Raw genomic sequence first — 57,671 nt, forward strand, 5'->3', positions numbered from 1 at the left:
GATATTGTTCAACTAATAAATTATAAGTTGGTATTGTGTCATTTTTAAAAATCAAATAATCCGAAACTTGTGGACTTGAAGCAAAAGAAATTGACGCATAAAAACTAAAAAAAAGGGTTGTCAATATTCTATTCATAATGTTGCTCTCAAATGTGTGGTAACGGTTGTGTATATGAAAAGTAGCGCTGAAAATAAGCGTTATCTATTCGGATGAATCACAAGCCGAATTTTTAAATTTTACTAATTATTTTATTTTTGGAAATTTGTCAAATTTAAAAATTTGGCGACTTTCCAAAAATGCCCGAACCATAGGGTTAGCAACGACTCGCGCTATTTTTTATATACGTTGTTGTGCGCAGGCTTTTCCGCTCACTTTTTATAATAATCGATTTCGTTTCTCATTAAATGTTCAATTTCTTGCCAAAGTTCGGTCATCCTTTTTCCTCTTTCTTCATGTCCGATACTTTGTAATTGCTTTGCATTATACTCCAAGTCATTTGATGAAGAAAAACTGTTCAAAACGGATTGAAATTCGTTTGTATAATCGTTAACTATGGTCTTATATTCTACAATTTTCGGTAACAACTTTTCACTCGCAACTAATTTTAGTTTATTCAATTCCGAGTTCACAATCATCATTGGTTGCAATGAATTCCTTGTCGTTTCTAAAAGGTTTTCATTAAATTTTAATAGTGCTCCATTTATACGCTCTTCATCTCCTGTTAGCATTTCAGCCATAAATTCTGTTGAAATTCCGTAAGTCGCATTTGGGTCTTTTCGCATATTCAAACTCATCTCGTCCATTTGGTTCATAAAGTTTGAATATACCTCAAATCGTTTTTCAATTGCTTTATCTTCTTTCTGATATTTTCTATTTAATCGAAATTGTACTATTGCCCAAATCCAGCCTAAAATTCCTAATCCGATTATGAAGTAGTCTTTGATTTCCATTTTTGTTAGTTCACGGATTTTTTTTCAGCTTGCGCACAACGTTTAGTATAAAAGAAGTAGGGCTGTAAATAAGCAATTAACTTTCGGATTATTCACAAGCCAAATCTTTTGCATTTTGTTTTATATTATTCATCTAAAAGCCAAATCAAAAGATTTGGCGACCTCGCAAATATGCCTGAACCATCGGGTTTAGCACTTGCTTGCCCTATTTTTTTTATACATTGTTGGCAAACGTTTTTTTTTCGAAGCTTATGTGTTATATATATTGAGTTGTCAATCATTTTGAATACTCAATAAAGCTAACGAGGAACCATCCTGGTAATAAATTCTCAGTATCACTGCAATCTTGTAATTCTAATTTTAAAATTCCCTTCGAAAGATCATTTTCCCACTCGATTAATTTATTCTTTGGTTTGTCTTGTAACACAGATTTTTTTCCATTGCTATACCTGTCATTAATTATTTCCTCCAATTCTGAAAATAAATTAGAATAAGTTTCGAGTTCACCGCACTCTTTTTCAATTAACGCTCTCAGTTTTTTTCTATCAAATAGTATATTGTCGTCAACTTTATTTAAAAAGTCCCATTTATAAGAGACATATTTAATTTCTCGAGAATTTTTATCATAGAAATACTCAACTTTGGCAGGGACGCTTTTAGGTAAAACTCTTGAAATTTGTATTGGATTATTTAGTTCGTATTTATCTACAAAAGGATAAAGTTTTGGAGATAATACTATTGTCGCATTATTTTTTTCAATTTTAGAATTGATTTCTGTTTCAAATTTGATGGCATCTTCAATTGATTTTCCAGTAAATATTAGATTTTGTTTTTGTGTCTCTTGTGAACAGGAATAGAATATTGAGATAAAAATAAATATTATAGTAGTAATTTTATTCATATGATTGTTTTTTCTTAAATGTTTGCCAACGGTCGTGTATAAGAATAGTAGGGCTGAAAAAGAGCGCAAACCATTCGGTTGAACACAAGCCGAATTTTTAAATTTTTCTATTTATTTTTCTTTTCTCAAATAGCCAAATTTAAAAATTTGGCGACTTTGCAAATGTGCGCTAACCTTTTGTTAAGCAACCAATTGCCCTATTATTTTTATACGTTGTTGTAGGTAGTGCTTATTCCGGCATTTCATCTTCGATTCCATCTGTTAAAAATTCCATTTCAATCCAATGTAAAGTCAGCTTTATTAGTTTTTTTAAATCTGACAAATCTTTATCTTCCCATCTTCTAACGTAATGCGTTTCGTCATTTCCGAGCCAAACTGCTCGTTTAGCAACCGATTTTATTCTATTATCATCAATAAAATCTGAAATACATTTTCCTAAAAATTTTCTTTCTATTTCTTCTACTTTATTTGGATACTTATATTTAGCATAGTCTTTTATAAGAAACTCCAAAGCTTTTCTATATCCAACACCACAAATCTCAAAAAGCTCTTCTTGTTCAGCAAAGTAAGCTTGGTTATAGATTAGCACAAACGATGGTGATAATTCATTTATCGAATCGGCAAAACCTTTTTTAATTATAGTTCCTTTGGTTACTTTGTTTTGGAATTCATAACAGTTTCTATTATTCCCTTCTTCATATTCTCCAATAAAAGTTTTTTGACAAGAATCTTTAGGACAAGCTAAAAACAAATCCATTTTGTAACCTTCAGTAATATATCCAAATTGCGGAATTGGTGAAATTGCATTATGACAAAACGGACATTCATTCGGTAAGTCCACGATGATTGCTGGTTCATTATTTGTATTTACTCCGTAAGACATATTATCTAATTTTTTCTAATGAGGATGCTTTAAAAACTTTGTTTGTCAATTCAGTTTTATCAAACCACTCGCAAAAAACATCTCCGTTTTCTTATCCAGCGCTCGTAATTATTTTATCGGCCATTGACGTCCGAGCATTCGATTTATCAAATCCTATAATTCGCAATACAGTCATTTCTGGACCTCCAGATTTTAATTTTACAACATCTCCTTTTTTTATTTCCATATTTTTTTGTGCATTACCTACAACACGTAAATATACGCAATTTAGTAACATACCTAAAAGAACACCAAATTTTTTACGCAACTACCAATACATAAGCATTTATACAGTTTTTTCTATGCGTTATTTTGTATATCTTTAGGTGTATATCACTAATTTTCAGAACGTTTGATATACAAAATGACAATATGCTATGGACCTGAAAAACTATAAATTCGAACCTGGAGCGCATCGAAATAAACCCGTAATTTGGGTTAGATTTCCATATCATTTCCACCTAAAAAATGCCTTAAAAAGAAGATTTCCTTCGGCTAAATGGAGCCAATCCAATAAATCTTGGTATTTGTTAGACACGCCTGCCGTAAGAGAAGTGCTATACCTACCCAAAAAAAATAATAAAGATAAATTGCTGTATAATATTCATCCTGTAAATCAGCAAGCTATGTTAAACTTTGTAAACCAATTAAATCTTAAAGCTTATAGCGAAAATACAATTCGGGTTTATTGCACTGAACTAAAGCATTTATTGTTGTTGCTAAATAATTATCCTGTAGAAAAGCTTACTCCAGAAAAACTTAAGTCCTATTTCCTCTATTGTTTAAAATATGAAAAAATGAAAGAGCGAAAATTAAACGGGAAAATAAATGCAATAAAATTTTATTTCGAACAAGTCTTACACCGAGAGAAAATGTTTTTTGACATTCCAAGACCTAAAAAGCCGGCAACGCTACCAAAAACATTAACCCAACGAGAAATTTCTTTACTTTTTAAACAAGTTACAAACATCAAACACCTTTTAGCATTACAACTGTGCTACGGTATGGGCTTGCGGGTAAGTGAGGTGGTTAACCTTAAACTAGAACACATTAATTCTAAAGATGGAATAGTGCTGATAGCTCAAGCAAAAGGCAAAAAAGATAGATACGTCCCATTACCAAATTCTATTTTGCCTTTATTGAGAAGATATTATTTTCAGTATAAACCCAAAAAATACTTACTAGAAGGTAGATTTGGAGGGCAATATTCTAAAGGAACTGTACAAACAATTTTTAGAAAAGCATTAAAAAATGCGGGAATTAAAAAAAATGTAGGCCTACACGGCTTGCGACATAGTTACGCTTCGCATTTATTACAAACCGGGACAGATATTAGGTTAATTCAAGATTTATTGGGACACTATAGTATTAAAACAACTATGATTTATACCAATGTAACTCAAAAACAACTCAATAAAATTAAAAGTCCGTTGGATAGTTTAAATTATTAACTTGCTCATAACTTTCAAGAGCGTCCTTTAAAAGAGGCTTAATAAATTATTGAACTTGTTATCGTTTTCTGTGTTTCCAACGTTTATGCGACCATAGATAATGCGCTGGGTTTTCACGAATTTGCGTTTCTAACATGTCAAAAAACATTCGTGTAATTTGAAAGTCTTCATACGTCTTTGGGTGATCTGCAATGGGAATAAATGTGGCGGTATAATACCCGCGCTTTACTTTTTCAACTTTTAAATAAAGCACTGCAAAGTCTAATTTTTTAGCCAATTCTTCTGTCCCAGTAAACATAGGAACATCAATACCCATAAAAGTATCGCGATATTTAAAGGCATTCAGTTTAGGGGATTGATCGGAAAGGATGTAGGTGAGCGTTTTTATTCCTTTTTTCCATTTTCGGAAAAGTACCGGAACAATCTTTCTATTACTCACAATTATCCCTCCAAAATGCTCCCGAGTTTTTTTAACCAAATCGTCAAATTGTTTATTGTCTAACGGCTTGTAAACAGCGTGAGCCTGATGTTTCATTAGCTTGTTTAGAATGCCACTCCATTCCCAATTTCCATAATGCCCGGCCATTAATAAAATACTTTTATCACTGTTGTAATAGCTGTCTAGAATTTCAACATTGGTTACCAGAAAACGCTTGCGGATTTCTTTTTCTGAAATGGTAAAGGCTTTTATGGTTTCAAAAATAAGATCGCATAAATGCTGGAAAAAGGCTTTGGTGATTTTATTGCGTTCTTCCTGGGTTTTTTCGGGAAAAGCTAAGGCCAAATTCTCTTTTACTACCTTCTTACGATACCCGACAATGTAGTAAACCAATATAAATAACGCAGTAGACTTTATATACAAAATACGCATTGGCAACTTTGAAAAAAGCCACAGAATAGGGTAAACCAATATATATAGAATTCTTTGCATAGGTAATGAAACCGCAAAACTACTCAATTTATTTCTTGAAAGTGTACATTGGAAATAGGAAATTGAAAGTGATTTTTTAATTATTCTTACTCCTCTTATCATTTCATATAGTAAGGTAAGGGCAACGCTAACTGAATTCTCGCTTCAAATGAATATTATCTTCGGGAATCTATAGTTTTATCGGTAATTGTTGAGGGTGATGAAGCTTTGTAAATAGCTACTAATAAATTCACAATTCGGCTTAAATACAACTAATTTCACCCTTGGTTTTCGTATTTTTGATTTTAAAATTTTCAACTATATATATGTTAAACATAGACATCGCTACAATTGTAATTATCGCTGCAAACGTAATTATATCAATGAAAGGTTTTAACGACATAGCCTTTTTCAATAAGTATAAATTCAATATTTCGGGAATACGCCACGGAGAGCAAATAAGAATGTTTAGCTCGGCATTTTTGCACGCAGATTTTTCGCATTTACTTTTCAATATGCTTACCTTATACTTTTTTGCTCCCGTTGTAATTAATAGTATTGGTGTAACCTTTTTTGTAGTTATTTATGTTGTAAGCTTACTAGCAGGGAATTTACTTTCATTTTACTTTCATAAGGATGAACCTCATTACAGTGCGATAGGTGCAAGTGGTGCAGTTATGGGAATCTTGTATTCTGCTATATTATTTCATCCAAATATGGGGCTGTATCTGTTTTTTATACCTATTGCTATTCCAGCTTGGTTATTTGGCGTGGCATATTTGTTGTATTCTATCTTCGGAATGAAAAAAAGACTAGGAAATGTAGGACACGATGCGCATATTGGTGGAGCTTTAGGAGGTTATGCACTAACACTAATGTTTGTACCTAGCTTATTTACTACAAGTTTGTGGATTGTTGTTTTACTTGCTGTTCCCTTAATTATTTTATTCATTATGCATAAACTTGGGAAAATTTAAAGTCTCAATAGTTATTAAACCAATTCAACAAAATATGAAAGCACTTCAAACCATTTTAATTTTAGCAGTAACAACAACCGCAGTTATGGCTCAAAACACTCTTCCTCCTCCAACTATAGATGTTACAGGCGAAGGTATTGTACGTGTTGTTCCCGATGAGGTAACAATAAATATTCGTGTAGAAAATACAGGTGAAAACGTTAAATCGTTAAAAAAGCAAAACGATGCTATAGTAAACGAGGTTATTAAATTTCTGAAGAAAATGAATATCGCAAATAAAGATATTCAAACCCAGTACATGAATTTAAATAAGAACTACGATTACAATACCAAAACCTATACGTTTGCTGCAAATCAAGCTATCTCGATTAAGTTATACGACTTATCTCAATACGAAACCATAATTAGTGGCCTTCTAGATACGGGCGTTAATCGTATAGATGGCGTTTTGTTTTCGTCTTCAAAAAAGGAAGCCTTGAAAAGTCAAGCGCGTAAAAATGCAATCGAAAATGCGTTGATGAAAGCAAAAGAATACGCAGGCGTTTTAAATCAAACTGTAGGAAAAGCAGTTTCAATTAATGAACAGACTAATGCTGGACCTGGGCCCATAAGGTACAAATCTGCAATGATGAGTGATGAAAGTAGTGGAGGTCAAGAAACAATTGCGCCTGGCGAAATGGAGATTAAAACTTCAGTAAATGTTAGTTTTCTTTTAAACTAGAAAGAATAGGGTAGAAGGAAAGTACTTCAATTAAAAAAGCCTCGAAAACAAGGTAGTTTCGAGGCTTTTTTAATTTTTAATTTTTAGAAATTATTCTCCACCTAACAAGGTTGAAATTTTAGCTTCTAAGGCCGCACCTCTAAGGTCTTTATCTATAATAACTCCATTTTCATCAAGTAAAAAAGTTGCTGGAATAGCACGTATATTATATTGCTGCGCAATAGGATCTTGCCACCACTTTAAGTTCGAAACGTGATACCAATCCATTTTATCATCTTTAATAGCTTGAAGCCATTTGTCTTTTTGGGTGTCTTTATCTAAAGAAACGCTTATGATGTTTAGTCCTTTTTCGTGATATTTATTATAAACCTTTACTACGTTAGGGTTTTCCACACGGCAAGGCTTACACCAAGAAGCCCAAAAATCAATAATTGTATATTTTCCTAATGCATCTTCCAACGACAACATTTCACCTGTAGGAGTAGGAGCACTAAAATTTGGAGCTTTACTACCAATACTCGCTTTCTTTAAAGACGAAACGTTGTTTTTAAGGTCAATAACCAATTCGTTTTCGGCAAGTTCTGGGTTCAGATTGTCAATAAAGGTGGAAGCCTCATTTGGGTTTAATTCCTTTTTGCTAACCATTTCAGAGATTAACATTACAGCGAAAATAGAATTGTTGTTTTTACGTAAGAAATCTTTTTTGAATTCAATTTCTTCATTCATCAAGTTTAAGTTTTCACTTTGCACCTGTGTAATGGCAGCGGTGTCATTTTCTTGCTGTGCCGCACGGTATCGCTTCATTTGTTCCTGCTTAACTTTGTTTAAAGAAACCATCTTGTCAACAAATTCACTATAAGCTTCGTTTTCTTTTCCACCGCTCACTCTTGAAGCTTGTAGGCTATCTTTGTAAACTACAGCTTTCATATCTACGTTTTCAGGAAAATATAAAACAGACCCGTTCACACCGTCAATACGTAAAAAGTTTAGGTTGTAACCTTCACTCGTATTATAAGTAGCCGAAAACTTTCCATCGGTTACCGTTAAAGTGTCCACAGCTTTAGGTTGTTTGTTTTCTAAGGTGAATACATAAATCTTATCTCCATTCTCAAACCCAATAGCATCACCTTCAAGCGTGTAGCCATTGCTCGCTGAATCGTTACAAGAAACCAGTGAAATTGCAAATAATAAAGCAAATATAAATCTCATAATATAAATCTATTTTAATTTTTGGCAAAAATACAGGTTTAAAACCTTAAAGAGATAAATACCTATTCATTTTGGTTTTAATTAACATACCTAAGTTGTCTGCTGTATTTATACAATAAAAACGAGTTGCTATATTTAATTATAGCAACTCGATATTATTTTTAAGAAATGAATTGGTTTTAAATCAAAACCCATGTTTTTCTGAATTATACTGCCACATCGTACTCGCGTAAAGCATCGTTAAGCGATGTTTTTAAGTTTGTACTTTCTTTGCGTTTCCCAATTATTAGCGCACAAGGAACTTGATATTCGCCTGCTGGGAATTTTTTGGTAAAACTACCAGGAATTACAACCGAACGCTCAGGAATATAGCCCTTCGTTTCAACAGGAGATTCTCCTGTAACATCAATAACCTTTGTTGAAGCAGTAAGCACTACGTTTGCCCCTAAAACAGCTTCTTTCCCTACGCGTACCCCTTCAACAACGATACAGCGAGAGCCTATAAAAGCATCGTCTTCAATAATTACAGGAGATGCTTGCAAAGGCTCCAAAACCCCTCCAATACCTACCCCACCACTAAGGTGAACGTTTTTACCAATTTGTGCACAGCTGCCTACAGTTGCCCAAGTATCTACCATGGTACCTTCGTCAACATAAGCTCCAATGTTTACATAGCTAGGCATTAGGATTACCCCTTTTGATATATAAGCTCCGTGACGCGCCACCGCATGTGGTACAACGCGAACTCCTTTGGCGTCATAACCAGATTTCAACGGAATTTTATCGTGATATTCAAAAATTCCAGCTTCCATAGTGCGCATTTTCTGGGTAGGGAAGTAGAGTACAATAGCTTTTTTTACCCATTCGTTAACCTGCCACCCATCGGCTACAGGCTCTGCACAACGTAATTTTCCTTGGTCGCATAAATTTACAACTTGACGGATAGCCACAAGTGTTTCAGATTCGGTTAGTAAGGATCGATCATCCCAAGCTTTTTCTATTATCGTCTTTAGTTCGGTCATTATATATAATCGTTAATTATTTTATTATACTTTTTCTCTTTTGTAGTACTATGGTAGTTAGCTTTAACTCATAACTCATAACTTACCACTCACTTACAACTTCTCACTTCTCATTTCCAACTTCTAGCTTCCAACTTCCAACTTCTCCCCACTCACCACTAGTTCCACAAATATACTCTTCATAATTCAAAAAAACGGCTCATAATAGTATAGTAATTCACAAAGGCTTATTTTTGCCGAAGTTATGGGAAGAATTTTAGCAATAGATTACGGTAGTAAACGAACAGGTATCGCCATTACAGACGAGTTGCAGCTAATTGCTTCAGGGTTAACCACGGTTGCTACTCCTGAATTAATCGATTTCTTGCAGAAATATATAGCTTCAGAAAAAGTTGAATTGGTCTTGGTAGGTGAACCTAAACAGAAAGATGGAACACCTTCAAATATAGAAGTGGAAATTCAGAAGTTTTTAAAGAAATTTTCAAATATCTTCCCCGATTTACAAGTTAAACGGGTTGACGAGCGTTATACTAGCAAAATGGCGTTTCAAACTATGATTGATAGCGGTCTTAAAAAGAAGCAACGTAGAAATAAGGCGCTAGTCGATGAAATTAGTGCAACAATAATTTTACAAGAGTATTTATATAATAAATAGCCTTGTAAGCTCGCAATTAAAAACACACCCATCATAATACTGAATAAAAATAATAATAGATAATAGAGAATGATTTTACCAATAGTAGCTTACGGCGATCCAGTTTTAAGAAAGGAAACCGAAGAAATAACAAAAGATTATCCAAACCTTAAGGAGGTAATTGAAAATATGTTCGAAACAATGTATGAGGCACGTGGGATTGGTCTTGCTGCACCACAGGTAAATTTACCGATTCGGCTTTTTATTGTAGACGCTACCCCTTTTGAAGATGACGAAGATCTTACTGAAGAGGAGCAGAAATATGTTTCAACATTTAAGAAGGTATTTATTAACGCGAGAATTTTAGAAGAATCTGGTGATGAATGGGCCTTTAACGAAGGTTGTTTAAGTATACCAGATGTTCGCGAAGATGTATTCCGCCAACCTGAAATTGTAATGGAATATTACGATGAAAATTTCAAAAAACACAAGGAGTCTTTTAAAGGAATGGTAGCGAGAATTATTCAACACGAATACGACCATATCGAAGGAATTTTATTTACCGATAAGCTATCTCCGTTAAAGAGAAGATTAATAAAAAGTAAGCTTACGAATATTTCAAAAGGGAAGATTAACATCGATTACCGTATGAAATTTCCAAATGCAAAAAAGAAACGCTAACTCACTTGCGTATCTAAACCAAACCAAAGATATTTGTAACCATTAAAAAATAAAGGAATTTTATGAGCTTAGAAAAAGTGCTATCAATCTCCGGTAAACCTGGATTATATAAACTAAAATCCCAAACTAGAGCAGGCTTTTTAGCAGAGTCGCTTTTAGATGGTAAAACAATTAACGTAAGTGGCCGTCACAATGTAAGCCTACTATCAGAAATTGCTATATACACACTATCAGCAGAGGTTCCATTACGCGAAGTCTTTAATAAAATTGCAACCAAAGAAGATGGAAAAGAAGCTATTAGCCATAAGTCTTCTAAAATAGAATTGGAAGAGTATTTCTTTGGTGTTTTACCAGACTACGACGAGGATAGGGTATATGCGAGCGATATTAAAAAAGTGCTACAGTGGTATAACTTATTGATTAAAAATGGTTATACAGATTTCTCTGACAAAAAGGCTGAAAGCAAAGAAGAAGAATAAACGGAGCACTGTTAATGTAACCTGATATTAGGTTGCCATTGCGGAAGCTTCTTCAACATAAAAGGAGAAAAACCTAAAGAGTACTACCCTTGATAAGAAATAATACTCTTGTAACGTATAAAGAAAGTCTTAAAATTCAATTGGGTTTTAAGACTTTTTCTTTTATTAAAAATTAAACTTATGGTATTTTGTAATAAACGATTACTTTATAACCTATGCGCGATTTAGCTTTTAAGCATCGTTATAAATTTGCTTCATTTATTAAATGCATTATACCACAATAACACTTCATTCACAATGAAAAATACGCGTCAAGACCAACTTAAAGCATTCGATAGATTGTTAACCATAATGGACGAACTGCGAGAGCAATGCCCTTGGGACAAAAAACAAACTATGGAGTCGCTTCGTCATTTAACCATAGAAGAAACTTACGAACTTGGAGATGCCATTCTAGATAGCGACCTAGATGAGGTAAAAAAAGAGTTGGGCGATGTTCTTTTGCACATAGTGTTTTACGCAAAGATTGGAAGTGAAACAAATGATTTTGATATTGCAGATGTATGTAATAGTATATGCGATAAACTTATAGCACGTCACCCACATATTTATGGCGATGTAAACGTTGCAGATGAAGCTGAAGTAAAGCGCAACTGGGAAAACCTAAAATTGAAAGAAGGAAAAACAAGCGTTTTGGAAGGTGTTCCAAAATCGCTGCCGGCAGTAGTTAAAGCGAGTCGAATTCAAGAAAAAGTAGCTGGCGTAGGTTTTGACTGGGAAGAACCACAACAGGTTTTTGAAAAACTACAAGAAGAATTAGGTGAATTACAACACGAAATAAACGAAAACAACCAAGATAAAATAGAAGCCGAATTTGGCGATGTGCTTTTCTCTATGGTTAACTATGCTCGATTCTTAAATGTGAACCCCGAAAATGCGTTGGAGCGCACAAATAAAAAGTTTATTAAACGTTTTCAATACCTAGAAGGAAAAGCTAAAGCGATGAACAAATCTTTAAAAGATATGACGCTTGCAGAAATGGATGTTTTTTGGAATGAAGCTAAACTACAATAACCACAACAGCATAGCTTAGAAATAAAAAAAAAGATTTAATCTTCCTCAATGGGAATGATTAAATCTTTTTTTATGCTTAAAAGTTTGATTTTAGTCTTCTCGAACTTCTTTAATTTTTGAAAGTTTTGCCTTCCAAACTTCTAGTTGTTCCTTATGGCGTTCGATGTTTTTGTGAACTTCTGCAACCATAGGATTGTCGTCGTCTACATGGCGAAAGAAACCTAAGTTGTTTTCTAACTGACGAATTTCGTCTTTGGTTTCTTCAATCTTTTTGGAAATGAAAAAGTGTTCGTTTTTGAGTTTGCGCTCGTCATCTCGGTTTACAAGTGTATTCAGCTTGTTGTCGAACTTGATAAGCTCTGCTTCTTTTTTACCTAAATCAAGCTTTTTGAAAAGTGCATCCAGTATTTTATTAAACTTTTGCTCTATATTACGCTTGTTGTAAGGTACGCGACCAATTTCTTTCCAAGCAGTAATCTTTTCTTTTATAGCTTTAATATCGGTTTTATGATCGCCACTCAATTCAAAAGTAGCAAGTTTCGAAAGCATGGCTTCTTTAGCTTCATAATGAGCAACCTCTTCTTTATTGGCTTCGTTTTTCTGAGCGTGAAGTCGGTCGAAGTAGTGATTACACGCCTTTTTAAACTGTTTCCAAATCTTGTCGCTGTATTTTCTAGGAACGTGACCAATAGTTTTCCAGTCATTCTGAATTTTCTTCATCAACTGCGTTGTAGCTTCAAAATCTTCACTATCCTTGTTGTCTTCAGCAATTTTTATAAGCTCGCGCTTTTTCTCAAGATTTGCGAATTGTTCTTTCTTTTGATTTTTGTAGAAAGAGTTTTTCTGATAGTTAAAGCTACTCGTGGCATCTTTAAAAGACTTCCAAACTTCCTTGTTGTTTGCTCTTGGGACACGTCCTGTATTAAAGAAGGTATCTCTTAATTCTTGAACCTTTTTAATTGAGTTTTGCCATCCTTGGTGACTTGGTTTTGTCTCTTCGGTAGTCTTTTTTATTTCCTCAATAAGTTGTTTTTTCTTTTCGAGGTTGCTTTCAAACTCTTTTTCAGCCTCGGCTAAATACGCTTGGCGTTTATCGTGAATAACCTTTGTAGCTTCGCTAAACTTATCCCAAACTTCATCGCGATATTCCTTAGCAACTGGGCCTATATCTTCTTTCCACATTTTGTGAAGCATCTGTAACTCACGGAATGCCTTGTTTACATTTGCTTCTTGCGCAAGTTCCTCAGCTCGAGTAATCAACTTCAACTTAGCATCTAAATTGTGTTTGAAATCCAAATCGCGGAATTCACGATTCAGGTGAAGGTAATCGTAGAAATTTTCTACGTGGTGATGATAAGTATTCCAAACCGTATTATACTTGTCTCTCGGTATTGGACCTGCAACGTGCCACTTTTCTTGTATTTCTTTAAAGTGCTTGTAAGTTGTATTGATGTTTTCTTCAGCACCTAAAAGGCTTTTTAATTCCTCAATCAACTCCCAGCGCTTATCTAAGTTTGCTTGAAGATCCTTTTTAAGGGATTTATAGTAGTTGTTGCGCTTCTCCTTATAATCGAAATAAAGGGAATTAAACTTTTTCTTTAATGGAGTAGTGTAGTGGAAGTCGATAATGTTTCCGCCCTCAGCAAGAAAATCTTCTTTCTTATGCTCTAGTTCCTCGTTAAACTGATTGTTAAACTCCGCGCGAATTTCTTCAACATCGTGTTTTAAATCTTGAATTTTCTTCGTGTTTAATAAAGTTTCAAACTCGGCAATCAACTCTTTTTTAGATAGCGTGCTATAATCTTTTTGTGCCTCTTCTTCTTTAGCTTCGTCTTCTTCCTCATCTTCTGAAGAAGCTACTTCCTCTTCATCTTCAATTTCAATTTCGTCCAGATCAGCAGTAGAAGGAGTAGTTTCTTCTGCAACTGTATCAGAAACTACTTTTTCATCTGTATCAACCTTTTCAGTTTCTACAGGAGCAACAGCTTCTTTTTCAGATGTAATTTCATTATCTGGAGTTACTTTTTCATTTTCTTGATTACTCAGCGGAGTAGATGTATCCTTTGGCATTTTTTCGTCAGACATTTCTTTCAATGTTTAGGTTCATTTATCTTAGAGGTTCAATATACTAACAACTCTGCAACTAGCAAAGCACACGAGTCTTTTTTGGAAATTTTTCCTCAAATTTTATGAATTCCAGATCGCCCAGGCTTTTTCAGCCTGAAACTCTAACATTTTTAATCCGTTAGAGATTCTCGCTCCTTGATGTTTTCCGCGTTTTAGAAATTCAGTTTCTGCGGGGTTGTATATCAAGTCGAAAAGCAAGTGTTTTTCTGAAAGAAACTCATAAGGAATGCTAGGACACTCAGTTATATTAGGAAAAGTGCCTAAAGGCGTACAGTTAATTATCAAATAGTAATTTTGAATGATGTGTTCATCAAGTTCATCATAACTCAAATTACTCGATGTTTTCTTTCTACTTACAAATTTAAAATCGAATTCCAGCTTTTTAAGAGCGTAGGCAATTGCTTTTGAAGCCCCGCCAGTTCCTAAGATTAGGGCAGTTTTCTTTTGAATAGGAAGAAATGCTTCTAAAGACTTCTGAAATCCATAATGGTCGGTATTAAATCCCTTAATCATTTTAGAATCTGACACTTTTATAGTGTTTACAGCTCCGATTATTTTAGCTTCTTCATCTAATTCATTTAAAAAAGGAATCACTTCCTCTTTGTAAGGAATTGTAACACTTAAACCACTTAAATTTGAAGTTTCAGAAATAACTTTAGAAAAGTCATTTATTGAAGGAATATCAAAGTTTTCATACGTGTGATTCAGGTTTTCTTTTTCAAACTTTTCGGTGAAATAAGTTCTTGAAAAAGAATAGCTAATATTTTTGCCAACCAATCCGAATTTAGACATTTTGTTGTTTTTTATAATTGTCGTACCAATCTAAGCTCAATACAATAAAAACGCCAACTACCATAAACATTATTGCGAGTATGGTTTCCGTCCCAAAAGATTCTGGAAAATAGCGAGTGTATCCTGTAATTATTTCTCTTCCATTGGCGTCAACAACAATATTCCCTAGATTATCATAAACGTATTTTTCTTCCTTCCAAGGCCAAACTACCCCTAAAGACCCAGCAATAAACCCAATAATTACTGCGTAAGTTGCTTTTTTAAATCGTTTTAAGACATAAGCCAATAAGTGCGAAAGTGAAACTAATCCTACTAGCGAGCCAATAGAAAAAACAGCTAATACTTTAAGTAATTCAATGCGGTGCGGATCGTAAAGCCAACTAAAGTCTCCTTGAAATACATTGGCAATTGAATCGAAAAGTGCATTTACAGAATCTACTAGAAGCAGTACATAATTCCCGAGGAGAATTAGTATAAACGACCCCGAAAGCCCTGGTAAGGTCATACCTGAAACGCTGATGATTCCACAGAAAAAAACAAATAGTAGATTGCTGTTTTCTTTGGCAGGTTCTAAAAAACTAATAGCCACTCCAGCAATCACTCCAGCTATAAGGTAGGCGATGTATTTTCTGTTCCACTCACCAAAATCTTTTGCAATAAAGTAAATAGAACCGATTATCATTCCAAAAAAAGCACTCCAAACGTAGAGCTCGTAGTGAACGATGAGGTAGTCTAATAATTTAGAAATACTAAAATAGCTGATTACCATTCCAGTAATTAGCAGTGTTAAAAACTGACCATTTGTATAGCGATATAAACTCTTAAACCGTCCACCGATTAAAAGTTTAAAAGCATTTTTATTTATTTTTTGAAGCGAGTAGATAAACTCTTCGTAAAAGCCAGCTACAAAGGCAACAACACCTCCCGAAACCCCTGGAACCTTATTGGCAGCACCCATTCCTAGCCCTTTGAGGACTAACCAAACTTTATCAGAAAGGGAGCGGTTTTCGTACATTATTGGGATATGTCTTTTTAAGATTTAACGCTCAGTAGGATTTTGCTTTTTTACGGCTACACGTTCAAGTAAGAATATCGTTAAGAAGCCTATGATAGCAAAAACTATAGCTAAAATTACTTGAGGGTTTCCATCGAAATTTTGAGGAAGAATACTCCGCTCTAAAAACGGAACTTCTTCTCCAGCGTGATTTAGCCTGTATTGAAGCACTTCTTTCCAAGGCCAAATTTTATTTAAAGCGCCAATCATAAATCCAGTTAGTACTGCTAATATTAGGTTTTTATGGTGGTTAAACAACCAGTTTAACACTTTAGAAAATATTTTTAACCCAACTATAGCACCAAGGCCGAAGATTAAGATTTTTCCTAAGGAATTTAAAATAAGACTAGTGTCTAGTGTAGAAATACCTTCTGTAAGTTGGGTGATAATCCCGATAACTGTTGTGTAAGCACCCATCAGTAAAAGGATAAAAGCTCCTGAAATTCCTGGGAGAATCATCGCGATAATAGCAATAAAACCAGCTAAGAAAAGAAACCAAATACTATCTGGTGATCCTATTGGCTCTGCAATAGTTACTAAATAGGAGAGGACTGTGGCAATTAGTAAAGCAAAAATTACTACAAGGCGCCATTTCGAAATTTGTTTTCCTACGTATAGTATACTTGCGATTACCAATCCGAAGAAAAAAGACCATACAGCAATTGGGTAAAACTCCAACAGCCACGTAATTAATTTTGCAAGCGATAAAATACTTATCAATACCCCAGAAAAAAGAGCTAGTAGAAACGAAAGATTATAGTGTTTCCAGGCTTTAGAAAAGCCTTCTTTTTTCCAAATTTTAAAAAATCCTAGGTCTAAATTGTGAATGGTGGTAATTAGCTCTTCATAAATACCTGAAATAAAGGCAATAGTACCTCCCGAAACACCGGGAACAACATCGGCAGCGCCCATCGCTAAACCTTTCGCAGTAATTAATAAGTATTGAATAAAATTTCTTTGAGGCATAATTTTAAATTGCTAAAGCCCCAAAAATACACAAATTAAAGAGAAGGATTTTTGTGTTGTTTGATTATTTCTTGAACCCTTTTAATTTCTAAAACTGAAGGAAATAATTCTTCAAGGATCATAAAAAATTCAGGTTCAGTTTTTAATGCATTTTTCAAGTGATATGCACCTTTATCACTTTCATTTAAAATGAAATACAATCCAGATAGTCGGTATTCTAACTCAGCGTTTTCTGAATAAAATTCAAGTGCCTGATTTAAATTGTTTACAGCTGCTTCAAATTCGCCTAATCTTGTTAAAATATCACTGCGTGTTAACCAAGATTCCAATTCATAATTCCCTAATTCTAAGGTTTTACGGAATCCAACTTCAGCTTCTTCAAAAAGACTTAACTTGTTGTTTATTTTAGCGTAACGTTTCCAATACAGCACATTTTCACTGTCAATATTAATGGCTTTTTCGATATAGTACAATGCTTTTTGATACTGTTTATTTTTGTAATAATAATCAGTAATGGCAATCCAACCTTTATCTAGTAAGGAATCTTCTTCTACACATTTGGTAAAAAACTGTAATGCCATTTCATCATTACCTAATTTCTCATAACATTTTCCAATGCGAAGTAGGGCGTATGATGTAGGGTCGTCTAATCCTAATGTAATAGAATAACTTTCTATTGCTTCTCTATATCTTTTGAGCTTTTCAAGTACTCTCCCTTTTTCAAGGTATGCGCCAATAAATCTATCGTCGCTAATAATAGCAAAGTCGAATGCCGCAAGTGCTTTTTTATAATCTTTTAAAGCGAAATATTGTTTCCCCACTTGATGCCAAGCTACTTCGCAATAAGGATTTTTGTTTAAAAAATCATTTAAATAATCAATTGCTTGCTCGTATTCTTCAAGATATTCGAAACAGTAAATAATGTTGTAAAGTGCAGAATAATCCTGTTCGTCTTTCTCCAAACACTTCATAAAATATCGCTTGGCATTTTGGTAATCTTCCATAAAGAGATATTCCATACCTAGCAATGAAAGCACATCACTTTCATCTGTGGTTATATCTAAAGCTTGCTCTAAGAGCGAAATTGCTTCCTTGTGTTGATCTCTACGAGAGAAGATATTTGCCTTTTGAATGTAAATTTCCTCGTTGCTTTGCTCTAATAAATAAAGTTCATTTAAAAGTTCTTCAGCAATATCTAATTGATTTTCGAAAATGTAAATTTCAATTTTAAAAAGCTTTAGGTTGGTAGAAGTAGGGTGTTGCTCTAAACCTAATTTAGTAGCTTTTTTAGCCAGTGCCATTTTTCCGTTTGCAAGGTAATGATGCACTATTTCTTCAAATTCCTCGGAATCGAAAAACAGTACGCTGTTGGTTTTCAGCATAGATTCGAATTTCTCAAGGGCAAAGTTGTTATGCTCGTTTGAACTTAATTGCATACGCTCGTTTTAACGGTTGTAACTATTTTAAAGATAGTAATGATAATTTAAGTTCAATTGTTATGCCGAGTTTCTTGTTAACGAACTTATTAACATGTAAATTAGAATGTAAATACTTGATAATCAATAAAATAATTTAGTTTGTTTTCTTTTGAATTGAATTTAAAACTTCTAAAATTATATTACAACCTTCTGTAATTTCGTCATTACTAATTGTTAGGGGAGGTGTTATACGTATGGCTCTTCCTTCGAAAAGTAGCCAGAAAAGAATTAATCCACGGTCTTTACAAGCAAGGATAACTTCGTTTGCAATTTCTGGGGTTTCCACCATTGCCGCAAGCATTAAACCTCGTCCGCGAACTTCGGTAATTAACGGGTGATTTAGTAGTTTTCTAAACAGCTTTTCCTTTTCAAGGGTTTGCTTTATAATATCGGTTTCAGTTAATTCTTGAAGTGTCGCCAAAGCAGCTGAAGCAATTACTGGATTACCACCAAAAGTAGTAATATGCCCTAACTTTGGATTGTCTTGAAGTAGCGTCATCACTTCGTGTGAAGTTGTAAATGCTCCAATTGGCATTCCTCCACCCATTCCTTTTCCCATAACTAGTATGTCTGGTACTATTCCAAAATGTTGAAATGCGAAAAGCTCACCTGTGCGGCCAAAGCCTGGTTGAATTTCATCTAGTAGTAACAAAGTGCCGGTTTCGTCACACTTTTCACGTACTTTTTTCAGGTAGTTATTTTCTGGCTGAATAAAACCAGCGCCACCCTGAATAGTTTCTAAAATAATAGCAGCAGTCTCTGAAGTTATTTTTTCAAGGTCTGCTTCGTTATTAAAAGTAACAGGAAAACAATTAGGTATTAAAGGTTTAAATGCGTTTTTGCGCTCTTCGAAGCCCATAACACTCATAGAACCCATGGTGTTTCCGTGATAGGCGTTGTTTGCGTAAAGAATTTGTGTTCTACCTGTTGCGCGGCGTGCTAGTTTTAAAGCACCTTCAATGGCTTCTGTACCGCTATTAACTAAATAAGTGGTGTTTAGATTTTTAGGTAAATTTTCAGCGAGTAATTTAGTAAGCGCCACAGCTGGATCTTGAATGTATTCTCCATAAACCATAACATGAAGGTACTTTTCTGTCTGATTTTTAATAGCCGAAACCACTCGTGGATGACAATGACCAAGTGTACAAGCTGAAACTCCAGCCACAAAATCTAAATGTTTTTCTCCTGATTTGTCGTAAATATAACTCCCTTCTGCACGAGCAATCTCCATCGCCAATGGGTGAGGAGTGGTTTGTGCCTGATATTTGAAGAAATCGTTTTTCATTGTTTTATAAATAAATATATGCGCAATTTATATCGATAGAATTGCTTTTGGTTTTGTAGAAATTGAAAGTAAAACCAAAAGAATTTGTGAACTTTAAAAAAAAAGAAATTTACTTTCCAACCTCCAACCTCCAACCTCCAACTTCCAACCTCCAACTTCGAACCTCCAACTTCGAACCTCTAATTATTCGTCTTCTCCTGTTTGCGCTTTAGGGTCGTCTGGGCGACTTTGTAGGTCCTTCGGACTTAATTTAGACTCTTTTGGGAGTTGAATTTTGTCTTCGGGTATATCTTCAAAAAACTCACCTTCGTCGTAAGGCAACGGAATTCCTTGAATTTTAGGTAGAACAGGGGCTGGTTTACCTTTAAATAAATCTTCTACTTTTAACAACCGTTCGTCGCCTCTCCATATAAAACCTGGTAAAAGTCGAGCGTTTTCAGGAAGCATGGAAGGTGGGTATACCTTACCCGTTGCTTTATTGATAAATCTAATTCCTGTAATTTGCTGTTGCTCCAAATACATTTGAATGGAACTGGAAACAGTATTGTTTATCCCAACCAATTGCTCTTTATCGTCTCGAGAATAATAAATTACTTGAGTGTTTTTGTTGATGTTTACGGTATCTAATTCGTTGTTTGTGAAAAGCCCAATAAGACTTTCTCCCTTTACTTGATTGTAACCCAAACTATCTTTTTGAACTAAGAACGCATTATTAAAAACTTTTAATGTGTCTAGTTTATTCGTTAAAGTGTCTGATAAAATATGAATAGTGTCACCAGTCATTTGGTTTTCCCCACTCCACATCACAGGGTTTCGCAATAACTTTGTGATGCCCCGTTTTTCATTTACGTAGATAGAATCGCATTTACCGCTAGTAGGTTCATCACCTTTTTTACCAGGTTTAAACATCCTTGCTTGATAAAAACCTTTTAAAATTCTATCTTCAGGCTTCCCTGTTACTTGTAATGTATCGGCATGAACGTAAATAGAGTCGTTGTCACGAACTGTAATTGCAACAGCTCTTTTAGTTATAAAAACAGAATCTTTAGCGCGAAAAACTTCGGCGTAATGCCCGCGGATAAAGCTTTTGTTAATAGTGTCTATTACTCTAATGTTATTGGTAGCAGAAGCAAAGCTTTTATTTCGGTCGAAATAAATACTATCGCCATAAAGCGTTCTGTTTTCGTAATCTACTCTAGAATTTTTTACAAAATAACCTGTGTCCCCGCGAGTGTCGTAATATCCTCGCTCGCAATATACAGTGCTAGTTTCACTTTCTATAGTTGAAGGACCGTAGAGGTAAGCATCACCAGATTCGGAATAAAAATCTAATTGATTGCTCTTTACCGTGTATTTTGGATTTACAATTTTTACGTCTGATAAAAACTGATACTTCTGACTTTCTGCAAAATACCTTCCAATTCTACTTGTCAATACACTCGCCGTGTCTTGTACAGTTCCTCCAGATCTGTAAAAAGCTTGTTGTTTAACCCTATCGAAGTAAAGGGTATCCGTTTTTAGTGTAGTTTTTGGCTCAGTAAGTACTACATCACCACTTGCAAAGGCAAATTGAGTGTTTCCGTTATACTCGGCGTATTTACTATTCATGGAAATAGTATCGCCCTGTGAAATTCGTACTTGACCATAGGCTTTTACGAAGTTGCTTTTTAAATAAACAAAGGCTTGGTCGCACCACATCTCTACACCTTCATGAACGATATAAACTTGTCCCGATTCGTCTTTAGTGTATATGGCCGCATTTGGAAATTCTGGTCGAATTTCTAGATAACCAGATTGTATATCAACTTTCTGTTTTTCCTGTGCGGAAAGATGTATTCCGAAGAAAAGAAAAAGTAAAATATATGCCGATATTGCTCTCAAATGCTGCTTCTCTTTTATTTATTCTCCGCTTTAAACTCAAATACCTACAAGGTTTTCAAAAACCTTGTAGGATTATGTATTTGAAAGTTATAATGTTTAAAAACTAATTCTTAGTCTCTAAGAATTGTTTGTTTTCTATCTGGACCTACAGATACTATCTTGATAGGAATTTCCAATTCTTTTTCAAGGAAATCTATGTAGTCTATTAGCGCTTGAGGTAACTGAGATGCTTCACTCATCTTAGTTAAATCGGCTTTCCAACCTTTCATTTCTGAATAGATAGGAGTAACGTTTTCGGCTTCTAGGTTGTACGGTAGATGCTCGATGGTTTCGCCTTTGTAATTGTATGCAGTACAGATTTTTAAGGTGTCAAATCCACTTAAAACGTCGGCTTTCATCATAATTAATTGTGTTACACCATTCACCTGAACAGCGTATTTTAACGCAACTAAATCTAACCATCCACAACGTCTTGCACGCCCTGTAACAGCTCCAAATTCGTTCCCAATCTTTGCCATTTTTGCGCCTACTTCATCAAAAAGTTCGGTAGGGAAAGGACCACTACCAACGCGAGTTGTGTATGCTTTAAATATTCCAAATACATCTTTTACTTTGTTAGGCGGTACACCCAAACCAGTACAAGCACCAGCAGCAGTAGTGTTTGAAGACGTTACAAAAGGATAAGTTCCAAAATCGATGTCTAATAACGAACCTTGAGCTCCTTCAGCTAAAATTGTCTTTCCAGATTTTTGTGCTTGGTGTAAGTATTCTTCACTATCAATAAATGTTAGTGTTTTTAGCGTTTCTACTGAAGCGAAAAATTCGGCTTCAAGATCTGCTAAATCGTACTGAACATCAACATTGTGAAAAGCAATTAACGCCTCATGCTTATCTGCTAATGCGCGATATTTATCTTTCCAGTTGTCTAATTCTAAATCACCAATACGAATTCCGTTTCTTCCGGTTTTATCCATATATGTTGGCCCGATACCTTTTAAAGTAGAACCAATTTTTGCTTTTCCTTTAGAAGCTTCAGAAGCTGCGTCAAGCAAACGGTGTGTTGGTAAAATGATATGTGCTTTTCTTGACAGAATCAAGTTTTTCTTGTAATCGATATTGTATTTGTCAAGTCCTTCCAGTTCTTTTACAAAAACAACTGGATCGATAACAACACCGTTACCAATTACATTCATTGCGTTTGTGTGGAAAATTCCAGAAGGAATTGTTCTCAAAACGTGTTTAATGCCGTCGAATTCTAAGGTGTGGCCTGCGTTTGGCCCGCCTTGAAAGCGTGCGATTATATCATAGTTTTTTGTAAGTACGTCGACAATTTTTCCTTTGCCTTCGTCGCCCCATTGTAGTCCAAGTAGTAAGTCTACTGCCATAATTTATCAAGAATTGTCCGCGTCAGAATTTGTTGCGGGTTTTTTATTTCCGTAGAAATATAGTGAATGGTTGGTTATTTCAATATTGAAAACTTCTTCAATAGTTTTTTTAATGCTTTGTATTCTAGGATCGCAAAACTCAATTACTTCGCCATCCGAAAGGATAACGTGGTCGTGATTGCGGTCGAAATATGACTTTTCGTAATGCGCTTGGTTTTGCCCAAACTGATGTTTGCGAACCAAACCACACTCTAAAAGTAATTCAATAGTGTTGTAAAGCGTTGCGCGACTTACGCGATAATTTTTATTCTTCATATTTATATACAACGATTCAATATCAAAATGGTCGTCGTGGTCATAAATTTCTTGAAGTATAGCAAAGCGCTCTGGCGTTTTACGGTGTCCTTTTTCCTCTAAAAAACCCGTGAAAACGTTCTTTACAATAGCCTGATTATTTAAGTCTGTTTTAATGCTCATAATAAGGATGCAAAGTTACTCAAAATTTAGATGTTCTATTATGGAAATTAAAGAAAAAGAAACTATAGGTATTTGGCACTATAAAATTCAGCTTTTTATGCCTAAAAACTTCACGTATACTGGGTTTTCAATTCTTGTAACACCTTAATGCTTCATCTATTTTATTTATTCTCTGGTAACTTTGTCAATTCCATTAATCTTTTTAATGCTATCCATTAAGTTGTTAAGGATGGTTCTGTTTTTAACAATAACAATAATTTTCCCTGTGAAAACTCCATCGTCACTATCAAAGTGAACACTCTTCATATCGATATTAAGGTTGTTTGAAATTACCTTGGTAACGTCGTTTACAAGTCCAATTGTATCTATTCCGCTAATATTGAGAATTGCTTTAAATTCACGCTGCGTAGAATCTACCCATTTAGCAGGCATAATTCTGTAACTGTAATTACTTTGTAATTGTAATGCATTGGGGCAGTTAGTTTTATGAACCTTTATCCCATCGGCTACAGTAACGAATCCAAAAACATCATCCCCAGGAATTGGGTTGCAACAATTAGCAATTTTGTAATCTAGCTTGTCTTCGCTTTTCCCAAACACCAGCTGATCAAATTTTTCAGTAATTTCTTCTTTGTGGATATCTTCTGGCTTGTCTGGCTTTCTGATTTTATTTTTAAAGAAACTGATAAAGGCATTACTTCTGGATGAAGCAAAATCTTTCAACTTTTGGTTGTCGATAATTCCTGCTCCTACACGGTAATACAAATCGAGGCTGGTTTTTACTTTAAAAAACACAACCATTTGATTGATGGTGTTTTCGTCAAGATTTATTTTTAATGATTTTAATTTCCGCGTTAAAATTTCTTTTCCTTCAGCGGCAATTTGTTTCTTTTCCTCTTTTAAAGAAGATTTAATTTTTGATCGCGCACGACCAGTAGTTGCATAGTTTAACCAGTTGGCTGTTGGTTTTGCGTTATCAGATGTAATTATTTCAACTTGATCTCCGCTTTTTAATTGATGACTTAAGGGAACTAGATTTCCATTCACTTTTGTTCCACGAGTATGCATCCCGATTTCAGTGTGTATATGAAAAGAAAAATCTAAAGCCGTTGCTCCTTTTGGAAGGGAGTATAAGTCTCCTTTTGGTGTGAAAACAAAAATCTCTTTTGCGTACAGGTTTAGTTTGAATTCTTCAACAAAATCTACAGCGCTTATTTCTGAATTTTCTAAAGTATCCTGTAATTTATTGAGCCAATTCTCTAAACCACCATCATCTTTCTCTTTATTTTTGTATTTGTAATGAGCGGCAAAACCTTTTTCGGCAATTTCATTCATTCGCTCACTTCTAATTTGCACTTCTACCCAACGCCCTTTAGGCCCCATCACGGTAATGTGAAGGGCTTCGTATCCTGTTGATTTAGGTGAGGAAATCCAATCGCGCAAACGTATTGGGTTAGGACGGAAATGATCAGTAACTATAGAATATATCTTCCAGGCTAAAAACTTTTCGTTTTCAGGTTTACTCTTGTAGATAATACGAACTGCAAACTTATCGTAAACCTCATCAAAAGATACGTTTTGAGCCAGCATTTTCCTGCGAATAGAGAAAATAGATTTTGGACGACCCTTAATGTCGTATTCTAATTCTTCAGCATCTAAGGAGTTTTTTATAACATTGTTAAAAGCATTGATATAAGCATCTTGCTCTTCTTTACTTTCTTTAATTCGGCTTAAAATATCGGCGTAAACATCGGGTTCAGTAAACTTCAGACCTAAATCTTCAAGTTCTGTTTTAATATTATAGAGTCCGATACGATGTGCAAGGGGCGCGTATATATATAGTGTTTCGGAAGCAATTTTACGCTGTTTATGCGGCGGCATGCTATCCATGGTTTGCATATTATGAAGCCTATCGGCAATTTTAATGATGATTACCCTAATGTCTTCATTTAGAGTAAGCAACATTTTACGGAAGTTTTCTGCTTGCATAGAAACATCTTCCGAAAGTGATATGTGGGCAATTTTTGTAAGTCCATCTACAATGCGAGCAACCACTTTGCCGAACATTTTTTCTATATCCTCTACAGTGTACTTTGTGTCTTCCACAACATCGTGCAAAAGTGCGGCTGCGATAGAGGTGGCATCTAAACCAATCTCCGAAGCAACAATTTTTGCAACTGCAATAGGATGAAAAATATAAGCCTCACCGCTTTTACGGCGTTGCTCTTTATGTGCATCTACAGCAAGGTCGAAAGCACTGCGAATCAATTTTTTATCTTCCTTGCTTAAGGTGCGATAACTGATTTTTAGCAACTCTTTATACTGCTTTGCAATTTCTTTTTTTTCTTCTTCTATGTCTGCTTCTGTCATACATCTAAAAGTATTGAAAAGTATTTAAACGGGCAAAAAAAATAAGAGGTTGAAATGATTATAATTTGAGGATTAGTTTCAATAAAATTCGTGAATATTAAATTGTAATTTTTTTCAAAATTACCCTTTAAACTAAACTTAACAATACTTAAAACAAGGAGCCACTCAATTTTGTGTGGCTCTGAATTTAAGATAATCTAACTTCTTAGTTCTCAAGAACCTTTATTGAAGTTGCCATATTTTATGATATGTAATTCCAAATATTTCGATACTTTACTAGTTGGGCATAGGTGTTTTTAATGGGTCTGTTTTCGTCTGAGGCGAGATTTGGATCTGATTTCAGAGTTTGTAAAGCGTAACTGCGTGCTATTTTTAAAATTTCGGAGTCTTTTACAATATCTGCGATTCGAAGATTTAAAACGCCACTTTGTTGTGTTCCCATCATATCTCCTGGACCGCGAAGCTTTAAATCTACTTCGGCTATTTCAAATCCATCGCTGGTGCGAACCATAGTTTCGAGTCTTGTCTTAGCGTCGGAAGAGAGTTTATGGCCTGTCATTAATATGCAGTAACTCTGTTCGGCTCCTCGGCCTACACGACCTCTTAATTGGTGTAACTGCGAAAGTCCAAAGCGTTCTGCACTTTCAATAATCATTACGCTGGCATTTGGAACGTTTACACCAACTTCAATAACAGTGGTGGCAACCATGATTTGAGTTTCACCTTTAACAAAACGATTCATTTCATAATCCTTATCTGCCGGTTTCATTTGTCCGTGTACAATAGAAATTTGATATTCGGGCATAGGAAACTCACGAGAAATACTTTCGTACCCGTCCATCAAATCTTTGTAATCCATGCTCTCACTTTCTTGTATTAAAGGGTACACAATATACACCTGTCTGCCCTTTGAAATTTCCTCTTTTATAAAGTGAAAAACCTTCAGTCTATTTGCGTCAAAACGATGGACAGTTTTTATGTTTTTTCTACCGGGTGGAAGCTCATCAATTATACTAATATCTAGGTCGCCATAAACGCTCATTGCAAGAGTGCGTGGAATAGGGGTGGCGGTCATTACAAGTATGTGTGGAGGGTACTCGTTTTTATGCCATAATTTACTTCGCTGTTCAACTCCAAAACGATGTTGTTCATCTACAATTGCAAGGCCTAAATTTTTAAACCTTACCTTATCTTCGAGAAGCGCATGGGTGCCAATTAAGATGTCTATTTCTCCATTTTCAAGTTTTTCGTGGATCTCCCTCCTCTTTGAAGCTTTAGTTGAACCTGTAAGCAATTCGATACTGGTATTCAGCTCTTTACATAATTCAACTAATCCTTGAAAATGTTGAACTGACAAAATTTCAGTTGGAGCCATTAGGCACGCTTGAAAACCATTGTCAAGTGCCATTAACATTGACATTAGCGCAACTATAGTCTTCCCAGAACCTACATCTCCTTGTAACAGACGGTTCATTTGTGCATTGCTGCCTAAATCGTTGCGAATTTCTTTAATAACTCGCTTCTGTGCATTAGTTAATTCGAAGGGTAAATGTTCGTTAAAAAAGGTGTTGAAATTCTCACCAATTTTATCAAAAGTATAGCCTTTAATTTTGGATTTATGTACAAGATTTTTTCGTACCAATTGAAGTTGAATATAAAATAATTCTTCAAACTTTAATCGATATTGGGCCCGTGCTAAATGTGCCTGACTTTTTGGAAAATGTACGTTTAAGAGTGCGTCCTTTTTTGACACTAATTTCAGTTGTTCTAAAAGGGGTTTTGAGAGGGTTTCAAAGAAGGCATTTTTACTCTCTAAAAACAGCTGTTGCATCAGTCCATTTATCACCTTATTTGTGATCCCGCTATTACTTAATTTCTCGGTAGAAGGATAAACAGGTTGCATGGCAGAACGAATACTTTTTTCGTGTATTTCGAGCAATTCCATTTCTGGATGCGGCATAGAAAAGTTTCCATTAAAAAAATTCGTTTTACCAAAGATTACGTAAGGAACATTGATTTTTATATTCTCTCTAATCCACTTTACTCCTCTAAACCAAACCAACTCCATTTGTCCAGTTTCATCTCTAAAAGTGGCAACTAGTCTTTTTCCTCGTTTTTGCTCTACTGTTTTTATATGTGTTATTTTCCCAACTATCTGTACTTCTGCATTGGTTTGCTGTAATTGGGAGATTTTATAGTATTGTGTTCTGTCTAAATATCTATTGGGGAAAAGATTTAGCAAATCCTGAAATGTATGCACCCCTAGCTCTTTTTTGAGTAAAGTAGCACGATTAGGTCCAACGCCTTTTAAGTAATCTATAGGGGTTTGCAAGAAATTTGCATTCATAAAGCTCACTTGATATTATTGAGTAAAACTAAATTAAAATTAAGTTTTGAAAGCTATTATTATATATTTGTTGCTATATTTCAGCTAATTTAAACAATCTATTTAATCAAATACTCTAGAAATTATCATAAACAACTTAGGAAGAATGATTGAGTACTTCATCTTCCCTTAAAACCAATTAATCAATGAAAAAATTCTACATTTTATTTCTCTTGACTATTGCAATGCAGGTTTCAGCATTTGCACAATCTACATTAGAGCTTTCTACGAGGCTTACGGAGGATTATCCTTTGGAGATGCCTACGTTAAGAGCGTATCCTATTTATCTAAATGCTGAAGTAGAAGAACCAGATAGCGTTACTGAAGTAACCTTAACTATTAATGGTGAAGAGTTTCCTGCTGATATAGAAACTGGATTTTATTACTATTTATGGGAGCCTAGTAGTTATGGGAATCACGAAATTGTGATGACGGCAAAAACTGCTCAAGGTGAAGAAACAACTTTAACTCGTAATATTACTGTTACAAATTCAGTAAATTCACAAGTGGTAAGAAGTTTAGAGGATGTAGTAATTGAGTTTACAGGACAAAATGATAGATGGTACTATGGAACGCATACTTTTCCACAGTTTGTAGGTGCTTACAACGATATAAATGCTATTTTAGAGGTAGAGTGCCCTAGTATTCCAGGTGGATGTGACGATTGGGATAGATTGGCTTACATAGATATTAAAGCACCAGACGGTAATTGGATTCAACTTATTCGATATATTACTCCGTATCGCGTAGCGTGCAACCACGAACTTAACGTTACAGATTATATGTCGTTACTTCAAGGTGAAGTAGAAATTCGTGTATTTATTGATACTTGGGGAACAGGTGGATGGCAACTTACTCTAGACGCTGAATATACAGCAGGTACGCCTCAATACGCTTACAGCAATGTAGTAGAGGTGTGGGACGATGCCTATTCTTTTGGTGATCCGGCAAACTTGCAACCTGTAGAAACTTTTAATGTAGAAATTCCTGAAGGAGTTCAATCTTCACATTTAAGAGTTTCTAATACTGGACACGGTTGGGGAGGAAACAATACTTCCAATGCTGCAGAGTTTTTTAATGCTACGCATTATTTTGATATAAATGGAGAGCAAACTTTCACACAGAACCTTTGGAATGCTTGTAACCCAAACCCTGATGGCTGTACAGGGCAACAAGGAACTTGGAGTTATCCTCGTGCTGGATGGTGTCCAGGGGCAATTGCACCACCAGATATTTATGATTTAACTTCTTATGTTGGTAGTTCTTTCAATTTGGATTACCGTTTTCACCCCACATATCAAGATTACTGCCATCCTAATAATCCAGACTGTGTTTCAGGACAAACTTGTGCAGATTGTAACGATGGGTATAATCCACATTACTACGTAGATACCCATATTATAAATATGAGTAACCACCCGATGGTTTATGGAAATACTTTGGGAATCAATGCTGTAGATAATACTCAAATTTACGATGTGAGTGTTTATCCAAACCCATCTAAAGGTGTATTTCAAATTAATACTTCCTACCCAGAATCAACTACAAGATTAACGGTAAATACAATAGAGGGGAAAACAGTAAAAGCGTATTATTTTGAAACCCTTGCAGCACTTAAAAACTTTACGTTTGACGTTACGAGTCTTTCGAGTGGAGTTTATTTCATAAATCTTGAAAATAGTTACGGAACAGGAGTGAAAAGAATTATTTTAGAATAGAATTTTAATTCTCAGACTTATAAAAAGGTTATTTTTGGAGATCAAAAATAACCTTTTTTTATGCTTTATTTTTTGAATCTTAACACCGTCAATTTCTCAAAAAGATTTTTGTTTTTACTATTTTTTGGGATTGCAGCTACCTTAAGGTTGCAAGCACAGCAGACGGATATTGTGGATTTCTTGAAGATTGATGCTTTAATTGAAGCAGATGCTGTTACCAAAAAAGTATCGGGGAAATTAACAACGACGTTTAAAATCTTAAAGGAAACAGATTCCATTTTTATGGATGCTGTAAATATTCAAATTAATGAGGTTGTAACTAAAGAATTCAAAATAACATCTACTGAGAAGAACGTTTGGTTTGTTGGTAATTTTAAAAAAGGAAATACTTACATAGCAGATTTCTATTATGAGATGAGACCCAGACAAACTCTTTATTTTTTTGGGAATGAGGTTTGGACACAAGGTCAAGGGAAATACACTTCGCATTGGTTACCTAGTATAGACAATGTAAACGATAAAATTGAATTCGATTTAAAGATTAAAGCTCCTAAAAACAAAACTGTAATTGCAAATGGTGAATTGATAGAAATTGATGCTTCAGAAAATCGAAATAGCTGGAGGTTTGATATGAAAGATCCAATGTCTAGCTATTTGGTGGCCTTCGCAATTGGAGATTACGATAAGTTGGAGCTAGTTTCAGATTCTGGAATTCCAATTGAATTGTACTATAAACCAAACGACTCACTAAAAGTTGAACCCACATATCGATACAGCAAAAAAATATTCGACTTTCTTGAAAATGAAATAGGGGTATCATATCCTTGGCAAAACTACAAACAAGTTCCTGTACGAGATTTTTTATATGCGGGCATGGAAAACACCACTGCTACATTTTTTTCAGAAGCATTTATTGTTGATGATATTGGGTTTGCCGATAGAAATTATGTAAACGTTAACGCTCACGAATTGGCACATCAATGGTTTGGCAACTTAGTTACCGCAACGGCAGATAAACATCATTGGTTACAGGAAGGTTTTGCAACTTATTACGCGCTGTTAGCAGAAAAGGCGGTTTTTGGCGATGATTATTATTACTGGCAATTGTATCAAACTGCCGAACAATTAAAGGCAATGAGTGATGAGGGTAAGGGGGAATCGCTATTAAACCCAGAGGCAAGTTCACTTACTTTTTATCAAAAAGGTGCGTGGGCATTACATATTTTACGCGAACGAATAGGGGATGAACCCTTTAAACTTGCCGTAAAAAACTTTCTCAAAAAACATAAATTTAGAAATGTAGCTACCGAAGATTTTTTGAATGAAGTGAAAATGGTTTCTGATGTTGATATTTCGGCATTCGAAGCGGACTGGCTACAACAAACAGCTTTTCAAAGTGAAGATGCGTACCAAGCTTTACTTAAGTCTCCTTTTATAAAAAAGTTTTTTGAAGTTTCTGCATTACGAGTAATGCCCTTGCCGGAGAAGAAAAATCAGTTGAGAACCGCACTTACATTTCCGAACGATTTTATTGGGCAAGAAGCTGTTTATCAGCTGCAAGGTGAACCTATTTCAAAAACGGTTCAACTTTATAAAAGAGCTTTTGAAAGCAATAACATTTATGTGAGACAAGCAATTGCACTATCGTTACAAACCATTCCAAATGAACTTCAAAAGGAGTATGAAGGACTTTTAAATGATGATTCATATGTAACCAGAGAGGCTGCTTTATATCAATTATGGATACAGTATCCAGACAGAAGAAAAGAATATTTAAATAGAACGAAAGGCGTAATTGGATTTCAGAATAAAAATGTACGCCAATTATGGCTAGCTTTAGCCATACTAACGGAGGGGTATACTACTTCTGAAAAACTAAATTATTTAAATGAGTTGAAGAGCTATAGTGCTTCAGTCTATAGTTTTGAAATTCGCCAAAAAGCCTTTGAATACATTAATGAATTACAACTTTGGGATATTGCAACGCTCGAAAATTTGGTTGAAGCTTGTGTTCATCCCGCTTGGCGCTTTTCAAAAGCTTCAAAAATGTTGATGAAAACTATCGTGGAAAGCAAATCGTTTAATAACGAATTAAAAAGTATAGAAGCAAATATCTCCAAAGAAGCTGCTGAATACTTGAAAACATTAAAAATATAAAATGAGAGCATTAGTTATTTCGGGAGGAGGAAGTAAAGGAGCATTTGCTGGAGGTGTTGCACAATACCTTATGGACGAACTTCACCAAGAATACGAACTTTTTGTCGGAACCTCTACCGGTAGCCTGCTAATTTCACATTTAGCATTAAATAAAGTAGATAAAATTAGAGATGTTTTTACTTCTGTTAATCAAAATAGCATCTTTAATAGTTGCCCGTTTATCATAAAAAAAGACAAAATAGGAGGAAAGCAGATAGCTATAGATCATTATACGGTTTTAAAAAATTTTATAAAAGGAAAGAAAACTTTTGGAGAAAGTTTAAATCTGCGTAAGCTTATAGAAAAGACTTTTACCGAAGATGAGTTTGACATATTGAAAGCTTCATCTAAAGATGTGGTTGTTACTGTTTCTAACCTTTCACTTAATCAGGTTGAATATAAGTCTATATACGATTTCGGTTACAAAGATTTTCTGGATTGGATTTGGATTTCTTCAAACTTCACACCTTTTATGAGTCTTGCAAAAAAGAATGGTTGTGAATATGCAGATGGTGGTTTTGGGAGTATGGTGCCTATTGAAGAAGCCATAAACCGAGGTGCTAAAACTATAGATGTTATAATTCTTGAAACCGAGGTCACCTACTATAACCGATTACCTTCAAAGAATGTCTTTTCACTTCTTACCAACATGCACACATTTATGGCCGATAGAATTGAAAAACAAAACATCCGCATAGGGAAGTTTGTAGCTGCTAATAAAGGGGTGATTATTAATATTTATTACACGCCTACTGTGCTAACAACTAACTCCTTAATCTTCGAAAAAGACAAAATGACCAGCTGGTGGGAACACGGCTACGAGTACGCTCATCACAAAAATGAAGCATTAAGTGAGCTCCGTACCAAAGACAATTAAGCATTAAATAGTCTTCCTTTTCAAAAAATTCAACATATACTGGGGGAAACCCCCTAATCTTTAAGTGTATTCCCCAATTTTTATGGTTAATGCAATGTTAGTTGGTTATAAATCAATATAATTGAGTTATATTCACTAATCGTATTAAAATCGTCTATTTACATAACCATAACCAAATTTATTATGAAATCAATTTTTAACTATCGTTTATCATTAATTTGTGTTTTTTGTTTGTCTTTATTTAGCTGTCACGAAGGCACAATTACTACCGAACCACCTTACGAAGGACCTCCTAAAGGACATATTATTACTGTAGAACGAGCTCAAGAAATGTACGACTCCTATTCTCAAAGGCGAGTTTCAATTATAAAAAAATACGAAGACAGCATAAATCCTACACCAGAATCATTTGGGGCAACACGATATGCAGAATTCGACCTAGCTACAATTAAACAATATATTGCTTTTATAGAACACGAAGCTAATAGAGCTAAAGTTGATGTAAGTACTTTGCGATTTTACTTGTCTAATTACCCGAATAGCAATAATTATCCAAATGGGGATGCCGTAAAATACCCTAGACAAAACAGCATTTTCGTTGTGCCAACTATGGACCAGAATGGCGAAAACGTCGGTTTTTCAATAGAAGAATTAGAAGGTAAATATACAGCTGTGCCTATCAGAAAAAAGGATGGCGATAACAATGATAGAAATGGAGTAATTAATGAAGCCGGTTTTTTATCATCAAATGCTAATACACTTCAAGTTAATACTACTAGTTTAATACTTAATGACGGAACAATAATGCCCCCACCAATACTTGGTTCTAACGACTTTGGAGACAATAACTAATTTAATATAAGCTTTGTGGAGGCAGTAGTAAAACCCCTTGAGTATATATTCTTGACTTTATACCTAGTTGTATTTGTCATCTCTTTAATTCGTTTTCCGCTTTATAAAGATTCTCCTCTAAAATATTTTCCGCTAATTTTATTATTTACAGTAATTACGGAGTTTTTAGGGGGGTATATCAGAGATTTTATAGGCACATCGAATTTGATAATCTTCAATATTTATTACTTTTTTTACTTTACATTATTTCATTATGTGTTTTTAAAAGCTATCGAAGAAGCGCATTTTAAGAAATATATAAAGGTGGGGATAGTTTTATTTTGGATAACTTATCTTAGAGATATACTATTAGTGGATATTTTCAATTATTCGTTTATTGCCTCCTATATAGTGGGTGCAGGAGTATTGATCTTTTGTATAATTCTATACTATATAAGTGTTTTACAATCTTCATTGGTTTTAGTAATCAAAAACGATTTACTCTTTTGGGTAAGCGTCGGTTTGTTTTTGTTTTACATAGGATATCTTCCTATAAAAATTATGAGAACATTGTTTTTTGACCTTACAAATTTTTATTTAATCTTACTTATCATTCAGTTTTCACTTATTATTGTGATGTATTTGTTTTTTCTTATCGGATTTATATGGATGAAAAAGAGATAATCGTACTAATGGCAATTGCAATACCTGTAACTTTGGTTATCATAGTTATTGTGCTTTTTAGTGTGTTCTCCAACAGAAAAAATAAATTGCTTAAAGAACAAGAAGAGGCAAAAAAATCATTTGAGCGCGAATTAGCTGAGTCGCAAATTGAAATGCGAGAAGAAACATTAAGAAACATTAGCTGGGAGTTACACGACAACATTGGCCAACTAATGACCTTAGCCAAAATACAATCTCAATTAGCTGTAGATCAACCTGAGTTATTGGCTGAGATCTCCGATACCATTGGCCAAGGAATTGACGAACTTAGGTCGCTTTCCAAATTGATAAACCCCGAAGCGTTAAAAAGCTTGAGTTTAGTAGAAGCTATTACTCTTGAAATAGAACGATTTAATAGATTGAAATTTATAACTTCAACCTTAAAAGTGAATGGAGCAGTAGTTCCTTTAGAAAGTAACAAACAAGTAATCTTATTTAGAATATTACAAGAATTCTTCTCGAACACCATTAAGCATTCTAAGGCTTCTAATTTAACAGTAACGCTCGATTATACAGATAACCAATTGACAATTTGTGCAAAAGACGACGGTATTGGATTTGATGATAACGATGTGTTTTTAGGTATCGGTCTAAAAAACATGAAAACGCGTGCTAAACTAATTAATTCAACTTTATCTATTAATTCGAAAAGAGAACAAGGGACTACTTTACATTTAAATTATAACTTTACATAATTTAAGTTAATAAGTGTAATTCTTAATTCCAAAATTTATGAAGTATTCGGTTGTAGTAGTAGACGATCATTATTTGCTTTCGCAAGCCATAGGGGGAATGGTTCAGGGGTTTGAGAAGTTCGATGTGCTTTACTTATGTAAAAACGGGCAAGAATTATTGGATAAACTAAAAGAGCCGAATAATATCCCAGATATAGTTTTGATGGATATTAAAATGCCTATTTTAAATGGTATTGAAACTACAGAAATTATTAACAAGGAATATCCTAATCTAAAAGTTCTAGCGCTTTCTATTGAAGAAGATGAATATACTATATTAAAAATGTTGCGTGCTGGGGCGCGTGGATATTTATTGAAAGACACTAAAAAAGAAATCCTTGAGGAAGCCTTAACAAAAGTAATTGAAGAAGGAAGCTACTACACAAATAACGTTTCTAAAATCCTTACAGATTCCCACGAAAATGACGTAAGAACTGAAATTAAAGATAGAGAGCTGGAGTTTATTAAATTAGCTTGTACCGAAATGAACTATAGAGAAATTGCAGATATTATGTGTTGCAGTTACAAAACAGTAGAAGGGTATCGAGATTCTCTGTATAGAAAGTTAGGAATTAAGAATAGAATAGGTCTTGTGCTTTTTGCAATTCACCATAACCTATTTACACCTTAAAATAATTCAGACACCTCTTTTTTAATGTATCCCATTGCTTTTTGTGAAGGGGAAACTTCTTCCATAAATTGTTGTAATAAATATTCTCTCATTTTATCAACATCTCCATCCTTCACGTGCATATTTCCTTGTCTAATGATGTTTATAGTAGCGTTTTTAGCCGCTTTTACAACATTCCAGCATTCAACACTTACGTAAACTTGCTGCGTTAAGTTATGATCAAATTCTTGTTCAATATTCTGAACTAATAACTTCTCATATTCATCTTTACCATCCGAAAATGGTTTTACACGTACTAGCAGCTTATTTAAATCGATACGCTCTAAAAACAAAGTAAGGCGTTCGTAAGCTTGTAAGCGAAGCGGCAAAACCTGTTTTTGAGCTTCCTTTTGAATTAAATACCTGCGCCTTCCTTCTTCGTTGGCAGTATGTCCTTTAAAAAAATAATATGCCACAACACCTACTACAACAGCAGGGAGTAAATAGGCAAAATAACTAATAATTTGTGTTGCTTCGTTCATAGGTGTTTTTTTAATCAGAACAAACTTAATCGTTTTATGAAAATTGACAAGAGATATAACGTTATAAAAATGCTTCAGGTTTTACTTTTATAAATTTATAAATATTGATTAAACTTGTTAAAATTAATATCATGAGATATCTATTAATAATTCTTACAACTTGCGTAGGGTTAATGCTAGGATGTAATTCGAAAAATAATAGTAAAACTGAAGTTGTGACTTCTGAAGAAATAATAGCAGAAAAGCAGCATTCAAATTCGGAACCTCAAGAATATATAGAAGAAGCAAATCATCTAAAATACGAACCCTCTGAAACATTGTACTTCAGTCACGCCTTCATATATAAATTTACCGATGAAGATAATTCGAAAGAATTTTGGTTGTATCACAATCCCAAAAATGGACAATTGCTATATGTGCCAGAAGATGAAATGATAGATTATGTTATAAGTGATCCTGATGGTAATTATTATTTCTTTGGAAATGATGGCCACGGCAATGATGTGGTAGATGCTCAATTGGTTGAATGGGTTGCCAATCCTGAGTTTTATGACGAAAATGAAACTTATCCAATTTCAGACCAATATGTAAAGCTGATTCCTACAGGAAAGAAAAAAGTACTAAATGAATACTCTAAAATAGATGGAAAGGAAATTATATCAGAAGGGTATAAATGGGAGTTTACTAAAATGAATGGGGAGCAGTTTACTTTTATCACGAATATAATTCCAGTTAATTTTTATCAGGTGTATGGTTTTAATAAATTAGAGGGTGATATATCGCTGCCGTACTCTTCTTTAGACTTTGTAGGAGTGTTTGGTAAAAATCAAACCATAACTGAATTTATATCTGGAAAAACTAAGGTTGAACTCTTATCCTACGAGTTTAACCCTTATTTTGTTGAAGCTGCCAACTATCAATATGTTGAGCAACTGCCAAATGGAGATTGGGTAGAGAAATCCTTACCTCTTTTAAAACCTAAAAAATAATAGGTAATTAGGAATACTGAAAGTTACGTTAGTATTTCTCTGGAAATACAGATTAATCACAAACTAAGTGCCTTCCTCAAGGGGTGTTTTTTTTTGTTTATAATTTGACCGGTAATTTCGGGTTTAAAAAGCTTATAATGGCTAATTTCACACTTTGAAAAAAAGCAAAATTTTGGAAAAGTATTTAGAACAACTTAATGATGCTCAACGTGCGCCAGTGCTGCAAAAAGACGGAGCGATGATTGTAATAGCTGGTGCCGGATCTGGAAAAACTCGAGTGCTTACATTTCGAATTGCGTATTTGATGTCGCAGGGGGTTGATCCTTTCAATATCTTGGCACTTACGTTTACCAATAAGGCCGCTCGCGAGATGAAAGGCCGTATTTCTAGTATTGTTGGGAGTAGTGAAGCTAAAAATCTATGGATGGGAACTTTCCATAGTATATTTGCAAAAATTCTTCGTTTTGAAGCTGATAAACTAGGCTATCCTTCAAACTTCACCATTTATGATACGCAAGACTCACAAAGTGTGATTCGCTCTGTGATTAAAGAAATGAGTTTGGATAAGGATGTCTATAAATACAAACAAGTTTACTCACGCATCTCTTCTTATAAAAATAGTCTGATTACCGTAAAAGCCTATTTCAATAATCCAGAATTAATGGAGGCTGATGCTATGGCTAAAATGCCTCGACTGGGAGATATCTATAAATCTTACGTTGATAAATGCTTTAAAGCAGGAGCAATGGATTTTGACGATTTATTGCTTAAAACAAATGAGCTGTTAACACGTTTTCCAGATGTATTAGCTAAATATCAAAACCGATTCCGCTACATACTTGTAGATGAGTATCAAGATACAAACCACAGCCAGTATTTAATTGTTAGAGCGCTTTCAGATAAATTCCAAAACATTTGCGTAGTTGGGGATGACGCACAGAGTATTTATGCATTCCGCGGCGCGAACATCAATAATATTCTAAATTTCCAGAAAGATTATGACGATGTAAAAGTTTATCGACTAGAGCAAAACTATCGTTCTACAAAAAATATAGTAAACGCTGCCAACAGTGTAATTGAAAAAAACAAAACCCGTCTAGATAAAGAAGTTTGGACAGATAATGTAGAAGGAAATAAAATTCTTGTAAATCGAACGATGACAGATGGTGATGAAGGCCGATTTGTTGCAAGTTCAATTTTCGAAAACAAAATGAACCATCAGTTAAAAGACGGGGATTTTGCAGTTTTATATAGAACCAACGCTCAGAGCCGTGCCATTGAAGATGCTCTGCGTAAAAAAGATATTCCGTATAGAATTTATGGCGGATTGAGTTTCTACCAAAGAAAAGAAATAAAAGATGTTCTGTCGTATTTGAGATTGGTTCTCAACCCAAAGGATGAAGAAGCGCTTAAACGAGTAATCAATTACCCTGCTAGAGGTATTGGAGGAACTACGATGGATCGTTTAATTATAGCTTCAAACCATTACAATCGTTCGATTTTTGAAGTGGTAAAAAACATCGATAAAATTGATTTAAAAATTAATGCTGGAACAAAATCTAAGTTGTTAGACTTTGTTGCTTTAATTGAGAGCTTCCAAGTTTTAAACCATAATTACGATGCATTTACTATTACCGAGCATGTAATTAAAAAAACAGGTTTATACCAAGAATTAAAGAAAGACGGTACACCAGAAGGAATTGCTCGAATTGAAAATATTGAGGAATTGCTAAACGGTATGCGTGATTTTGTGGAGGAGCAAAAAGAAATTGCCGATGCTACAGGTTCGTTATCAGAATTTATGGAAGATGTAGCCCTAGCTACAGATTTAGATAACGACAAAGGCGACGACGATCGAGTAGCACTTATGACCGTGCATTTGGCCAAAGGACTAGAATTTCCTTATGTTTATATCGTAGGGATGGAAGAGGATTTATTTCCTAGCGGAATGAATATGAATTCTCGTAGCGAACTAGAAGAAGAACGACGTTTGTTTTACGTAGCACTTACAAGAGCCGAAAAACAAGCTTATCTTACCTATACACAATCTCGCTATCGATGGGGGAAATTAATTGATGCAGAACCCAGTCGATTTATTGAAGAAATTGATGAAAACTATTTGGAATACTTAACTCCAATCACAGAAAATCGATACAAACCGTTATTAAATGCAGATATTTTTGATGAGGTAGATCATAGTAAACTTCGACTTAAAAAGCCTACTGCAGGTAAACCACCTACAGGCCCTACAGAAGAACAACTACGAAAATTGCGCAGGCTAAAGCCTGTTACAAGTGATACAAATAAAAATTTTAGCGCGGAAGATGCAAATCTAAGTATTGGAACTATGGTGGAGCACGTTCGTTTTGGAAAAGGGAAAATCTTAAAAATTGAAGGTGTTGGTGCCGATACTAAAGCCGAAATAAACTTTGATAATGGAGGTCTTAAAAAACTACTTTTACGTTTTGCCAAGCTAAAGGTTTTAGATTAATTATTCTGAAACCTTGAGGTTAATATTTATGTAGCTGCTTATTTGATCAATCATATTTTCAATGTCACGTTGCGCCCAATTGCCATGGCCACCATCATAGACAGTAAAGTTGTGGTCTATTTCTGCCAGGTTTAATGCAGTGTTTAAGGTTTCACCGTTTGATAAGGGTACAACTGTGTCTGTATTTCCATAAAATAATAGGGTAGGACTCGAGGCGTTAGAAACCTGTAAGGCTGGACTAAGTATCTCTGAATAATTTGTTTCAGGAGGGTATGCAGTTTCATCTACTAGTGCAGCCAATAGAAAGGGGAAGTTCGGATTTGAACTGTAAAATTCATCTGTAAAATCTGTTGGTCCTACGATATCGGCAATCATCTTTACTTGGTTATCTGTGTCATAGATATAATCATACATCAACGAGATATGTGCTCCTGCACTAGCACCAATAAGTGCAAATTCAGGTAAGATTTGTAATGTTTCCTGTTCTGATGTTAGTTTATTTATTACTTCATCAATGTTTAAAAACTGATTTGGAAACGCAGGAGTGTTGCTATCAGCCAACACATAATTAATATTTGCTATGGCGTGATTTGGATGTCGCTGCTTTATCTGCGGAATCAAGAAATCCATATCTGTTTTATCTCCTTCAACCCAGCCGCCACCGTGAACCAGAACAATTACTTTTGTTTTATCGTCCGAACGATTTGCTGGAAGATAAAGATCGTATTTTTGTTGTATATGGTTACCATAAGAAACATTTAGTAAAACTTGTTCATCCTGTGATAGTTCTAGGCTGTTGTCATTGTCTTTAGAACAGGAAACAACTACTAGTAGCAGTAAAGAAAACAGTATAAAGAAAAAGTTCTTTTTCATAAAATTCAGTTTGTTGTTTTCTATAACGTAATTATTATATCTTTATGTTAAGTCAACACTCGATTAGTTGTTATTTCTTTAAAATTGGATTATATTTAAATTAAAAAACCGCACTATGGCTGAATTCATTAAAATTTACGAAGAGAATCCGAATCCTAAGGAAATTAAACGCGTTGTAAAAATTCTTCGCGATGGTGGTGTTATTATATATCCTAGTGATACTGTTTACGCGCTTGGTTGCGATATAAAAAATAACCGAGCGATGGAAAGGGTGGCTCAACTTAGGGGGGTGAAACTTGAAAAGGCTAATTTTTCATTCGTATGTGAGGATTTGAGTAATCTTAGTGATTACGTAAAACAGATTGATACTGCTACATTTAAGTTGCTTAAGAGAAATTTACCTGGTCCTTATACCTTCATTTTACCTGGTAATAACAATCTTCCTACAGTGTTTAAAAAGAAAAAGGAAGTAGGAATTCGCGTGCCAGATAACGCTATAACTCAGGCGATAGTTCATGAACTCGGTAACCCTATTATATCTACATCTATAAAAGATGAGGATGAGGTGATCGAATACACAACCGATCCTGAACTTATATTAGAGAAGTGGGGTAACTTAGTTGATTTAGTTATTGATGGCGGTTATGGCGGTAATATTGCGTCTACAGTGATAGATCTAACTGGTGACGAGCCTGAAGTTATTCGTGAAGGAAAGGGTAGTCTTGAACTTTAAAAAAAATATCTTTCCTAAAACATTTGTTATTTTTGTAACAACTGCTTTAACCCGCGATAAATATTTTGTTCTAATATATCCATTTCACCGTCTACTAAAAATAATTGTTTAATACTTCTAAAGGCTTCATCAATTTCCTCTTTTGAATAATTGAAACGTTCAATGGTAGCATGAATCTTTTGAATTTGCTGATAATCGTTATCATTTTCAAATTCTTTGCGAATTTTTTCAAACTTTTTATCTCCTACTCTAGATTTTATATATTCCTTTTCTTCTTTAGTAACACTAAAATCTGCATGAGCACAGTAGAGTAGTATATACCCTTTAAGCTCTTCATGAGTCCAAGTTGTGGTGAAATCTTCCATAGCATTTCTCTTTAAATAATTAGCACTATACAAGATACAAAATATCGAGGAGGATTTCCAATTATAAAAAAATAAAAAACCCAGCCTGTTATAGCTGGGTTTGATTTTAAAGGTTTTAGAAAGATTAACTTCCAGAAGCCTCAAGATTTTTCATTTCTTTTTCAATCATATCGTAGAATTGATCGATTTTAGGAAGTACTAAAATTCGAGTACGTCTGTTTGTAGCTCTGTTTTCAGCTGTGGTATTAGGAACTAAAGGCACATACTCTGAACGTCCTGCAGCAACTAATCGTCCTGGTTCAACTCCAAGCTTTTGAAGCTCTCTAACAATTGCCGTAGCACGCTTCACACTCAAATCCCAATTGTCTAATAATTCACCTCTTCTTCTATAAGGAACATTGTCTGTATGTCCTTCAACCATAGCTTCAAAATTAGGCTTGCCGTTGATTACTTTTGCAACTTTACCTAAAATCTCAGTGGCTCTAGATGAAATTTGGTAGCTTCCGCTTTTAAAGATCACCTTGTCTGATAGGGAAATATAAACCACCCCTTTTTCAACATTTACTTCAATGTCTGGGTCGTTAATACCAACTTCTTTTTTAAGACTTGTAACTAGTGCAAGTGTTACACTATCTTTCTTGTTAAGTGCATCTTGAAGACGGCTAATTTTAAGATCTTTTTCTTTTAAGCTCTCTAAAGACTTTTCAAGATTGGTAGCTCCTTTTGAAGTTAACATTGTAAGCTCCTTTGAACTTTGGATAAGATCGGCATTAGTTTGCCTCATGTCAGCCAATCTTTCTTCAAGTTGTTTTGCACGAGCATTTAAAGCTGCTCTTTCAGCAAGACAGTCATTAAGTTTAACTGTTGCAGTATTTAAAAGATCTTGTGTATTTTTTTGTTTTGCTTCAAGTTCAGAGTACTTCTTTTTTGAAACACAAGAAGTGAATGCTAAACCTGAACACATTGCTAAAATCAATAGTTTCTTCATAGTTTGTAAATATTATGTTTAGATTGTTGTTTTAAAATTTAACCAAGAACAAAAATATTAAAATAGCGGTCTAGGAAGAAACGATTAACAATACTTTAGGTTAATGTTTCTCGAAATTTCGTCTATTTTTTATAAAGTATTGATAAACAATGGATTTTGTTTCGAAATATTTAAAATTTGAAGCATATTCTCTACGTTTTTTAATAAATTTAGGAAGTAAGCCATAAAAACTGAAGTGGGCTTTTACAATTGCAATACAATGTTTGGGTTGTCCTTTTAATAAAAATTGTATACCTGCAACACCATCTAATATAAACCGCACTAAAATTGTAAAAATAACTTCTGTGCCTTTTACATTCTTTAACAAGTTTAAAAGTGAATTTCGGAAGTTATAAAAGGTTTTTTTAGGATTTACAGCATCCAATGTTGCACCACCTACGTGATATACTTTTGAGGCTCCTATGTACACTACCTTCCCGCCTTTAGAATTTAAACGCCAGCAAAGATCAATTTCTTCTTGATGTGCAAAGTAATCCTCATCTAGACCTCCTGCATTCCAAAAAGCAGCAGACCTAACAAAAAGACAGGCTCCCGAAGCCCAAAAAATTGTGGTAGTATCATTGAATTGACCATTATCTTTTTCTAACGTATTGAAAATACGTCCGCGACAATACGGATATGCATACTTATCTACAAAGCCTCCGGCAGCACCAGCATATTCAAAGTACGCCTTATTTTTAAAGTCTAAAATTTTAGGTTGCGCAGCAACAATTAAAGAATTGCTTTCAAATTGCGAAACGATAGGTTGTAACCAATTCGCCGTAACTTCCACATCACTGTTAAGAAGAACGAAAATATCTTCTGAAAGTGTTTTTAAAGCATCGTTATAGCCTTTAGCATAACCACCATTTATACAGTTCTGAATAATTTTAACCGTGGGAAAATTTTCGGAGACGTATTTAACCGAGTTGTCTGTAGAGGCATTGTCTGCTACATAAATCGTCGCTTCCTTTGAAAATGCTACAACTGATGGAAGAAATTTTTGTAATAATTCCTTTCCATTCCAATTTAAGATGACTACGGCTACTTTCACGTTGTAAAGATAGATTTTTAGGGCGTTTTTATAAATTTATTTGTAGTTCGGAATGTCTTTAAGAAAGACATAGCGTTCGTTTTCATAATCCATTTGGCAGTAGTAATGTTCTAACCCATTGGTAACCATTAAAAAACTCGCGTTTAAGGCTAGATTGTACCTAGCAATTTGATCAAAAGTGATTTGAGTTATTGGTATTGAAGGCGCCTTACATTCTACAATAAGAAATATGCTCCCGTCATTGTTAAAAACTACAATATCATAACGCTTGGTTGTTTTGTTCAGTTTTAATTGCTTTTCAACATTTATAAGACTTTTTGGATAGTTTTTTTGGTGCAAAAGAAATTGAACTACGTGTAAACGCACCCATTCTTCGGGAGTGAGAACCACGAATTTTTTTCTAATTTCATCAAAAACCAATGTTTTATTTTCGCTACTTTTGAAGCGGAAGGAATACTGTGGAAAATTCAATTTTTGCATTTGCAAAGATTCAAAAATTAAAATTCAAATTTCAAAATTAGATTTCTTCTATTTAATATCTTCAAACGTTAATCGTAATCGTCCAATGCCACTCGACAAAGTAAAGTCCATTATAACTGATATAAAAAACGGAAAAACAAAACCTATCTATTTTTTGATGGGAGAAGAGCCGTATTATATTGATGGGATAGCGAAATATATAGAAGAGCATGTTTTATCTGAAACGGAGAAAGGGTTCAACCAAATGGTGCTTTATGGTCGAGATGTTTCTGTTGATGAAATAATCAGCAATGCCAAACGCTTTCCGATGATGGCAGAAAAACAAGTTATTATCGTTAAAGAAGCGCAAGACCTATTTCGCACAATTGAAAACCTTGTGCCTTACGCCGAAAATCCACAACCAACTACTATATTAGTATTTTGCTATAAATATAAAACCTTAGATAAGCGTAAAAAGCTCGCAAAAACCATCGCAAAAACCGGAGTTATTTTTGAAAGCAAAAAACTTTACGACAATCAAGTTCCAGATTGGATTAAGCGAGTTTTAGCGGGAAAAGGGTATACCATTACTCCCAAAGCAGCCCAAATGCTTGTCGAATTTCTTGGGAACGACTTAAGCAAAGTAAATAATGAATTAGAAAAACTTCAGTTGATTCTAAAACCTGGAGAACAGATTACACCTCAAATAATTGAAGCAAATATTGGAATAAGTAAGGACTTCAATAATTTCGAACTTCAAAATGCAATAGGATCTAAAGATATAAAGAAGGCATTTGCAATAATTCAATACTTCTCGCAAAACCCGAAAAACAATCCGCTGGTGATGACTATTGCATTACTGTATAGCTTTTTCTCAAAATTATTGAAATACCACGCGCTTTCAAACAAAGGTGAAGCAGCCAAAGTATTAGGAGTACATCCGTTTTTTGTAAAAGATTATCAAACAGCAGCAGCAAATTACCCAATGAAAAAGGTGAGTGCAATTATTGCGGCCGTTCGTGAAGTTGATATGAAAAGCAAAGGGGTAGGTGCAGCAAACGTCCCACAAGGCGACTTGCTGAAAGAATTATTGGTAAAGATTTTCAACTAACGCTTATCGTTCAATTCTAAATAGAACATCTTATTTCTTATCTATAGAAAACTTTCCTGGACCTAGTAAAGCAATTGCAATAAATCCAATTAAAAATAAGATAGCTTTTTCTTTTACTGCAAAAGGGTCATTTGCGTGTACCACAAAAGCGGCAACCGCCATTGTAATAATTACGGGAATTGAAGATAGACGAGTTTTAAATCCAATAATAATTAGAATTGGGAATATTACTTCGCTAAGTACAGCTAAAATTAAAGAAGCTGGTTCTCCCACACCAATAGGGTCTCTAAAAGTTAAATCTCCAGCAAGTAGTTTCTGCAACTTTGGTAATCCGTGAGTAAGCATCAAACCACCAAAACCTAAGCGTAACAGAAGTAATGCAATATGGTTAAAACTAGATTTGTTCATTCGTTTTTGATTTTACAAATGCGAATATAATTAATTGAATCTAGAATGCACTAATTCAAAAAATTGGAGCAGCACTTTTTTAAATGTATTTTTGCGAGCCAAATAAACAGTGAATGAAAAAAATTAAGGCTTGGTTTGCTGCCGCTAGATTACGTACCCTTCCACTTTCTGTATCGGGAATTATCATTGGAGCAACTGCTGGAATAATTCAAAGAAATCATATATTACAGTCTCAAGCCGTCCTCGATTTTGAAGGGGTAGAACACTTAACTCACTCAACTGTATTAAGTTCACCTATTTTTTGGCTAGCGATTATGGTGACAGTTGGCTTTCAAGTTCTTTCCAATTTTGCAAACGATTATGGCGATGGTGTTCGCGGAACTGATGCTAAAAGAGAAGGCGAAAAACGAATGGTTGCTTCGGGAATTATTACACCAAAGCAAATGAAAATTGGAATGTTTGTGGTGGGAGCATTTACTTTTTTATTAGCGACGTTCTTAATTTTCTTAGCCTTTGGAAATGAAAATTTTATAATTTCCTTTATATTTTTTAACCTCACAATTGCATCTATTATAGCAGCAGTAAAATATACAGTTGGTAAAAAAGCTTATGGCTACTCGGGCTTAGGAGATATTTTTGTATTTCTGTTCTTCGGATTATTAAGTGTATTGGGTAGTTACTTTTTGTTTACACATAGTTTAAAATGGGAATTACTTTTGCCAGCCATAGCAGTAGGTTGTTTTAGCACTGCAGTGTTAAATTTGAATAATATGCGCGATATTGATAACGATGCCGCTGCTGGTAAAAACACTTTAGTAGTAAAGCTTGGGATAGACAAAGCCAAAAGATATCACGCCTTTTTATTGATTTTTGGAATTGCTTGTGCTATTCTTTATACTGCATTGAATTATCGAGAAGCATTGCAATTTGTTTATGCTATTGCTTTCATCCCTTTTTTATTAAACATGAAAACCGTGTTTACTAACAAAACTCCAAGGTTGTTAGACGCCGAATTAAAGAAGGTTGCTCTAGGCACTTTTTTGTTTGCTGTCTTGTTTAGTATATTTATGTAGAAAAAACACATATTATGAAAATTACCTATTACGGGCATAATTCCTTAGCCCTTGAAATTAAAGGCCAACACATTTTAGTAGATCCATTTATATCTGGAAACGAACTTGCAAAAGATAAAGTAGACGTTGATTCCTTAAAGGCAGATTACATTTTACTTACTCACGCACATCAGGACCACATCCTCGATGCTGCAAATATTGCTAGAAGAACGGGGGCAATAATTGTAAGTAATTTTGAAATTGCAACATATTACGAAAAAAAGGGGATCGAGGTTCATCCTATGAATCATGGCGGTAGCTGGAAATTCGATTTTGGAAATGTAAAATACGTTACAGCAATACACACAAGTTCTTTTCCTGATGGCAGCTATGGTGGACAACCTGGCGGATTCGTTATTGAGGGCGAACATAAAAATATTTACATAGCAGGTGATACAGCCTTAACTATGGATATGAAATTGATTCCTCTGCGAACCAAATTAGACTTAGCAATTCTACCTATAGGAGATAATTTTACAATGGGAATAGACGATGCTATTATTGCTAGTGATTTTGTTCAATGCGATAAGGTTCTAGGTGTTCATTACGATACATTTGGCTATATAGAAATAGACCACGAGGAGGCAAAGCGTAAGTTTTATGATGCTAATAAAGATTTAATGTTATTCGAGATCGGGGAGTCAATTGATTTATAATTCTAACTTTTCCCTAAGCATAGGCAAAGGGTTGTTTAATGATTAAAGCACATTTTAAAAAACATATTCTAAACTTTAAACGCCCGAGTGGAACCTCTCGAGGCGTTTTAAATACTAAAGAAACTTTTTTCATTATCCTTAAAACTGAAGACAGTTTTGGAGTAGGAGAGTGTGGTATTTTAAGAGGTTTAAGTATTGACGACCGCCCAGATTATGAAGCGAAACTTCAATGGGTATGCGATAATATTAATTATGGCAAAGATAAGCTCTACAAAGCTTTAACAGAGTTTCCATCTATTCAGTTTGGGGTTGAAGCCGCATTTCAATCTTTAAACTCCAAAAACCCTTTTGAAATCTATCCGTCAGCATTTACGCGTGGAGAAGAAGCTATTCCTATAAATGGTTTGGTTTGGATGGGGGACAAAAACTTTATGAAAGAGCAAATTTCAGAAAAGTTAACGCAAGGCTTCACTTGCATCAAAATGAAAATTGGAGCTATCGACTTTAAAACTGAAATAGAACTTTTAAAATCTATTAGAAAAGAGTTTTCACCTCAAGAAGTTGAACTTAGGGTAGATGCAAATGGTGCATTTTCACCTAGGGAAGCTTTAGAAAAGCTGAAGGTATTATCAGATTTAGAATTACATTCTATCGAACAACCAATCAAACAAGGACAATGGCAAGATATGGCCCGTCTTTGTGAAGATACTCCGCTTTCTATTGCTTTAGATGAAGAATTAATAGGTGTATTTTTAGAAGAAGAGAAACAGAAGCTTTTTTACACTATAAAACCGCAATACATTATCCTTAAACCTTCATTAATTGGTGGGATTCAGGGAAGTGATACTTGGATTAGCTATGCTGAAAAATACAATGCAGGTTGGTGGATAACCTCAGCTTTAGAAAGTAATTTAGGATTAAATGCAATTTCACAGTACACTTTTACAAAAAACAGTAAATTGCCTCAAGGTCTAGGTACAGGTAGTTTGTATACAAATAACATAGACAGCCCTCTTAACGTAGCAGATGGAGCTTTACATTACGATGCAGAAGCAAAATGGAATTTCAAGTTTTAACAATCAAATCACTTTCATAATAAACAAACCCTTATAAAATGTATATAAAACAAGCTTTTAATTTTCTTCACGACTGGTGGCGTTATTTAGTAGGATTTCTAATTATTTTCATAGCAAGTCAGTTAGGTTCAATTCCATTTTTGATTGCTGTAATGTTGAAGGTAATGACCGAAGGTGGGGATATAGAATCGGTACAAGATCCTGGTGTTTTGATGACGGTTTTAGATTCGAACTTAACCTTTTTCTTGATGTTGTTAAGTTTTGCTGTAGGCTTGGCGGCAATTGTTTTGGTGGTGAAATACCTACATAAACAACCTTTTGTAACCTTAACAACTTCGCGTAAAAAAACCGATTGGGGAAGAGTTTTCTTTGGGTTTGGGCTAATTACCATAACGACTTTGGTAGTTACCTTGTTGGATTACAACAGCAATCCTGAGGATTATGTGCTTCAATTTGAATTGGTGCCATTCTTAATTTTAGCATTAATAGCAGTGGTAATGATACCTTTACAAACAAGTTTTGAAGAGTATCTTTTTCGAGGTTATTTAATGCAGGGAATCGGTGTGATTGTTAAAAATAAATGGATTCCATTGGTTGTAACATCTGTAATATTTGGAGCCCTTCATTTAGCAAACCCAGAGGTTGACAAACTAGGGAATGTGATAATGATATATTATATCGGGACAGGGTTTTTCCTAGGGATTATGACTTTAATGGATGAAGGAATGGAGCTTGCTCTCGGATTTCACGCAGGTAACAATTTAATTACAGCACTGCTAGTAACTGCAGATTGGACGGTATTTCAAACAAATTCAATTTTTAAAGATGTTTCCGATCCTTCTGCCGGTTTTGATGTAGTTGCCCCGGTATTGATTATCTACCCAATTTTCCTGCTTTTAATGGCATGGCGATATAAATGGACAGATTGGAGTGGAAAACTATTTGGTAGAGTTGAAGAGCCAATAGTTGTAATTGAGGAAAATGAAACTAATTCAACTTTTATAGATTAGTGAAACGATTGCTACATCCAAGTTTTAGACTAAATGGAGATGCTTTTTCTACTGAAGCGGTTTTGAAGAAGCAGGCCGAATATTTACTCAATAGCAAGGAAGAATACGAAATAGCAATTGGAAGTTTCATTTTAGAATGGCTAGATGAAAAGGATTTTATAACTGTTAAAACTTCTGGATCTACAGGTACTCCGAAAGAGATTAAACTTCAGAAAGAACATGTTTTTAACAGTGCTACTGCCACTGTAAATTACTTCGATTTAAAAGAAAACTGTAAAGCGTTATTATGTCTTCCGGCAGCATATATTGCAGGAAAAATGATGCTTGTCCGTGGAATGATTGCAGGTTGGAATTTATATACCAGAGCCCCTGTTAAGAGCCCATTGGAAAATTTAGAAATAGACTTCGATTTTACAGCTATGGTGCCTTATCAGGTTTTTCATTCGTTGGAAGATTTGGATAAGGTGAAAAAATTAATCATAGGTGGGGGAGCAGTTTCAGTAGAATTAGAAAAAGAATTACAACTTCAAAATACACTTGCTTTTTCGACGTATGGGATGACAGAAACTATTAGTCATATTGCAATTCGAGCTTTAAACGGAAATTTTAAGTCTAAGACTTTTAATGCGCTTCCTACAGTAAAGTTTTCTCAGACTTCGGAAGGGTGTTTACAAATATCAGCTCCTAAAATTTCAGAAGAAGTTGTAGTAACCAATGATGTAGTTAAGTTACTATCTCCAACATCATTTATATTCCTAGGAAGAATAGATAATGTTATAAATTCGGGAGGCGTTAAAGTTCATCCTGAAGAAGTTGAAGAAAAATTATCAGTGCATATAGACATCCCGTTTTTTATCGCTTCAGAAAAGGATGAGGCATTAGGGGAGCGAGTAATTATGATTGTTGAAGCAAAAAACACTTTAGAGCTTAAGGACTTTTCAGGAGCTTTTACATCGCTTTCAGCATACGAAAAGCCTAAAAGGGTTTACACCGTTCCACAATTTATTTATACCGAAACTTCAAAAATTAAGAGACTCGAGGTTTTACAGACTCTAAACAAGGATTAAGCTAATCAAGACTCTTCATTATTTCTAGTAGCGAACTTTATTGTGTTTCTTCATCTTTTTAACTTCTTTTTTAGCTTCTTTTTCGTGAAAATTCCCTCCTAGATATGGGCAATGTGCCAGCGCTTTCATGCTTTCAAAAGGCACCGGTACCTTGTGATACATAAACGATTGAGCTAGGGTTTTAATAAGGTTTTTATCTCCAACGGTAAGATCTACATCATCCATTGTAAATTGTGCAGGATGCTCATATCCACATGCGTGAGTCATTTCTAAAAGTTCTTTTCTAAAGTTTTTAAAATAGAAATGCGCTCTCACCGATTTATCTTCAATATTTATTCCGCGTTGTAACCACTTATTCTGTGTTGCAACCCCTGTAGGGCATGTATTGGTGTGGCATAACTGTGCTTGAATACATCCAACGCTCATCATAGCCTCACGAGCAACATTTATCAGATCTGCACCCATCGAGAATGCCATAGCAGCCTTTGCTGGAAAACCTAGTTTACCGCTGCCAATAAAAACTACTCTATCACATAAGTCGTGTTTTTTAAAAATCTTATAAACTTCAGCAAAACCAAAGAGCCAAGGAAGCGAAACGTGGTCTGCAAAACTTGGAGGGGCCGCACCCGTTCCACCTTCACCACCATCAATTGTAATAAAATCTGGACCTTTACCTGTTTCCTTCATTATTTTTGCCAACTCTTCCCATTCGTTTAATCTACCAACAGCCGATTTAATTCCAACAGGTAAGCCAGTTTCTTGGGCAATATTTTCAACAAAATCAACTAAGCCTTTTACACCTTTAAAAGCTGAATGAGTAGGAGGAGACAAAACATCTTTTCCAATAGGCACGTGTCTAATTTCAGCAAGTTCTTCTGTGATTTTAGCCCCTGGAAGAACCCCACCTTTCCCTGGTTTTGCACCCTGAGAAAGTTTTACTTCTATAGCTCGAACCTGTGGATTTTCATTTACCATTTTAACCATTTTCTCCATCGAGAAATTGCCATCATCATCTCGAACTCCAAAATAACCTGTTCCGAAGTGAAACACTACATCGGCACCGGTTTTGTGATATGGCGACAATCCACCTTCACCTGTATTGTGATACGCATAGGATAGCGCACAACCTCTATTTAAAGATTCTACAGCACGTGCGGATAAAGAACCAAAACTCATAGCAGAAACATTAATTATAGATGTTGGTCGGTAAGGCCTTCGGCGCTTATTATAAGCTCCCATAACTTTAGCACAAGGTAAAAAATAAGGATTTTTATAATTAGGATTGTCATTTTCAACCTTGTAAGGCAGCAAAGAATTATTTATAAAAATATAATTCGGTTCAAATATATCACGGTCTGTACCAAAACCTTCGTAGTTATTTTGATTTTTTGCCGAAGCATAAATCCAACCTCTTTCAATTCTATTAAATGGAAGTTCTTCTCTGTTGTTGGCAACTATATATTGCCTTAATTCAGGACCAATACTTTCGAGCATGTATCGAATATGACCAACTATAGGAAAGTTGTGACTGATAGTATGACGTTTATTAAAGAAAACATCACGTATGGCAATTATTAATAAAACTATAAGTATCCAAGCCCACCAAGGGATGTTAGACAAAAACTCTAATATTCCATTCATCATTTTTGCGTATTAAATTTCAGATTTACAAAAGAAAGTTAATTAATTTTAAAACATAAAGGTATCAAATTTAAATATTGATTTAATAAAGTTATTAAGCATATTTATATGAATCTAATAAAAAAACCGTGTTAGAAATATTCTTTTTCTAACACGGTTGCTAAACTTATAACTTAAGTACTTATTAAGCTTCTGGATGGTTATCGGTTGCTTTCATCAACCAAGCATCTAGCATCCAGCTAATTTTTTCGATGTGGCCTATAAAACCTCCTACCATATCAATTGTTCCTTCATCATCGGCGCTACTTGCTTTATCTACTACTTTACGCATTTGCTTTAAAAGCTTCCCGTGATCATCAAGCAGAATCTTTATCATCTCAACATCCTTGGTGTTTTCTGAAGATTCTTCAAGATTACTCATTTTTATATAATCGGAAAGATTACTTGTAGGTTGATATCTCAAGGTTAAAATTCTTTCTGCAATTTCATCAACTTTTAACTTAGCATCGTCATACATTTCTTCAAACTTTACGTGAAGTTCGAAAAAATTACTTCCAACGATATTCCAATGGAAATTGCGTAGTTTTTGATAATATAAATGATAGTCTGCTAAAAGAACATTAAGTTCTTTTGCAATTGTTGCAGTTTTCTTTTTATCTAGATTTAAATAGCTCATATTTTATTGTTTTAAGGTTTCCTCAAAAATAAGAAACTATTAAGCTGAAATCAATGTTTTAGAGGGGTTTAGCTTTATTTTAACGCTAACAATCTATGTGATTTCTTTTAAAACCTTTCTAGCTCGTGCTTTATACCCTGCGCTTTTATCTGGGATGTTTTTTATTAAAATTTGTTTCAATTCCTCATGTATCCAATTGCTTTCCTTTCCTAATAAACTGAGACACGTCATGGCAGGTACTTGACAAGCTACTTTCTGTTCTGTAATGAGCCAATTAAAACAGCATTCAATCATTATTTTTTGCTCATCAATGTTTAAAGAAATAGAAGAATGATTTAAATAGTGCTCCCTACAGAGTATCTCACATATTTTTGCACTCGCTCTTAAGGCAGAACTGTTTGTTATTTTGGGTAACTCTTTAAAAAATATATTTTGATACTCACTGAAAAGGCTTAATTCTCTTTCACATATAATTTCTAGTACGTAAGCCGTCTTAACCAAAAGCGAATTATTAGAAGAAAAGTATGTATTAAGCGTTTGTGGTAAATAATTGGGGTTTTTAATTAACCAATCTGCAATTTCTTCTCTCTTATTTCGACTAGTGTCAATTTCTGATAGTTTAAGCTTTAAAATATTTGAAAGCACGAGCGGATTTATTTAAACCTTAAGTCTTAAGCATGACTTACAGACATTTTACTTGGATGATTTCTGAAATAATCCATAGTGTTGTAAAGTTCTAGGATGATACGTGTACCCAAAGGTTTTCCTTCGTCATCCTTCTTATCGATAATCTTATAATTAATTTTTCCTTCATTTGTTTTATTGTATAGTTCGATACGCTCTTTAATTATTCCCATCCCCATGCTGTTATGACTTTTAATGGTATTAATTTTATTTTTATTATCTCTTCCAGCGCCATTATCATCAATAATAATTTGTGTTTGGTTTTCATCGATTTCTATATGAATGCTTAATAGTTTCTTTTTGCGTGGACTGGCTAAAAGGCCATGCCAAATAGCATTTTCTAGGAACGGCTGAATTAATAATGGCGGAATTAAGACATCTTCAAGGTCTGGGTTTTCAATGCCCGAAATAACATATTTAAAGTCATTTGAGAACCTGTTTTCTTCGAGCTTAAGATAGTTCTCGGCCAACTCTAATTCTTCTTGAAGGGAGATAACTTGCTGTTTTGATGTTTCAAGTACCATTCTTGTATAATGACTGAATATTCCTAAGTATTCAATTGCTTTACAGTTCTGTTCACTTTGAATTAGATAGGTAATAGCGTTAAGGCTGTTGAATATGAAATGAGGGTTAATTTGAAGTCTAGTTACAAGAATTTCTGCTTGTGCTAAGTTTCGTTCGTAAATAGTAACCATTTTTTCTTTTTCCGCTTGATTTAAACGCTCATTAGCTGTTTTCCTTATTCGGTAATTTCTATACTGCATGAGAAAGATAATTAAAATAGCACCTAATGCAACCGCTAAAAGAATGGTGATAACTTGCCTTCTTTTAAGTTCATCTTTCTGAGTATTCAAAAGTACTTGCTGTAAAGCTTTATCCTTTTCTAAAAACTGAATGTGACTTTCCTTTTTTTCTAAATTGTACTCTTGGGTAAGTGCTTCAATTTTTACGTTTTGTTCATTTATATTTATACTATCCTTATATACTTGAGAGAGTTTAAAGTTTGATAATGCCGATTTATAATCTCCTTTTTGTTCAGAAACTTCAGAGAGCTTTAAAACATTTGTGCTTATCATCCCTAAGGCATTTAAGCTTTTAGAGATTTGTAAGGATTCTTTGTAGTAGTCTTCAGCGCGATTTAATTCACCCTTCTTTAAATAAGTGTTCCCTAAATGGGTAAGAATTTCTGCTTGTCTGTGGATGTTTTTAAGAGACTTGTACCCATCGGCTGAAGTTTGAAAATAAGTTACAGCCTTATCTAAATCCTTCCCTTCTTTTAACTTAGAAATCCCCATATATTCATAAGTAATGGCTATTCCAAATTCATCATTTCTATCTTGATTTAATTTTAAAAGTTTTTTTAAATATTCATTAGCAGTCTTAAAATCACCTTTCACGATATAATAATCACTAATTGAAAGATAGTTCATGGCAACTCCTAAATCATTGCCTATTTCTTGTTGTGCTTTTAAAGACCGTTCAAAATATGGTAAAGCTTCATTTTCTCGTCCAGGTATATTGCTCAATGTATTGCCAATTCCGTTAGTAGAAATAGCTATGTTTTTTAAGTTACCTACATCTTCGGCAATTTTTAAAGCTTGCATATAATAGAGAAATGCAGTGTCATTTTTGTGATTGTAACGCCCAGCAACACCTGCATTATTCCCCATTATCATTTTGAAAATTGGGTCTACATCTTTATCTTTTATTAACTCAAAAGCTCTAGTGTGAAGGGATAACGCTTGATCGTAACGTTGATGATAACGGTACAACAACCCAAGATTGTCTAAAGCTCTAGCGTATAAAACCGTATCGTTTATGCGCAATGCTCGGTCTACTGCTTCTTTAGCATGAAAGTATTCCGACTCTAGGTCGTGTTGCATTTTATGAATTCCCTTGGCTAAATTAATTTCCGACAAAACTTTTAAAGAATCATTGGTTTCATTTTCAAAAGCTTTTTTTAAACTATCAATACGTGAATTGGATTGTCCAAATATTTCATTGGAAGTGCATAGTAATACTAAGGCTAACAGAGAATATGTTATGCTTTTTATATTACATACCATGAGGAGTGGGGAAAATATATTTTGTTTCAAGGGGTGTAGATTTATATTCTGAAATTTGTGAAAATAGAATAATTCTGAGGTATGTTTTATTGAATATTTAGGGGGTTTAAGCTGTAAAGTTAGAATGTTTGAATTATGTTGAAAAATACAAAAAAAATGTTTTAACATCTATTAAAACAGTAAATCTTATTATGAAATTACGACATACCTGCAAGGATCTCTACAACTTTAGGAACACCTGTAGAGGCTTTTTCGGCATAAACTGTGATTTTTTTATTTGGATTTATTGAAGGATTGGGGTCTATAAAATAAACTTGAGCATCAGGTTTGGCATATTGTATTAAGCCTGCAGCGGGATATACTTGCATAGAAGTTCCCACAATAATTATAGCATCGGCATCTTCAATAATTTCAGCAGCAACTTCAATCATAGGGACCATTTCGCCAAACCAAACGATATGTGGTCGAAGTTGGTGGTTGTTTTCACAACAATCACCTATATTTAAGTCATCTTTCCATTCTAAAATTAAAGTTTCATCCACAGTGCTTCTCGCTTTAAGAAGTTCGCCGTGTAGATGTATAACATCAGTACTTCCGGCCCGTTCGTGAAGATCGTCTACATTTTGAGTGATAATTGTTACATCGTGATATTTTTCAAGCTCTGCCAACGCAATATAGGCACTGTTAGGTGTTACAGTTTGCAGTTGCCTTCTACGTTGATTGTAAAAATCGAGTACTAAGGCTGGATTACGCTTAAATCCTTCGGGTGAGGCTACTTCCATTATATCGTGATTTTCCCATAATCCATTGCCATCTCTAAAAGTTTTTATACCACTTTCTGCACTAACTCCAGCTCCTGATAATACCGCAATCTTCATAATTTTTGACCGTCTAACGGGATGTTTTATTAATTGAAATCTTTCCTAAGTTATTTAAAAATATGAATATAAGAAACCATCAATAAAACAAATACTTTTATCTTCGCAAATTTAAAATTGAATTTGAAATCTAAGTTTAAAAAGTTGATTTTAATTCATAAACCTATAAACTCAAAACTCATTAGCTTTTCAAATCGATTAATGGGTGAAATCGAAGTATGGATTTAGAACTTTTAGAATACCTTCAAACTTACCTTACAGAAAATAGAAAAGAGCGCTTTCAGGAAGTGCTATCAGAACGTACTCGCCACTTTACGGTAGTTACCGAAGATGTATATCAACTTCACAATACCAGTGCCGTAATGCGTACTTGCGATGTTTTTGGTATTCAAGATTTACACGTTGTAGAGGAAAGAGTGAGTAAGCGCATAGATAAAGAAATTGCTATGGGGGCCCAAAAGTGGGTTTCGTTTAAGAGGCATAATGCAATAAAAAATTGTATTAGTGAGTTAAAAGGCTCTGGATATCAAATAATTGCAACAACACCACATAAATCATCAATGCTGTTACATGATTTTGATGTGTCTAAGAAAAGTGCTTTTTTCTTTGGAAAAGAAAGTGATGGTTTAAGTGATACAGTGATGCAAGCAGCCGATGGCTTCTTAAAAATACCAATGTACGGGTTTACTGAAAGCTTAAATATTTCAGTTTCTGCTGCAATTATTTTACAAAGTGTGGTTTCAAAACTGAAGCAAAGTAATATTAGTTGGCAACTTTCAGAAGAAGAAAAACGTGAAATAGAACTTGAATGGGCTAAAAAAACTATTAAGTCTTCTGATGAAATTATTGAGCGTTATAAAAACGCTAAATAAGGAACTCTAAATCCCAAATATCGTAAATCAGAAATCGTAATTCCATAATTAATATGAAA

At 34.4% G+C, this 57,671-nt stretch carries 54 protein-coding genes (1 of these 54 running past the window's edge); 24 read left to right on the forward strand and 30 right to left on the reverse strand.

Going from position 1 to position 57,671, the window contains the following annotated elements:
- Positions 1-369: 369 nt before the first annotated feature.
- From K8344_RS09000 to K8344_RS09015, 4 genes are all read right to left on the reverse strand, one after another.
- Positions 370-951, reverse strand: a complete 582-nt coding sequence (locus K8344_RS09000) for a hypothetical protein (protein ID WP_237608376.1) — start codon at positions 949-951, stop codon at positions 370-372.
- Between the two features lie 277 nt (positions 952-1,228).
- Complete coding sequence (locus K8344_RS09005) at positions 1,229-1,852, reverse strand: hypothetical protein (protein WP_237608377.1); 624 nt, start codon at positions 1,850-1,852, stop codon at positions 1,229-1,231.
- 229 nt (positions 1,853-2,081) lie between these two features.
- Entirely contained in the window at positions 2,082-2,735 is a 654-nt protein-coding gene (locus K8344_RS09010; protein WP_237608378.1) for a DUF4145 domain-containing protein, read from the reverse strand.
- Positions 2,736-2,826: 91 nt separating this feature from the next.
- Complete coding sequence (locus K8344_RS09015; RefSeq protein ID WP_237608379.1) at positions 2,827-2,961, reverse strand: DUF2158 domain-containing protein; 135 nt, start codon at positions 2,959-2,961, stop codon at positions 2,827-2,829.
- A gap of 190 nt (positions 2,962-3,151) precedes the next feature.
- Here K8344_RS09015 and K8344_RS09020 point away from each other — a divergent pair, with 190 nt between their 5' ends.
- On the forward strand, positions 3,152-4,225 hold the full coding sequence (locus K8344_RS09020; protein WP_237608380.1) for a tyrosine-type recombinase/integrase: 1,074 nt from the start codon (positions 3,152-3,154) through the stop codon (positions 4,223-4,225).
- A gap of 58 nt (positions 4,226-4,283) precedes the next feature.
- On the opposite strand, the gene K8344_RS09025 is transcribed toward K8344_RS09020, so the two are convergent.
- A complete protein-coding gene (locus K8344_RS09025; RefSeq protein WP_237608381.1) occupies positions 4,284-5,258 on the reverse strand; it encodes a lysophospholipid acyltransferase family protein in 975 nt (324 codons plus the stop codon).
- 203 nt (positions 5,259-5,461) lie between these two features.
- Here K8344_RS09025 and K8344_RS09030 point away from each other — a divergent pair, with 203 nt between their 5' ends.
- Together K8344_RS09030 and K8344_RS09035 are read left to right on the forward strand one after the other, a co-directional pair.
- Positions 5,462-6,112 (forward strand): rhomboid family intramembrane serine protease, encoded by a 651-nt coding sequence (locus K8344_RS09030; RefSeq protein WP_237608382.1) that lies wholly within the window; start codon positions 5,462-5,464, stop codon positions 6,110-6,112.
- A 34-nt stretch (positions 6,113-6,146) separates the two neighbouring features.
- The gene (locus K8344_RS09035) at positions 6,147-6,833 is read left to right on the forward strand and encodes an SIMPL domain-containing protein (RefSeq protein ID WP_237608383.1); all 687 of its coding nucleotides are present in this window, start codon (positions 6,147-6,149) and stop codon (positions 6,831-6,833) included.
- A 90-nt stretch (positions 6,834-6,923) separates the two neighbouring features.
- On the opposite strand, the gene K8344_RS09040 is transcribed toward K8344_RS09035, so the two are convergent.
- Positions 6,924-8,042 carry a TlpA disulfide reductase family protein gene (locus tag K8344_RS09040; RefSeq protein ID WP_237608384.1) on the reverse strand — a complete coding sequence of 373 codons (1,119 nt, stop codon included), beginning with the start codon at positions 8,040-8,042 and terminating at the stop codon, positions 6,924-6,926.
- 206 nt (positions 8,043-8,248) lie between these two features.
- Complete coding sequence (locus K8344_RS09045; RefSeq protein ID WP_237608385.1) at positions 8,249-9,064, reverse strand: 2,3,4,5-tetrahydropyridine-2,6-dicarboxylate N-succinyltransferase; 816 nt, start codon at positions 9,062-9,064, stop codon at positions 8,249-8,251.
- 244 nt (positions 9,065-9,308) lie between these two features.
- Between K8344_RS09045 and ruvX the strand changes: the two genes are divergently transcribed.
- The 4 genes from ruvX to mazG all read left to right on the forward strand — a co-directional run bounded on the left by ruvX (position 9,309) and on the right by mazG (position 11,932).
- On the forward strand, positions 9,309-9,719 hold the full coding sequence (gene ruvX, locus K8344_RS09050; protein WP_237608386.1) for a Holliday junction resolvase RuvX: 411 nt from the start codon (positions 9,309-9,311) through the stop codon (positions 9,717-9,719).
- Between the two features lie 69 nt (positions 9,720-9,788).
- Positions 9,789-10,379, forward strand: a complete 591-nt coding sequence (def, locus tag K8344_RS09055; RefSeq protein ID WP_237608387.1) for a peptide deformylase — start codon at positions 9,789-9,791, stop codon at positions 10,377-10,379.
- A gap of 62 nt (positions 10,380-10,441) precedes the next feature.
- Positions 10,442-10,858 (forward strand): DUF5606 family protein, encoded by a 417-nt coding sequence (locus K8344_RS09060; RefSeq protein ID WP_237608388.1) that lies wholly within the window; start codon positions 10,442-10,444, stop codon positions 10,856-10,858.
- A 297-nt stretch (positions 10,859-11,155) separates the two neighbouring features.
- A complete protein-coding gene (mazG, locus tag K8344_RS09065; protein ID WP_237608389.1) occupies positions 11,156-11,932 on the forward strand; it encodes a nucleoside triphosphate pyrophosphohydrolase in 777 nt (258 codons plus the stop codon).
- A gap of 90 nt (positions 11,933-12,022) precedes the next feature.
- Here the strand turns inward: mazG and K8344_RS09070 are convergent, their stop codons facing one another.
- The 11 genes from K8344_RS09070 to recG form a co-directional block, all read right to left on the reverse strand.
- Positions 12,023-14,017, reverse strand: a complete 1,995-nt coding sequence (locus tag K8344_RS09070; RefSeq protein ID WP_237608390.1) for a DUF349 domain-containing protein — start codon at positions 14,015-14,017, stop codon at positions 12,023-12,025.
- Positions 14,018-14,119: 102 nt separating this feature from the next.
- A complete protein-coding gene (locus K8344_RS09075) occupies positions 14,120-14,851 on the reverse strand; it encodes a shikimate dehydrogenase family protein (RefSeq protein ID WP_237608391.1) in 732 nt (243 codons plus the stop codon).
- Positions 14,844-15,866: a DUF368 domain-containing protein gene (locus K8344_RS09080; RefSeq protein ID WP_237608392.1), complete on the reverse strand. Its 1,023-nt coding sequence runs from the start codon at positions 15,864-15,866 to the stop codon at positions 14,844-14,846. The genes K8344_RS09075 and K8344_RS09080 overlap by 8 nt, the downstream gene beginning before the upstream one ends.
- A gap of 24 nt (positions 15,867-15,890) precedes the next feature.
- Positions 15,891-16,871, reverse strand: a complete 981-nt coding sequence (locus tag K8344_RS09085; protein WP_237608393.1) for a DUF368 domain-containing protein — start codon at positions 16,869-16,871, stop codon at positions 15,891-15,893.
- A 35-nt stretch (positions 16,872-16,906) separates the two neighbouring features.
- Positions 16,907-18,307, reverse strand: coding sequence for a tetratricopeptide repeat protein (locus K8344_RS09090; protein WP_237608394.1), 1,401 nt, complete (start codon positions 18,305-18,307; stop codon positions 16,907-16,909).
- Positions 18,308-18,443: 136 nt separating this feature from the next.
- Positions 18,444-19,634, reverse strand: coding sequence for an aspartate aminotransferase family protein (locus K8344_RS09095; RefSeq protein ID WP_237608395.1), 1,191 nt, complete (start codon positions 19,632-19,634; stop codon positions 18,444-18,446).
- Between the two features lie 183 nt (positions 19,635-19,817).
- Positions 19,818-21,515 (reverse strand): OstA-like protein, encoded by a 1,698-nt coding sequence (locus K8344_RS09100; RefSeq protein WP_237608396.1) that lies wholly within the window; start codon positions 21,513-21,515, stop codon positions 19,818-19,820.
- 110 nt (positions 21,516-21,625) lie between these two features.
- On the reverse strand, positions 21,626-22,900 hold the full coding sequence (locus tag K8344_RS09105) for an adenylosuccinate synthase (RefSeq protein WP_237608397.1): 1,275 nt from the start codon (positions 22,898-22,900) through the stop codon (positions 21,626-21,628).
- 6 nt (positions 22,901-22,906) lie between these two features.
- Positions 22,907-23,377, reverse strand: a complete 471-nt coding sequence (locus K8344_RS09110) for a Fur family transcriptional regulator (protein ID WP_139854994.1) — start codon at positions 23,375-23,377, stop codon at positions 22,907-22,909.
- Positions 23,378-23,542: 165 nt separating this feature from the next.
- Complete coding sequence (locus K8344_RS09115) at positions 23,543-25,747, reverse strand: RelA/SpoT family protein (RefSeq protein WP_237608398.1); 2,205 nt, start codon at positions 25,745-25,747, stop codon at positions 23,543-23,545.
- 241 nt (positions 25,748-25,988) lie between these two features.
- A complete protein-coding gene (gene recG, locus K8344_RS09120) occupies positions 25,989-28,094 on the reverse strand; it encodes an ATP-dependent DNA helicase RecG (RefSeq protein ID WP_237608399.1) in 2,106 nt (701 codons plus the stop codon).
- Between the two features lie 185 nt (positions 28,095-28,279).
- Between recG and K8344_RS09125 the strand changes: the two genes are divergently transcribed.
- From K8344_RS09125 to K8344_RS09150, 6 genes are all read left to right on the forward strand, one after another.
- Positions 28,280-29,851: a peptide-N-glycosidase F-related protein gene (locus tag K8344_RS09125; protein WP_237608400.1), complete on the forward strand. Its 1,572-nt coding sequence runs from the start codon at positions 28,280-28,282 to the stop codon at positions 29,849-29,851.
- A 108-nt stretch (positions 29,852-29,959) separates the two neighbouring features.
- The gene (locus tag K8344_RS09130; RefSeq protein WP_237608401.1) at positions 29,960-32,008 is read left to right on the forward strand and encodes a M1 family metallopeptidase; all 2,049 of its coding nucleotides are present in this window, start codon (positions 29,960-29,962) and stop codon (positions 32,006-32,008) included.
- 1 nt (position 32,009) lies between these two features.
- Positions 32,010-32,924 carry a patatin-like phospholipase family protein gene (locus K8344_RS09135; protein ID WP_237608402.1) on the forward strand — a complete coding sequence of 305 codons (915 nt, stop codon included), beginning with the start codon at positions 32,010-32,012 and terminating at the stop codon, positions 32,922-32,924.
- Positions 32,925-33,107: 183 nt separating this feature from the next.
- On the forward strand, positions 33,108-33,776 hold the full coding sequence (locus tag K8344_RS09140) for a hypothetical protein (protein WP_237608403.1): 669 nt from the start codon (positions 33,108-33,110) through the stop codon (positions 33,774-33,776).
- Positions 33,777-34,420: 644 nt separating this feature from the next.
- Positions 34,421-35,173, forward strand: a complete 753-nt coding sequence (locus K8344_RS09145) for a sensor histidine kinase (protein ID WP_237608404.1) — start codon at positions 34,421-34,423, stop codon at positions 35,171-35,173.
- Between the two features lie 37 nt (positions 35,174-35,210).
- On the forward strand, positions 35,211-35,843 hold the full coding sequence (locus K8344_RS09150) for a response regulator transcription factor (protein WP_237608405.1): 633 nt from the start codon (positions 35,211-35,213) through the stop codon (positions 35,841-35,843).
- Here K8344_RS09150 and K8344_RS09155 read toward each other — a convergent pair.
- Positions 35,840-36,364 (reverse strand): DUF7935 family protein, encoded by a 525-nt coding sequence (locus K8344_RS09155; RefSeq protein ID WP_237608406.1) that lies wholly within the window; start codon positions 36,362-36,364, stop codon positions 35,840-35,842. The two genes, K8344_RS09150 and K8344_RS09155, sit on opposite strands and share 4 nt — an antisense overlap.
- A gap of 131 nt (positions 36,365-36,495) precedes the next feature.
- Between K8344_RS09155 and K8344_RS09160 the strand changes: the two genes are divergently transcribed.
- Both K8344_RS09160 and K8344_RS09165 read left to right on the forward strand, forming a co-directional pair.
- A complete protein-coding gene (locus K8344_RS09160) occupies positions 36,496-37,353 on the forward strand; it encodes a hypothetical protein (RefSeq protein ID WP_237608407.1) in 858 nt (285 codons plus the stop codon).
- Between the two features lie 172 nt (positions 37,354-37,525).
- The gene (locus tag K8344_RS09165) at positions 37,526-39,844 is read left to right on the forward strand and encodes an ATP-dependent helicase (protein WP_237608505.1); all 2,319 of its coding nucleotides are present in this window, start codon (positions 37,526-37,528) and stop codon (positions 39,842-39,844) included.
- Here the strand turns inward: K8344_RS09165 and K8344_RS09170 are convergent, their stop codons facing one another.
- Entirely contained in the window at positions 39,845-40,717 is an 873-nt protein-coding gene (locus K8344_RS09170) for an alpha/beta hydrolase (protein ID WP_237608408.1), read from the reverse strand. It lies immediately after the preceding gene.
- A 115-nt stretch (positions 40,718-40,832) separates the two neighbouring features.
- On the opposite strand from K8344_RS09170, the gene K8344_RS09175 reads away from it, so the two are divergent.
- Positions 40,833-41,450: an L-threonylcarbamoyladenylate synthase gene (locus tag K8344_RS09175; protein ID WP_237608409.1), complete on the forward strand. Its 618-nt coding sequence runs from the start codon at positions 40,833-40,835 to the stop codon at positions 41,448-41,450.
- Between the two features lie 26 nt (positions 41,451-41,476).
- Here the strand turns inward: K8344_RS09175 and K8344_RS09180 are convergent, their stop codons facing one another.
- From K8344_RS09180 to K8344_RS09195, 4 genes are all read right to left on the reverse strand, one after another.
- Positions 41,477-41,815 carry a hypothetical protein gene (locus K8344_RS09180; RefSeq protein WP_237608410.1) on the reverse strand — a complete coding sequence of 113 codons (339 nt, stop codon included), beginning with the start codon at positions 41,813-41,815 and terminating at the stop codon, positions 41,477-41,479.
- Between the two features lie 124 nt (positions 41,816-41,939).
- Positions 41,940-42,803 (reverse strand): OmpA/MotB family protein, encoded by an 864-nt coding sequence (locus K8344_RS09185; protein WP_237608411.1) that lies wholly within the window; start codon positions 42,801-42,803, stop codon positions 41,940-41,942.
- A gap of 100 nt (positions 42,804-42,903) precedes the next feature.
- A complete protein-coding gene (locus K8344_RS09190) occupies positions 42,904-43,896 on the reverse strand; it encodes a glycosyltransferase family 2 protein (protein ID WP_237608412.1) in 993 nt (330 codons plus the stop codon).
- Positions 43,897-43,932: 36 nt separating this feature from the next.
- Positions 43,933-44,376: a type I restriction enzyme HsdR N-terminal domain-containing protein gene (locus K8344_RS09195; protein ID WP_237608413.1), complete on the reverse strand. Its 444-nt coding sequence runs from the start codon at positions 44,374-44,376 to the stop codon at positions 43,933-43,935.
- An 85-nt stretch (positions 44,377-44,461) separates the two neighbouring features.
- Here K8344_RS09195 and holA point away from each other — a divergent pair, with 85 nt between their 5' ends.
- Entirely contained in the window at positions 44,462-45,466 is a 1,005-nt protein-coding gene (gene holA / locus K8344_RS09200; RefSeq protein ID WP_237608414.1) for a DNA polymerase III subunit delta, read from the forward strand.
- A gap of 30 nt (positions 45,467-45,496) precedes the next feature.
- On the opposite strand, the gene K8344_RS09205 is transcribed toward holA, so the two are convergent.
- Positions 45,497-45,874: a DoxX family protein gene (locus K8344_RS09205; protein ID WP_237608415.1), complete on the reverse strand. Its 378-nt coding sequence runs from the start codon at positions 45,872-45,874 to the stop codon at positions 45,497-45,499.
- Between the two features lie 113 nt (positions 45,875-45,987).
- Between K8344_RS09205 and menA the strand changes: the two genes are divergently transcribed.
- From menA to K8344_RS09230, 5 genes are read left to right on the forward strand one after another with little or no spacing between them, the layout of a single operon-like run.
- On the forward strand, positions 45,988-46,947 hold the full coding sequence (gene menA / locus K8344_RS09210) for a 1,4-dihydroxy-2-naphthoate octaprenyltransferase (RefSeq protein WP_237608416.1): 960 nt from the start codon (positions 45,988-45,990) through the stop codon (positions 46,945-46,947).
- Positions 46,948-46,961: 14 nt separating this feature from the next.
- Positions 46,962-47,642: a metal-dependent hydrolase gene (locus K8344_RS09215; protein ID WP_237608417.1), complete on the forward strand. Its 681-nt coding sequence runs from the start codon at positions 46,962-46,964 to the stop codon at positions 47,640-47,642.
- Between the two features lie 41 nt (positions 47,643-47,683).
- Positions 47,684-48,718 carry an o-succinylbenzoate synthase gene (locus K8344_RS09220; RefSeq protein ID WP_237608506.1) on the forward strand — a complete coding sequence of 345 codons (1,035 nt, stop codon included), beginning with the start codon at positions 47,684-47,686 and terminating at the stop codon, positions 48,716-48,718.
- 38 nt (positions 48,719-48,756) lie between these two features.
- Positions 48,757-49,728 carry a CPBP family intramembrane glutamic endopeptidase gene (locus K8344_RS09225; protein WP_237608418.1) on the forward strand — a complete coding sequence of 324 codons (972 nt, stop codon included), beginning with the start codon at positions 48,757-48,759 and terminating at the stop codon, positions 49,726-49,728.
- Positions 49,728-50,795, forward strand: a complete 1,068-nt coding sequence (locus tag K8344_RS09230) for an AMP-binding protein (RefSeq protein WP_237608419.1) — start codon at positions 49,728-49,730, stop codon at positions 50,793-50,795. Before K8344_RS09225 ends, K8344_RS09230 begins: the two co-directional genes overlap by 1 nt.
- 24 nt (positions 50,796-50,819) lie before the next feature.
- Here the strand turns inward: K8344_RS09230 and K8344_RS09235 are convergent, their stop codons facing one another.
- From K8344_RS09235 to K8344_RS09255, 5 genes are all read right to left on the reverse strand, one after another.
- Positions 50,820-52,436, reverse strand: coding sequence for an FMN-binding glutamate synthase family protein (locus K8344_RS09235; protein ID WP_237608507.1), 1,617 nt, complete (start codon positions 52,434-52,436; stop codon positions 50,820-50,822).
- 184 nt (positions 52,437-52,620) lie between these two features.
- Positions 52,621-53,112, reverse strand: coding sequence for a Dps family protein (locus K8344_RS09240; RefSeq protein ID WP_237608420.1), 492 nt, complete (start codon positions 53,110-53,112; stop codon positions 52,621-52,623).
- A 93-nt stretch (positions 53,113-53,205) separates the two neighbouring features.
- Entirely contained in the window at positions 53,206-53,757 is a 552-nt protein-coding gene (locus K8344_RS09245; protein ID WP_237608421.1) for a hypothetical protein, read from the reverse strand.
- A 26-nt stretch (positions 53,758-53,783) separates the two neighbouring features.
- Positions 53,784-55,892 carry a tetratricopeptide repeat-containing sensor histidine kinase gene (locus K8344_RS09250; RefSeq protein WP_237608422.1) on the reverse strand — a complete coding sequence of 703 codons (2,109 nt, stop codon included), beginning with the start codon at positions 55,890-55,892 and terminating at the stop codon, positions 53,784-53,786.
- Between the two features lie 167 nt (positions 55,893-56,059).
- Entirely contained in the window at positions 56,060-56,740 is a 681-nt protein-coding gene (locus tag K8344_RS09255) for an SIR2 family NAD-dependent protein deacylase (RefSeq protein ID WP_262913418.1), read from the reverse strand.
- Positions 56,741-56,958: 218 nt separating this feature from the next.
- On the opposite strand from K8344_RS09255, the gene K8344_RS09260 reads away from it, so the two are divergent.
- Together K8344_RS09260 and K8344_RS09265 are read left to right on the forward strand one after the other, a co-directional pair.
- Positions 56,959-57,612 (forward strand): TrmH family RNA methyltransferase, encoded by a 654-nt coding sequence (locus K8344_RS09260; protein WP_237608423.1) that lies wholly within the window; start codon positions 56,959-56,961, stop codon positions 57,610-57,612.
- Positions 57,613-57,665: 53 nt separating this feature from the next.
- Positions 57,666-57,671: the 5' portion of a non-canonical purine NTP diphosphatase gene (locus K8344_RS09265; protein WP_237608424.1), read on the forward strand. It continues 567 nt past the right edge of the window; the window shows 6 of its 573 coding nt (coding positions 1-6); its start codon is at positions 57,666-57,668; its stop codon lies off the right edge, out of view.

Origin of the sequence: Aequorivita xiaoshiensis, from assembly GCF_022008395.1 — a bacterium.
Lineage (GTDB): Bacteria > Bacteroidota > Bacteroidia > Flavobacteriales > Flavobacteriaceae > Aequorivita > Aequorivita xiaoshiensis.

Bases quoted from the DNA above. Each gene is read 5' to 3' on its own strand.
- K8344_RS09135 (WP_237608402.1), top strand. From the start codon at position 32,010: ATGAGAGCATTAGTTATTTCGGGAGGAGGAAGTAAAGGAGCATTTGCT.
- K8344_RS09105 (WP_237608397.1), bottom strand. From the start codon at position 22,900: ATGGCAGTAGACTTACTACTTGGACTACAATGGGGCGACGAAGGCAAA.
- K8344_RS09075 (WP_237608391.1), bottom strand. From the start codon at position 14,851: ATGTCTAAATTCGGATTGGTTGGCAAAAATATTAGCTATTCTTTTTCA.
- K8344_RS09240 (WP_237608420.1), bottom strand. From the start codon at position 53,112: ATGAGCTATTTAAATCTAGATAAAAAGAAAACTGCAACAATTGCAAAA.
- K8344_RS09110 (WP_139854994.1), bottom strand. From the start codon at position 23,377: ATGAGCATTAAAACAGACTTAAATAATCAGGCTATTGTAAAGAACGTT.
- holA (WP_237608414.1), top strand. From the start codon at position 44,462: ATGCCACTCGACAAAGTAAAGTCCATTATAACTGATATAAAAAACGGA.
- K8344_RS09000 (WP_237608376.1), bottom strand. From the start codon at position 951: ATGGAAATCAAAGACTACTTCATAATCGGATTAGGAATTTTAGGCTGG.
- mazG (WP_237608389.1), top strand. From the start codon at position 11,156: ATGAAAAATACGCGTCAAGACCAACTTAAAGCATTCGATAGATTGTTA.
- K8344_RS09145 (WP_237608404.1), top strand. From the start codon at position 34,421: ATGGATGAAAAAGAGATAATCGTACTAATGGCAATTGCAATACCTGTA.
- K8344_RS09070 (WP_237608390.1), bottom strand. From the start codon at position 14,017: ATGTCTGACGAAAAAATGCCAAAGGATACATCTACTCCGCTGAGTAAT.
- K8344_RS09045 (WP_237608385.1), bottom strand. From the start codon at position 9,064: ATGACCGAACTAAAGACGATAATAGAAAAAGCTTGGGATGATCGATCC.
- K8344_RS09225 (WP_237608418.1), top strand. From the start codon at position 48,757: ATGTATATAAAACAAGCTTTTAATTTTCTTCACGACTGGTGGCGTTAT.
- K8344_RS09205 (WP_237608415.1), bottom strand. From the start codon at position 45,874: ATGAACAAATCTAGTTTTAACCATATTGCATTACTTCTGTTACGCTTA.
- K8344_RS09195 (WP_237608413.1), bottom strand. From the start codon at position 44,376: ATGCAAAAATTGAATTTTCCACAGTATTCCTTCCGCTTCAAAAGTAGC.
- K8344_RS09125 (WP_237608400.1), top strand. From the start codon at position 28,280: ATGAAAAAATTCTACATTTTATTTCTCTTGACTATTGCAATGCAGGTT.
- K8344_RS09010 (WP_237608378.1), bottom strand. From the start codon at position 2,735: ATGTCTTACGGAGTAAATACAAATAATGAACCAGCAATCATCGTGGAC.
- K8344_RS09035 (WP_237608383.1), top strand. From the start codon at position 6,147: ATGAAAGCACTTCAAACCATTTTAATTTTAGCAGTAACAACAACCGCA.
- K8344_RS09060 (WP_237608388.1), top strand. From the start codon at position 10,442: ATGAGCTTAGAAAAAGTGCTATCAATCTCCGGTAAACCTGGATTATAT.
- K8344_RS09140 (WP_237608403.1), top strand. From the start codon at position 33,108: ATGAAATCAATTTTTAACTATCGTTTATCATTAATTTGTGTTTTTTGT.
- K8344_RS09005 (WP_237608377.1), bottom strand. From the start codon at position 1,852: ATGAATAAAATTACTACTATAATATTTATTTTTATCTCAATATTCTAT.
- K8344_RS09235 (WP_237608507.1), bottom strand. From the start codon at position 52,436: ATGAATGGAATATTAGAGTTTTTGTCTAACATCCCTTGGTGGGCTTGG.
- K8344_RS09160 (WP_237608407.1), top strand. From the start codon at position 36,496: ATGAGATATCTATTAATAATTCTTACAACTTGCGTAGGGTTAATGCTA.
- K8344_RS09255 (WP_262913418.1), bottom strand. From the start codon at position 56,740: ATGAAGATTGCGGTATTATCAGGAGCTGGAGTTAGTGCAGAAAGTGGT.
- K8344_RS09180 (WP_237608410.1), bottom strand. From the start codon at position 41,815: ATGGAAGATTTCACCACAACTTGGACTCATGAAGAGCTTAAAGGGTAT.
- ruvX (WP_237608386.1), top strand. From the start codon at position 9,309: ATGGGAAGAATTTTAGCAATAGATTACGGTAGTAAACGAACAGGTATC.
- menA (WP_237608416.1), top strand. From the start codon at position 45,988: ATGAAAAAAATTAAGGCTTGGTTTGCTGCCGCTAGATTACGTACCCTT.
- K8344_RS09150 (WP_237608405.1), top strand. From the start codon at position 35,211: ATGAAGTATTCGGTTGTAGTAGTAGACGATCATTATTTGCTTTCGCAA.
- K8344_RS09170 (WP_237608408.1), bottom strand. From the start codon at position 40,717: ATGAAAAAGAACTTTTTCTTTATACTGTTTTCTTTACTGCTACTAGTA.
- def (WP_237608387.1), top strand. From the start codon at position 9,789: ATGATTTTACCAATAGTAGCTTACGGCGATCCAGTTTTAAGAAAGGAA.
- K8344_RS09115 (WP_237608398.1), bottom strand. From the start codon at position 25,747: ATGACAGAAGCAGACATAGAAGAAGAAAAAAAAGAAATTGCAAAGCAG.
- K8344_RS09040 (WP_237608384.1), bottom strand. From the start codon at position 8,042: ATGAGATTTATATTTGCTTTATTATTTGCAATTTCACTGGTTTCTTGT.
- K8344_RS09175 (WP_237608409.1), top strand. From the start codon at position 40,833: ATGGCTGAATTCATTAAAATTTACGAAGAGAATCCGAATCCTAAGGAA.
- K8344_RS09260 (WP_237608423.1), top strand. From the start codon at position 56,959: ATGGATTTAGAACTTTTAGAATACCTTCAAACTTACCTTACAGAAAAT.
- K8344_RS09155 (WP_237608406.1), bottom strand. From the start codon at position 36,364: ATGAACGAAGCAACACAAATTATTAGTTATTTTGCCTATTTACTCCCT.
- K8344_RS09185 (WP_237608411.1), bottom strand. From the start codon at position 42,803: ATGAAGAAACTATTGATTTTAGCAATGTGTTCAGGTTTAGCATTCACT.
- K8344_RS09025 (WP_237608381.1), bottom strand. From the start codon at position 5,258: ATGATAAGAGGAGTAAGAATAATTAAAAAATCACTTTCAATTTCCTAT.
- K8344_RS09215 (WP_237608417.1), top strand. From the start codon at position 46,962: ATGAAAATTACCTATTACGGGCATAATTCCTTAGCCCTTGAAATTAAA.
- K8344_RS09020 (WP_237608380.1), top strand. From the start codon at position 3,152: ATGGACCTGAAAAACTATAAATTCGAACCTGGAGCGCATCGAAATAAA.
- K8344_RS09030 (WP_237608382.1), top strand. From the start codon at position 5,462: ATGTTAAACATAGACATCGCTACAATTGTAATTATCGCTGCAAACGTA.
- K8344_RS09085 (WP_237608393.1), bottom strand. From the start codon at position 16,871: ATGCCTCAAAGAAATTTTATTCAATACTTATTAATTACTGCGAAAGGT.
- K8344_RS09090 (WP_237608394.1), bottom strand. From the start codon at position 18,307: ATGCAATTAAGTTCAAACGAGCATAACAACTTTGCCCTTGAGAAATTC.
- recG (WP_237608399.1), bottom strand. From the start codon at position 28,094: ATGAATGCAAATTTCTTGCAAACCCCTATAGATTACTTAAAAGGCGTT.
- K8344_RS09080 (WP_237608392.1), bottom strand. From the start codon at position 15,866: ATGTACGAAAACCGCTCCCTTTCTGATAAAGTTTGGTTAGTCCTCAAA.
- K8344_RS09015 (WP_237608379.1), bottom strand. From the start codon at position 2,961: ATGGAAATAAAAAAAGGAGATGTTGTAAAATTAAAATCTGGAGGTCCA.
- K8344_RS09095 (WP_237608395.1), bottom strand. From the start codon at position 19,634: ATGAAAAACGATTTCTTCAAATATCAGGCACAAACCACTCCTCACCCA.